Origin of the sequence: Salinivibrio proteolyticus (genome assembly GCF_001996165.1) — a bacterium.
GTDB lineage: Bacteria > Pseudomonadota > Gammaproteobacteria > Enterobacterales > Vibrionaceae > Salinivibrio > Salinivibrio proteolyticus.
On the sequence record NZ_MUFP01000025.1, the window covers coordinates 1 to 44,759 of the forward strand.

At 48.1% G+C, this 44,759-nt stretch carries 37 protein-coding genes and 3 pseudogenes; 23 read left to right on the forward strand and 17 right to left on the reverse strand.

Features of this window, described 5'->3' with window-relative positions; all coding sequences use genetic code 11:
• Positions 1 to 119, reverse strand: a pseudogene (locus BZJ19_RS17305) (IS5/IS1182 family transposase); the annotation flags it as partial.
• A gap of 138 nt (positions 120 to 257) precedes the next feature.
• Positions 258 to 992, reverse strand: a complete 735-nt coding sequence (locus BZJ19_RS15290; protein WP_077676257.1) for a substrate-binding periplasmic protein — start codon at positions 990 to 992, stop codon at positions 258 to 260.
• A 577-nt stretch (positions 993 to 1,569) separates the two neighbouring features.
• On the opposite strand from BZJ19_RS15290, the pseudogene BZJ19_RS17475 reads away from it, so the two are divergent.
• From BZJ19_RS17475 to BZJ19_RS15305, 4 genes and pseudogenes are all read left to right on the forward strand, one after another.
• Positions 1,570 to 1,728: pseudogene (locus BZJ19_RS17475) on the forward strand (IS5/IS1182 family transposase); the annotation flags it as partial.
• Positions 1,729 to 1,967: 239 nt separating this feature from the next.
• Positions 1,968 to 2,999, forward strand: a complete 1,032-nt coding sequence (locus BZJ19_RS15295) for an ABC-three component system protein (protein ID WP_201249203.1) — start codon at positions 1,968 to 1,970, stop codon at positions 2,997 to 2,999.
• A complete protein-coding gene (locus tag BZJ19_RS17415) occupies positions 2,992 to 3,477 on the forward strand; it encodes an ABC-three component system middle component 2 (protein WP_338096978.1) in 486 nt (161 codons plus the stop codon). The genes BZJ19_RS15295 and BZJ19_RS17415 overlap by 8 nt, the downstream gene beginning before the upstream one ends.
• Before the next feature lie 32 nt (positions 3,478 to 3,509).
• On the forward strand, positions 3,510 to 5,294 hold the full coding sequence (locus BZJ19_RS15305; RefSeq protein WP_157891209.1) for a P-loop NTPase family protein: 1,785 nt from the start codon (positions 3,510 to 3,512) through the stop codon (positions 5,292 to 5,294).
• A 66-nt stretch (positions 5,295 to 5,360) separates the two neighbouring features.
• Here the strand turns inward: BZJ19_RS15305 and gcvP are convergent, their stop codons facing one another.
• The 4 genes from gcvP to BZJ19_RS15325 form a co-directional block, all read right to left on the reverse strand.
• The gene (gene gcvP / locus BZJ19_RS15310; RefSeq protein ID WP_077676261.1) at positions 5,361 to 8,225 is read right to left on the reverse strand and encodes an aminomethyl-transferring glycine dehydrogenase; all 2,865 of its coding nucleotides are present in this window, start codon (positions 8,223 to 8,225) and stop codon (positions 5,361 to 5,363) included.
• 15 nt (positions 8,226 to 8,240) lie between these two features.
• Positions 8,241 to 8,618 (reverse strand): glycine cleavage system protein GcvH, encoded by a 378-nt coding sequence (gcvH, locus tag BZJ19_RS15315; protein ID WP_077454958.1) that lies wholly within the window; start codon positions 8,616 to 8,618, stop codon positions 8,241 to 8,243.
• Positions 8,619 to 8,715: 97 nt separating this feature from the next.
• Complete coding sequence (locus tag BZJ19_RS15320; RefSeq protein ID WP_077676262.1) at positions 8,716 to 10,014, reverse strand: serine hydroxymethyltransferase; 1,299 nt, start codon at positions 10,012 to 10,014, stop codon at positions 8,716 to 8,718.
• Between the two features lie 28 nt (positions 10,015 to 10,042).
• Positions 10,043 to 11,443, reverse strand: coding sequence for an L-serine ammonia-lyase (locus BZJ19_RS15325; protein WP_077676263.1), 1,401 nt, complete (start codon positions 11,441 to 11,443; stop codon positions 10,043 to 10,045).
• Between the two features lie 654 nt (positions 11,444 to 12,097).
• On the opposite strand from BZJ19_RS15325, the gene BZJ19_RS15330 reads away from it, so the two are divergent.
• Together BZJ19_RS15330 and gcvT are read left to right on the forward strand one after the other, a co-directional pair.
• A complete protein-coding gene (locus tag BZJ19_RS15330; protein WP_069587532.1) occupies positions 12,098 to 12,700 on the forward strand; it encodes a helix-turn-helix domain-containing protein in 603 nt (200 codons plus the stop codon).
• Positions 12,701 to 12,780: 80 nt separating this feature from the next.
• Positions 12,781 to 13,896 carry a glycine cleavage system aminomethyltransferase GcvT gene (gene gcvT / locus BZJ19_RS15335; RefSeq protein WP_077676264.1) on the forward strand — a complete coding sequence of 372 codons (1,116 nt, stop codon included), beginning with the start codon at positions 12,781 to 12,783 and terminating at the stop codon, positions 13,894 to 13,896.
• A 71-nt stretch (positions 13,897 to 13,967) separates the two neighbouring features.
• On the opposite strand, the gene BZJ19_RS15340 is transcribed toward gcvT, so the two are convergent.
• Positions 13,968 to 14,315 carry a carboxymuconolactone decarboxylase family protein gene (locus BZJ19_RS15340; protein ID WP_077676265.1) on the reverse strand — a complete coding sequence of 116 codons (348 nt, stop codon included), beginning with the start codon at positions 14,313 to 14,315 and terminating at the stop codon, positions 13,968 to 13,970.
• Between the two features lie 242 nt (positions 14,316 to 14,557).
• Here BZJ19_RS15340 and BZJ19_RS15345 point away from each other — a divergent pair, with 242 nt between their 5' ends.
• On the forward strand, positions 14,558 to 16,516 hold the full coding sequence (locus BZJ19_RS15345; RefSeq protein ID WP_077676266.1) for a methyl-accepting chemotaxis protein: 1,959 nt from the start codon (positions 14,558 to 14,560) through the stop codon (positions 16,514 to 16,516).
• Between the two features lie 83 nt (positions 16,517 to 16,599).
• Here the strand turns inward: BZJ19_RS15345 and BZJ19_RS15350 are convergent, their stop codons facing one another.
• Together BZJ19_RS15350 and BZJ19_RS15355 are read right to left on the reverse strand one after the other, a co-directional pair.
• Positions 16,600 to 17,985 carry a multicopper oxidase family protein gene (locus BZJ19_RS15350; protein ID WP_077676285.1) on the reverse strand — a complete coding sequence of 462 codons (1,386 nt, stop codon included), beginning with the start codon at positions 17,983 to 17,985 and terminating at the stop codon, positions 16,600 to 16,602.
• 149 nt (positions 17,986 to 18,134) lie between these two features.
• Positions 18,135 to 18,908 (reverse strand): EAL domain-containing protein, encoded by a 774-nt coding sequence (locus BZJ19_RS15355; RefSeq protein ID WP_077676267.1) that lies wholly within the window; start codon positions 18,906 to 18,908, stop codon positions 18,135 to 18,137.
• A 338-nt stretch (positions 18,909 to 19,246) separates the two neighbouring features.
• Here BZJ19_RS15355 and BZJ19_RS15360 point away from each other — a divergent pair, with 338 nt between their 5' ends.
• On the forward strand, positions 19,247 to 19,861 hold the full coding sequence (locus tag BZJ19_RS15360; RefSeq protein ID WP_069586945.1) for a DNA-J related domain-containing protein: 615 nt from the start codon (positions 19,247 to 19,249) through the stop codon (positions 19,859 to 19,861).
• A 55-nt stretch (positions 19,862 to 19,916) separates the two neighbouring features.
• Here the strand turns inward: BZJ19_RS15360 and BZJ19_RS15365 are convergent, their stop codons facing one another.
• Together BZJ19_RS15365 and BZJ19_RS15370 are read right to left on the reverse strand one after the other, a co-directional pair.
• Positions 19,917 to 20,213: a DUF406 family protein gene (locus tag BZJ19_RS15365; RefSeq protein WP_077676286.1), complete on the reverse strand. Its 297-nt coding sequence runs from the start codon at positions 20,211 to 20,213 to the stop codon at positions 19,917 to 19,919.
• A 250-nt stretch (positions 20,214 to 20,463) separates the two neighbouring features.
• The gene (locus BZJ19_RS15370; protein WP_077676268.1) at positions 20,464 to 22,119 is read right to left on the reverse strand and encodes an AMP-binding protein; all 1,656 of its coding nucleotides are present in this window, start codon (positions 22,117 to 22,119) and stop codon (positions 20,464 to 20,466) included.
• Positions 22,120 to 22,484: 365 nt separating this feature from the next.
• Here BZJ19_RS15370 and BZJ19_RS15375 point away from each other — a divergent pair, with 365 nt between their 5' ends.
• From BZJ19_RS15375 to BZJ19_RS15400, 6 genes and pseudogenes are all read left to right on the forward strand, one after another.
• On the forward strand, positions 22,485 to 22,949 hold the full coding sequence (locus BZJ19_RS15375) for a TetR family transcriptional regulator (protein WP_162274227.1): 465 nt from the start codon (positions 22,485 to 22,487) through the stop codon (positions 22,947 to 22,949).
• A 337-nt stretch (positions 22,950 to 23,286) separates the two neighbouring features.
• Positions 23,287 to 24,132, forward strand: a complete 846-nt coding sequence (locus BZJ19_RS15380; protein WP_077676270.1) for a magnesium transporter — start codon at positions 23,287 to 23,289, stop codon at positions 24,130 to 24,132.
• A 227-nt stretch (positions 24,133 to 24,359) separates the two neighbouring features.
• Complete coding sequence (locus tag BZJ19_RS15385; RefSeq protein ID WP_077676271.1) at positions 24,360 to 25,547, forward strand: acetate kinase; 1,188 nt, start codon at positions 24,360 to 24,362, stop codon at positions 25,545 to 25,547.
• A 389-nt stretch (positions 25,548 to 25,936) separates the two neighbouring features.
• Positions 25,937 to 26,755: a GNAT family N-acetyltransferase gene (locus BZJ19_RS15390; RefSeq protein WP_077676272.1), complete on the forward strand. Its 819-nt coding sequence runs from the start codon at positions 25,937 to 25,939 to the stop codon at positions 26,753 to 26,755.
• Between the two features lie 78 nt (positions 26,756 to 26,833).
• Positions 26,834 to 27,695 (forward strand): annotated as a pseudogene (locus tag BZJ19_RS15395) (AraC family transcriptional regulator).
• A gap of 84 nt (positions 27,696 to 27,779) precedes the next feature.
• Positions 27,780 to 28,208, forward strand: coding sequence for an N-acetyltransferase (locus BZJ19_RS15400; protein WP_077676273.1), 429 nt, complete (start codon positions 27,780 to 27,782; stop codon positions 28,206 to 28,208).
• Here the strand turns inward: BZJ19_RS15400 and BZJ19_RS15405 are convergent.
• Both BZJ19_RS15405 and BZJ19_RS15410 read right to left on the reverse strand, forming a co-directional pair.
• Positions 28,144 to 30,216: an LTA synthase family protein gene (locus BZJ19_RS15405; RefSeq protein ID WP_077676274.1), complete on the reverse strand. Its 2,073-nt coding sequence runs from the start codon at positions 30,214 to 30,216 to the stop codon at positions 28,144 to 28,146. The genes BZJ19_RS15400 and BZJ19_RS15405 overlap by 65 nt on opposite strands.
• A gap of 11 nt (positions 30,217 to 30,227) precedes the next feature.
• The gene (locus BZJ19_RS15410) at positions 30,228 to 30,737 is read right to left on the reverse strand and encodes a cytochrome b/b6 domain-containing protein (protein WP_077676275.1); all 510 of its coding nucleotides are present in this window, start codon (positions 30,735 to 30,737) and stop codon (positions 30,228 to 30,230) included.
• Between the two features lie 207 nt (positions 30,738 to 30,944).
• On the opposite strand from BZJ19_RS15410, the gene BZJ19_RS15415 reads away from it, so the two are divergent.
• From BZJ19_RS15415 to BZJ19_RS15445, 7 genes are all read left to right on the forward strand, one after another.
• Positions 30,945 to 31,562 (forward strand): thermostable hemolysin, encoded by a 618-nt coding sequence (locus tag BZJ19_RS15415; RefSeq protein WP_077676276.1) that lies wholly within the window; start codon positions 30,945 to 30,947, stop codon positions 31,560 to 31,562.
• A complete protein-coding gene (locus BZJ19_RS15420; RefSeq protein WP_077676277.1) occupies positions 31,546 to 33,051 on the forward strand; it encodes an AMP-binding protein in 1,506 nt (501 codons plus the stop codon). Before BZJ19_RS15415 ends, BZJ19_RS15420 begins: the two co-directional genes overlap by 17 nt.
• Before the next feature lie 8 nt (positions 33,052 to 33,059).
• Positions 33,060 to 33,752 carry an iron-containing redox enzyme family protein gene (locus BZJ19_RS15425; RefSeq protein ID WP_077676278.1) on the forward strand — a complete coding sequence of 231 codons (693 nt, stop codon included), beginning with the start codon at positions 33,060 to 33,062 and terminating at the stop codon, positions 33,750 to 33,752.
• A gap of 9 nt (positions 33,753 to 33,761) precedes the next feature.
• A complete protein-coding gene (locus BZJ19_RS15430; protein WP_077676279.1) occupies positions 33,762 to 34,598 on the forward strand; it encodes an SDR family oxidoreductase in 837 nt (278 codons plus the stop codon).
• Positions 34,585 to 35,229, forward strand: a complete 645-nt coding sequence (locus BZJ19_RS15435; RefSeq protein WP_338096977.1) for a tetratricopeptide repeat protein — start codon at positions 34,585 to 34,587, stop codon at positions 35,227 to 35,229. The genes BZJ19_RS15430 and BZJ19_RS15435 overlap by 14 nt, the downstream gene beginning before the upstream one ends.
• Positions 35,226 to 35,882 (forward strand): response regulator, encoded by a 657-nt coding sequence (locus BZJ19_RS17510; protein ID WP_077578412.1) that lies wholly within the window; start codon positions 35,226 to 35,228, stop codon positions 35,880 to 35,882. Before BZJ19_RS15435 ends, BZJ19_RS17510 begins: the two co-directional genes overlap by 4 nt.
• 64 nt (positions 35,883 to 35,946) lie before the next feature.
• Entirely contained in the window at positions 35,947 to 37,290 is a 1,344-nt protein-coding gene (locus tag BZJ19_RS15445; RefSeq protein WP_235608262.1) for a sensor histidine kinase, read from the forward strand.
• A 20-nt stretch (positions 37,291 to 37,310) separates the two neighbouring features.
• On the opposite strand, the gene BZJ19_RS15450 is transcribed toward BZJ19_RS15445, so the two are convergent.
• Positions 37,311 to 38,195, reverse strand: a complete 885-nt coding sequence (locus BZJ19_RS15450) for a LysR family transcriptional regulator (RefSeq protein WP_077578505.1) — start codon at positions 38,193 to 38,195, stop codon at positions 37,311 to 37,313.
• Between the two features lie 118 nt (positions 38,196 to 38,313).
• On the opposite strand from BZJ19_RS15450, the gene BZJ19_RS15455 reads away from it, so the two are divergent.
• Entirely contained in the window at positions 38,314 to 39,393 is a 1,080-nt protein-coding gene (locus BZJ19_RS15455; RefSeq protein ID WP_077676281.1) for an alkene reductase, read from the forward strand.
• A gap of 10 nt (positions 39,394 to 39,403) precedes the next feature.
• Positions 39,404 to 40,438: a zinc-binding alcohol dehydrogenase family protein gene (locus BZJ19_RS15460; protein ID WP_478006585.1), complete on the forward strand. Its 1,035-nt coding sequence runs from the start codon at positions 39,404 to 39,406 to the stop codon at positions 40,436 to 40,438.
• A 124-nt stretch (positions 40,439 to 40,562) separates the two neighbouring features.
• Here the strand turns inward: BZJ19_RS15460 and BZJ19_RS15465 are convergent, their stop codons facing one another.
• From BZJ19_RS15465 to BZJ19_RS15475, 3 genes are all read right to left on the reverse strand, one after another.
• A complete protein-coding gene (locus tag BZJ19_RS15465; protein WP_077676282.1) occupies positions 40,563 to 41,144 on the reverse strand; it encodes an MltR family transcriptional regulator in 582 nt (193 codons plus the stop codon).
• A 61-nt stretch (positions 41,145 to 41,205) separates the two neighbouring features.
• A complete protein-coding gene (locus BZJ19_RS15470; RefSeq protein ID WP_077676283.1) occupies positions 41,206 to 42,354 on the reverse strand; it encodes a mannitol-1-phosphate 5-dehydrogenase in 1,149 nt (382 codons plus the stop codon).
• Between the two features lie 67 nt (positions 42,355 to 42,421).
• Positions 42,422 to 44,392, reverse strand: a complete 1,971-nt coding sequence (locus BZJ19_RS15475) for a PTS mannitol transporter subunit IICBA (protein ID WP_077676284.1) — start codon at positions 44,390 to 44,392, stop codon at positions 42,422 to 42,424.
• Positions 44,393 to 44,759: the final 367 nt, after the last annotated feature.

Here is a 44,759-nt window from a genome sequence, read left to right on the forward strand (position 1 = left end):
TCTTTGCAGTACCAAGTCTGGATAGCGGCGTCATCAACCCAAAAGGTAATCGAACCACGGTTAACCAATGCCTGATTGTATTGCTTCCAATTGCTGATTTTGTACTTGGCTTTGCTCATCATTGGTGACCTGTTTTGAGGCGTTGATGATCTGATCGCCGCTAGAGTGATAAGTTCAATGATTTGGGAAACAACGCCGGAACAATCTGTCAAGCGTTTGTCAGCCGCCTCTAAAACCTTGTGCAGGAATGTCAGCGATTAATCATTAAAAAAGTCATCAATGATCGCTTGATACTCTCCGGTAGCTTTCATGTCTGCTAACGCGTGATCAAATTGGTCGCGTAGAGCTGATAGCCCTTGCACTTTAGAAAAGGCAATGTAACTGGGAGTGTCTTCGATAGGATGGGGATTGATCTCGACAATACCCTTCATATTGAGCTGGTTAATCAGCGCGCGTGCTCCAAAATGGTTGCTGAGCCACAAGCGTGCTCGGCCACTTTCCAACATCCGAAGGCACTGTGGCGCGCGAGTTAGGCGAAAAACCTGATCGAATTGATTTTGCGCCAAGGCAGCATCCATCCGGCTGCCGTAGCTGACTTGATTGATCACGCAGACGGAGTAAGCGCTAAAATTGAACGATTGAATCGCATCTTCAGAGACACTGACATCGGGGCGATGAACAAAACGGATCCCTTGCTGGAATAAAATCTGCTCAGAGTAATCGAGAAAGGCTTCGCGCTCCGGTGTTTTGAAAATGGTGAATATACCGTCCGCTAGGCCGGTTCGAACTTGATAGAGTGCTCTCGCCCATGGCAGCACCTCTATCTCGACATCATAGCCTAGCTTGGCGAAGGTTCGATTGACCACCCGCACTGCTACACCATCCACTGAACCATCCGAGGTTTGAATATAGGGAGGGTATTCTAACGTAACTAAGCGTACGGTTGACGTAGCAGCATGGACCATTCCGGCCATTCCCAACAGCAGTACCATCAACAGCACGTGTACAACAGGGCGTCGACATAAACTTAGCAAGGCTTAATCACTCTCAGTAAACTGGTGCATTGCCTTAAGTTTAGCCAGCAAGCGGTAAGGCGGGGGAAAATTTCGCTGGGGGAGTGTTGCGAAGCGCGGCAATGATCGAGGCTGTCACTACAGGCTGTTGAATCATAATAGTGGATATATGGAGCAATAAAAAGGCGAACAATCTGTAGCGCTTTAAAAAACAACCAAATTGGAAGATCTGCCGCTTAATGGTAAATGAAGCCAGCAGATTTAGTCAACTAAGTTGAAAACTCACTCTTCAATAAAAACTATCTTTTTAGGACATTTACTCAGTTCGTAAAATCCGAATGGCTTCGTTGACTCAATCGGCTTGAACTTTTCTTGCAGTCAATTATCTTATACAGTTTACTGATAGGCCACCCTCATGGTAAAGCGATTATCCAACTTAGCACTTCTTGTCGTTCAAGGTGTTATGAAGTCAGTGTTTTCTCTGATGAAAGGTTGCAGACCAGCGTATTCAAGGCAGCAATGAACATGGGAAAAGAACAGTGGTTCCTATAGTTGTTCAATATCGGAAACAGCGATGTCGAGGTATAAGCTGCTGCTTGGCTCTACGTTAAGTCTGCGTGATTTCAACTCTTAGGTCGGGGAAGCGCTCGCCGCCGTTCGTGCGTTGAAAAAATTTATAGGGCTCGGCATGACCGTAACCCATAAGGTTAGCTAGAACATCGCTTAAACTGGGTAGATCTGTTGATATTATTATTTGATCAGCAAAGCCGAAATAATATGACAAAGAGCACAGTATTTGTAGTGCCATTGTTACTAGTTGCATTTGAGTTTGGTAGACTATTACGTAAATAATGATACCTATTGTAAGCAAAGCGGCATGATGTCGCACTGGTTAAAATATAAATGTCGCAATATAATTTAGCTCAGATCTTAGCTGGTTCTCCAGTGCCACCAATGCAACGAATTAAAATTTTCTCTCCAGATGAATGGGAAGAATTCGTTGAGGAGTGGTTAACGGTTAAGAAGAAAGAATTTCTTGATACGGATAGATTAGGTGGTGCCGGTGATAAAGGACGTGATGTTGTTGGTTATGTTACGTGTCCAAAACGGTATCCTGATTGTTATGTTTGGGATAATTTTCAGTGCAAGCATTATGATCATCCGTTAATGCCTAGTGATGTCTGGGCGGAGTTCGGTAAACTTTGTTATTACACTTTCATCGGTGATTTTCCTGTTCCAAGGTACTATTTCTTTGTCGCTCCTCAAGGCTTGGGAACTTCATTGTCGGATTTACTTCGTAAGCCTAACGTTCTAAGAAAAGAACTCAAGGAGAATTGGGACAAGTATTGTAGACATAAAATAACTAAAACAGTAAGCGAGGGGATTTCACTCGAAGGGAAGTTACTAAAATACATCGATGAGTTTGACTTTTCTATTTTTTACAAAATGAAGCCACTGACCCTTGTAGAAGAGCATGCTAAGTCTCGCTATCATGCGACAAGGTTTGGTGGCGGTTTACCAAATCGTCCTGATGTTGGTGATGTCCCCCAAGATATTTCATCAAGTGAGCTGGGATACATTTCCAAGTTACTAGATGCTTATAGGGAAGCTGATGATGCTGAGTACGTAAAGATTAGTGATTTGCCTAAAGGGAAAGCAACAAATAAGCACTTTAAACGCGCTCGTAAAAATTTCTATAAAGCTGAACAGCTTAAGCAGTTTTCTAGAGATACACTTCCCCCAGGTATATTTGAAAAGTTCCAAGGGGAAATTTCATCTGGAGTCATCGATATAGTATACGAAGAGCATGAGAATGGCTTCGTGAGAGTGAAAACTGTAGAAAAGGAAGCTCGTCGACTAGCTATAACATCAAACCCACTTACATTATGCAGTGATGGTGATGATAGGGCTGGTATATGTCACCACCTAGCTAATGATAGTAGCAGAGATAATGAATTTATTTGGGTAGATTCTGATGATGACTAAAACTAATCTCGCGTTTAATAATCATGTTGAGTATGGCTTACGTGCACTGGCAATACTGAAGCACCTATATCCCACATACGGTGATCTCGATAAGCTAGCTTGCCTCGATTACATGGTTGTCCACTCTGGGGACTTTTCTAACACATTCGATAGTTTGCATGCACCTATACCTCATAGAAGTAGTGAGCTTTACATTAGGCGATCATTAATGAGAGATGGCTTAAAGCTACTATGCCAGTACGGCTTGGCGTCAGTTATAAGCGATGAATCTGGCTTGCAGTATGTACTTACGGACGAAGGTGAACCGTTCTTGGATATGCTCGGCTCAGAGTATGTAGAACATGTTCATAAGAGAGCTAAGTGGGCAGTCAGTGAGTTTGGGTTACTTGATAACGAGAGTTTGAGAAGAAGTATCCAACAGTCGTTTAATGGTACGGATGCAGAGATCGCATTCAGAACACACATTTTGAGAGGTTAGTTTTGGCGCATTTGTATATTAGTGAGCTTCGATTGAGCACTCCAGATGTAGATTATGCAGATGCCTCAATAAAGTTTGATAGGGGCGTTAATATAATTACAGGGCCTTCTAATACAGGTAAAACTTTTATTTTCGAGTGTTTGGAATATATGTTGGGCAGAGGTTCACTGGAAAGGCGAATTACGGAGTCTAAAATATATTCAGAGATTTACCTTGAACTTTGTGATACTAACGGTGATACATTTACGCTGAAGTCAGGATTTGGCGGAGAAAACTTTGAGGTTTTTGAAGAATCTATAGATGAAATCGATAGTACCAGCTCCTCTAGAGAGCTGAAGCGGAAGCATACCGCAAAAGCTAAAAATACTTTATCGTACTACTTGCTGGAACGCTGCGGCCTGACTGGTATATGGATTCGAAGCAACAAACAGGGCAAGAAAAATGAACTTAACCTGACCTCAATGAGGCAACTGCATTTAGTCGACGAGTTACGAATACCTACAAAGTTATCTCCTTTTCTGTCGGGACAATACACTGACGAGACTAAGGAAATTAACGTAATAAAGTGGCTTGTTAGTGGTGAGGACGACTCACACATTACTGAAAAGCTTCCAGTTAAAGTTATCAACAATAAAACGGGAAAGCTCGAGTTGTTGGAAGAGTTAATCTCTTCATTGATGGAACGTATTCCTACTGGGGCAACCAGAAATGAACTTGAGGAACAGGAAAGTAAGCTCGAATTAGCAATAGAGGAAGCTCAGTCTAAACATCTTGCAATCATATCTCAATGTGAGGTGCTTGAAAGTGAACGTGATTCGTTGAGGCGTCAATTGTTAGATCATGAGGAACAGAGAAAAGAGCTAAAGAAATTGTCTCAAAACTCGGAGATAGTAGAAAAGCAATACTTTTCAGACATAATGAGGCTACAGTCAACAATAGAGATGGGTTCTGCTGTTAAAGGAATAGAAAATAGGAGTTGTCCAGTATGTGACAGTGTGTTGAATGACCTTAATCATACTGTTATTGAAGTGTGTAATAGTTCAAAAATAGAGATAGAAAAAACCGTCCGCCTAATAAATGAATTAAAGAGTGCTAAGTCTCAGTTCGACGGTGACATTGAAGAGATTGACTTGCTAGATGCCAGCCTTGTAGAAGAGCTGGAAATGAAAAAAATCGAGTTAGATGGTTATATTTCTAATTCACTAGAAGAGCTATCCGCGAAAATGAGAGAGCTCGAAGATAAACATAAAGAAGTGCAACACTACATTTATCTCATAGAGTATATTGAGGATCTGCAACTACAGAAAGATGATATAGAACAGGTTATAGAAGACTCTTCGACCTCAAGGCAGTTTGAGGTTCCAACTGTAGCTATGATGGAAAGCTTAGCTAATCGGATAGGAGAATATCTTGATGTATGGGGTTATCCAAATGTTGAATCAAGTCGTGTTTTTTACAGTGAGGATAGCAAGGACTTTGTAATTGCTGGGGAAAGTCGGAACTTAGCAGGTAAAGGTTATCGTTCAATAACGTATGCTGCTTGTGCGATTTCATTGTTGGAATTATATAAAGGCCTAGGCTTTACGATCATTGACTCGCCATTGGTTACGTACAAAAAGCCAGATGTTCCTGAAGGCGAAGAAATTTCGGAAGATATGGCATCTAGTTTTTATGACTCATTGAAGGGCCTTGATAAATCGCAACAATTAATAATTATCGAGAATGAAGATGTTCCCGAAGATGTTAGTGAAGTGGTGAATCATATACATTTCACTAAAAGCAAGAGAAAAGGGAGATACGGTTTTATACCTCATTGAATCTTATATAAAAAGGCGAGCCGAGTGGCTCGCCATTAACATCATTGTTTCCGTGAGTGGAGTGGACTATTCATCCATATAGCTTTCAATGCTAGGACAAGAGCAAATCAGGTTGCGGTCACCGTAGACGTTATCGACACGGTTGACCGATGGCCAATATTTGCTTACTTTGCTATGAGCAGATGGGAAGCAAGCCAGCTCACGTGAATAGGCGTGGGACCACTCGTCAGCCATTAGATCTGTTTGGGTATGTGGCGCATTGACCAATGGGTTGTCTTCCAGCGTCCACTCACCGTCTTGCACCTTGGCAATTTCCTCACGGATGGCAATCATGGCATCACAGAAGCGATCCAATTCCTCTTGGCTTTCACTTTCGGTCGGCTCGACCATCAGGGTGCCCGCGACCGGGAACGACATGGTCGGCGCGTGGAAGCCATAATCCATCAAGCGTTTGGCGATGTCTTCTTCGCTGATGCCGGATGCCTCTTTTAGAGGGCGAATGTCGATAATACATTCGTGCGCAATGCGTCCGTTTTTGCCGCGATAAAGCACGGGGTAGTAGGGACGCAAACGCTCCATCACATAGTTGGCACTGAGAATCGCTAACTCGGTCGCGCGCGTTAGGCCTTGTTCACCCATCATGGCAATGTACGCCCATGAAATAGGCAAAATCGAGGCGCTACCCATTGGTGCGGCCGACACGGCAAATTCATCACCTTGCTCCACATGACCGGGAAGGAAAGGCGCAAGGTGCGATTTTACCCCAATTGGCCCCATGCCCGGGCCGCCACCACCGTGGGGAATACAGAAGGTTTTGTGCAGGTTGAGGTGCGAAACGTCTGAGCCAATATAGCCCGGTGTGGTCAGCCCCACTTGCGCATTCATGTTGGCGCCATCCAAGTAAACTTGGCCTCCAGCCTTGTGTACTAGCTCACACACTTGCTGCACGGTTTCTTCGTATACACCATGTGTCGATGGGTAGGTGATCATAATGCACGAGAGCGCATCGCGGTGTTTGTCGATTTTAGCTTTCAGATCGTCAATGTCGATGTTGCCGTCGTCATCGCAGCCAACTACCACCACTTTCATCGAGACCATCGCCGCGGAAGCAGGGTTGGTACCGTGGGCAGAGCTTGGGATCAAGCACACGTTGCGGTGACTGTCGCCACGGCTTTCATGGTAGCGTTGAATCGCGATTAAGCCCGCATACTCCCCTTGCGCGCCTGAATTCGGCTGCATGGAGATCTCGTCATAGCCGGTGATTTCACACAACATGTCACGCAGTGATTTACCCAGTGTTTGATAACCTTTGGCTTGCTCCAATGGCACAAACGGATGCAGGGCACCAAATTCTGGCCAGGTGACGGGGATCATCTCGGCCGCGGCATTCAGCTTCATGGTACAGCTGCCCAATGGGATCATACCGTGGGTAAGGGAGAAGTCTTTGTTTTCCAACGCCTTCATATACCGCATCAGCTTGGTTTCACTGTGATAGCGGTTAAAGACGGGGTGCGTTAGGTATGCACTGGTGCGGCGGCATGCGGCAGGGATCGCGGCAAATTCATCGGCTTCAATGTCGCTCGCCACGCTTTCTGCATTGCCTTGACCGGTGAGCGCGGTAAGCAATTGATTGACTTCTGCCAGCGTGCTCGCTTCATCGAAACTCACGCCCAGTTGGCCATCCAATTTACGCAGGTTAAAACCGGCATCCTGTGCTTTTTGATATAAGGCATCGGTTTGCTCGCCTGTGTTGAGCGTGACGGTATCAAAGAAGCTGTCGTGGGCAAGGTTCAACCCCGCCGCTCGTAACGATTTGGCAAACAACGCGGTGAGATGATGCACACGGCGGGCAATTTTCTTCAAGCCTTCTGGACCGTGATATACCGCATAAAAAGCAGCCATGTTCGCGAGCAACGCTTGAGCGGTACAAATATTGGAGGTCGCTTTTTCACGGCGAATATGTTGCTCGCGCGTTTGCATCGCCATGCGCAGGGCTTGGTTGCCTTTGCTATCGACCGATACGCCAATCACGCGGCCCGGCATGGTGCGCTTGAGCTTGTCGCGTGTCGCCATGAAGGCGGCGTGTGGGCCACCGTAACCCATAGGTACACCAAAGCGTTGTGCCGACCCAATCACCACATCTGCGCCCATTTCACCCGGCGCTTTAAGTAAGGTGAGTGAAAGTAGATCGGTGGCGACTGCGACTAGCGTCTTCTTGCTTTGTGCGTCTGCAATCAGCGTGCTGAGATCGCGTACTTCACCGGTGGTGCCAGGATACTGGAGCAGGGCGCCAAATACGTCGTACTGATTCAGCTGGTCCGCGTGATCAACAATGATGTCATAGCCGAGGAAGTTAGCGCGCGTTTTAATCACGTCCAGCGTTTGTGGGTGCACATCACTGGCAACAAAAAACGCGTTGCCTTTGTGCTTGCCGCCACGCTTACACAGAGTCATGGCTTCGGCGGCTGCGGTGGCTTCGTCGAGCAGCGACGCGTTGGCCAAATCCATCCCTGTTAAGTCCATCRCCATTTGCTGGAAGTTCAGCAATGATTCTAATCGGCCTTGCGAGATCTCGGGCTGATAGGGGGTATAAGCCGTGTACCAGCCCGGGTTTTCCAGCACATTGCGTAAAATAGGCGGTGGAGTATGCGTGTGGTAGTAGCCTTGGCCAATCAGGCTGCGCTTAATGGTGTTTTGCGCGGCAATGTTGCTAAGTTCGGCCAGCATCTGGGTTTCGCTTTTGGGCGCACTCAGGTTTAGCGGTTTTGGCAAGCGAATGTCAGCAGGGACAGTTTCTTCAATTAAGTGCTCAAGGCTGGTGGCATTAATCGCCGCCAGCATCGCATTTTGCTGATTGGTATCGGGACCATTGTGGCGCGCGATAAAATCATTATCGGCCACTAGGCTATCGAGTAAACGAGTTTGCGTCATGGTATTCGTCCTGAATTAGTCTTCAATCGTTGCCGCGTACGCGTCTGCATCCATCAAGTGATCCAAATTGGTATCGTCAGCCAGCTTAATTTTGGCAATCCATCCACCTTCAAAGGGTGCTTCGTTGACCAGCTCTGGACTATCTTCCAGATCTTCATTGATAGCGACCACTTCACCATCCACGGGGGCATAGATATCAGACGCGGCTTTCACTGATTCCACCAAAGAGAAGCTCTCACCTTGTTCAGTACTGTCGCCAACCTCGGGTAGATCGACAAACACGACATCACCAAGCAGCTCTTGGGCATGGTCAGTGATCCCCATAGTGACAGTGCCATCGCCGTTGTCTTTAACCCACTCATGGCTTTTCGAAAACTTCAGTGTCGCGTCCATTTGTTACTCTCCTGCTTTAAATACGAGCTGCTCAAACAATGAGCGATTTACAATGTAAAATGAGGTGGCGTTGGTGATGCCACCTCTTAAATTCAATTTATTGGCGATACAGGGGGAAACGTGCGCAAAGTTGCTGTACGTCTTTACGCACGCGTGCCTCGATGTCGGCGTTGCCTTCTGGCATTTCGACGAGGGCATCCAACACATCGCCTATCCATTCGCCGATTTGACGAAATTCATCGGTGCCGAAACCGCGGCTAGTACCTGCTGGCGTGCCGAGGCGAATGCCGGAGGTGATCATGGGCTTTTCGGTATCAAAGGGGATACCGTTTTTATTACAGGTGATCCCAGCACGTTCAAGTGCTTCCTCAGTTTGATTGCCTTTTAAGCCTTTGGGGCGTAAATCAACCAGCATCAAGTGGGTATCGGTGCCGCCGGTGACGATGTCGCAGCCACGAGCTTGGAGCACTTCCGCGAGCGCTTTGGCGTTAGCAATCACTTGATCAATATACAGTTTAAACTCAGGCTCTAATGCCTCACCCAATGCAACGGCTTTGGCCGCAATCACGTGCATCAGCGGACCGCCTTGCAGACCGGGGAACACGGCCGAGTTAATCTTTTTATTGATGTCTTCGTGATTGGTGAGGATCATGCCACCGCGTGGGCCACGCAGGGTTTTATGCGTAGTGGTAGTGACCACATGCGCATGCGGCAATGGCGAGGGATGGGCGCCGGTGGCAACCAAGCCAGCGATATGCGCCATATCAACCATCAGATAGGCACCCACTTCATCGGCAATCGCGCGGAAACGGGCAAAATCAATCTGACGTGGGATCGCACTACCCCCGGCGATAATCATCTTGGGTTGATGCTCTCGAGCCAGCACCGCGACTTCATCGTAATCAATTTCTAGACTGTCTTTGCTCACACCGTACTGCACAGCGTTAAACCATTTACCGGATAGCGCAGGGCGCGCGCCGTGAGTGAGGTGGCCGCCAGCATCGAGCGACATACCTAAAATGGTGTCACCGGGTTGCAGTAGCGCTAGCATCACGGCGCCGTTGGCTTGTGCGCCCGAATGCGGCTGTACGTTGACATACTCACAGCTAAACAGCTGTTTAGCGCGGGCTTGAGCGATGGCTTCGACGTCATCAACGTGCTCGCAGCCGCCATAGTAGCGGCGGCCCGGATAGCCTTCGGCGTATTTATTGGTTAAGCAGGTGCCTTGCGCTTGCATCACGGCTTGCGAAACGATGTTTTCTGACGCAATCAATTCGATTTGTTGCTGCTGGCGTTTATGTTCCGCGTTAATCGCGGCCATCACGGCACCGTCTGATTCAGACAAGTTGGTTGAGAAGAATTGCTCAAGTTCTGTGTTTGGGTAGCTGGGTTTCATTGCTTCATCCTTGTTGACTGGCCGTGGGTTAGCAGGCCACCACATTAATTGGGATCACATTGGTAGCAAGGCCGCCTTGCGAGGTTTCCTTGTACTTGCTCATCATATCGAGCCCTGTTTCGTGCATGGTTTTTATCACGCTATCGAGTGACACATGGTGTTCACCATCACCGCCCAATGCGAGTCGGGTTGCGTTAATCGCCTTCACGGCGCCCATAGTGTTGCGTTCGATGCAGGGCACCTGCACCAAGCCATTGATGGGATCGCAAGTGAGCCCTAGGTTATGCTCCATGCCGATCTCTGCTGCGTTTTCAATCTGCGCATTGGTGGCCCCCATCGCTGCGGCGAGGCCGCCCGCCGCCATGGAACAGGCTACTCCGATTTCTCCTTGGCAACCCACTTCGGCCGCCGAAATCGACGCGTTGGTTTTATACAACGAACCAATGGCGGCAGAGGTCGCCAAAAAGGTACGAATACCTTCTGGATTGTTGGGAGAGACAAATTTGTCGTAATACGCCAACACCGCTGGGATCACGCCTGCTGCGCCATTGGTCGGCGCGGTAACCACTCGGCCACCGGCTGCGTTTTCTTCGTTGACTGCCATGGCAAACAGGTTGACCCAATCATTGCTGTCTGTCGGCAATCCATGAGCTTGTTTGTCATGAATGGCGTCGTACATCCCTTTGGCGCGTCGCTTAATGTTTAAACCGCCGGGTAAGACGCCGCCTTGTTGAATACCGCGGTCGATGCACTCTCGCATCACTTGCCAAATATGATCGAGCCCTTGATTGACGGTATCCCGCGTCGCACTGGGATCGGCATACTGAGCTTGGGCAATTTCATTGGTAAACATCAGTTCACTGATCGTCATACCCGTTTTTTCACATTGCTCAAGCAATTCCGCAGCACTATCGAATGGATAGGGGGGCGTAAAGTCGGAGGCCAGCGCATCCGTTTCACCTTCTTCCACCACAAATCCACCGCCGACCGAAAAATAGGTTTTGCGTGCTAAGCATTTGTCTTTTTTGTCATAAACACTGACGGTCATGCCATTGGGATGGGCGGGTAACACCTGATCGTAGTGAAACACCAAATCCGCATCCCAACTAAACGGGACATAGTGACTGCCGGCAAAGGGTAGTTCGCCGCCGTTTTTAACCATGTTGGTCATGGTCTCTATGTCGTCTGATTCGATGGTGGCAGGCATTTCGCCCATTAGCCCCATCACACACGCGACGTCCGTAGCATGGCCTTTTCCGGTTAACGCCAGGGAACCGTATAAATCGACGCTCACGCGATGAATCACATCGAGCGAGAGTGTTTGGATCACGAATTGTGAAAAGCGTGCGCAGGCCAGCATTGGCCCGACGGTGTGCGAGCTGGAGGGTCCGACACCGACTTTAAACAGGTCAAACATGCTGTGACTCATGGCATGTCTCCTACACAGGTAAGGTATGTATTGTTATTCGTAGATGTCTTTGTAGACACCTTGCATTGCTCACTCATCAGCAGTGCTACCTACAGTTTATATCCTTGCTGCAAAACGCCGCCTGAAACTGGCAGCTGAAAGCGGCGAGGGTGACAACCACGGACACGCTCTGGTGRTGATTTAAACATTTTGTTAACGTACCTAAGCCATAACTTTTCCGCAAAATAAATTTCCAATAGGAAACCTATGTTGTGATCGCGATGACAGAACGACCTCCTGCAGTGCGATCGATTTCGCAACGCAAACGTTTGCCTTTTTATCCTAAGCTGAGGTAAATTGCAAACAGCGTCAGGAATCTCATCATCATTTTTTGTACAGTAATGCCCTGACAGCTTGTCATTTATGGACTTTTCTTCTCAAGCGTATTGTCGGCGATCCCATTGGTTCGCGAATTTGAGAGGAACGAGGCGATTGCACCTTGTCCAATAGGACTATATTTCCAATAGGAAACTTTTTTGTTAAAAGTGTTAACTATGCCGATGCCGTTCGAGGGTGGGATGTGTCAGAATGCGGCGTTAATAGAGTTAACAATGTCAGCGCGGAGGCAGCCCAACGGTGTCAACAAACCATGTAACACAGGATGTGTATCCCTCAATGCAGGTAGAAAAAGCGCAAATGGATGATGAACAACGTGCGCCAATTGCGCCGTTGCGGTTGGGCCCAAGATTAAAGACGATTCGGGTTGGCTTAGGGCTGACGCTCGAAGAAGCAAGTCAACGCACGGGATTAGCGCGTTCGACCTTATCAAAGATAGAGAATGAGCAAATCTCCCCGACCTTCCAAGCGATGCAAAAACTTGCTCACGGCCTAGACATTGACGTGCCTCAGTTGTTTGCGCCACCCAAAAAACGGCAAGCAACAGGGCGCCGTGATATCACACGAGCCGGTCAGGGTAAGGCGCATCCAACCGGTACCTACGAACACGAGCTACTGGCAACGCAACTGAGCAACAAGAAAATGATGCCATTTAAATCGCGTGTCCGTGCTCGCGCTTTTGAAGATTACAGTGACTGGATCCGTCACGACGGTGAAGAGTTCTTGCTGGTGTTGGAAGGCAGCATTCGCTTTTACTCCGAGTTTTATGAAGCGATCACCCTCAATGAGGGAGACAGTGTTTATTACGATGCCACGATGGGACACATGTTGGCATCGGTCAGTGAGGATGACGCACTCATCTTGTGGGTGACCGCATCTTAACGCAATGTCACGAAAACCGGCGACGCATCGTCGAGTAGCATTACTTTTTATCGCCATTTAGGCAGAACATGGAGTGAACAATGGCAGAGTTACTAACGACCCCACTACACGCATTACACATTGAGATGGGCGCAAAGATGGTTCCCTTTGCTGGCTATGATATGCCCGTTCAATATGCGCTCGGTGTTCGCAAAGAGCATCTCCATTGCCGCGAACACGCAGGTCTGTTTGATGTATCGCATATGGGGCAGGTTCGTCTCGAAGGAAAGGATGCAGCCAAAGCGCTAGAAACCTTAGTGCCTGTTGATGTCATTGATTTACCGGCAGGCAAGCAACGTTATGGTGTGTTCACCAACGCACAAGGTGGGATTCTGGATGACCTGATGATTGCCAACCTTGGTGATCATCTCTTTCTGGTCGTTAACGCTGCCTGCAAAGCACAGGACATTCAGCACCTGCGCGACAACTTGCAAGGAGATGTGACCGTTGAGGTGCTTGATGATCGTGCGCTGTTGGCACTGCAAGGGCCAAAGGCTGCGCAAGTGCTGGCGACATTCAACCCGAAGGTTAATGACATGGTGTTCATGGACATTCAACCTGTTGAGATTAATGGCATTCACTGCGTGGTGAGTCGTTCCGGTTACACTGGCGAAGATGGGTTTGAGATTTCGGTGCCAGCGGAGCACGCAGAATCCCTCGCCAAAGCGCTGCTTGCCAATGACGACGTGGAATGGATTGGCCTAGGTGCACGTGATTCACTGCGTTTGGAATGTGGTTTGTGCCTGTATGGTCATGATTTGGATACCACCACTACGCCAATCGAAGCGAGCCTTATTTGGGCAATCAGTAAAGTGCGTCGTGCGGAGGGTGAGCGCGCCGGTGGCTTCCCCGGTGAGGCGAAAATTCTCGATCAAATCGCGACTAAAGCCGTCAGCCGTAAGCGAATTGGCCTCTTGGGCCAAAGCAAAGCGCCTGTGCGTGAAGGCAGTAAGTTGTTCGATGCTAACGATAACGAAATTGGTATCGTGACCAGTGGTACCTTTGGTCCCACTAAAGGCATGCCAGTTGCAATGGCGTATGTGTCACCGGAATTTACCGCGGTGGGCACGGAGGTGTTTGCCGAAGTCCGTGGTAAAAAACTGCCAATGACCGTCGAGAAAATGCCTTTTGTGCCGCAGCGTTATTATCGCGGCTAATGAGGACAAACAGGTAATAAAAAGCGCAGCGTCAGTCAGCTGCGCTTTTTTATGGGCAGTGAGCAAGACGGTTACGCGTTGCTAAGCTGCTCAACCGCCTCTAGGGCTTGCGCGCCATAAATCAACGACGGGCCGCCGCCCATTAAAATGGCAACGTTGATCGCCTCTACACATTCTTGCTTGGTCGCACCGTGCTTTAATGCGGCGGCAACATGTGCGCCGATACAGCCATCGCAACGCGCGGCAATACCAATCCCCAATGCAATCAACTCTTTGGTTTTTACATCAAGGTCGCCTTCTGCCATTGCGGCACGATGAAGCTGACCAAATGCCGCCAGAGTCTCATTGCTGTTTGCTTTAAATTGTTTATTTAATGCCAATTGTTGCTCATTGATTTCTTGATAGTTTTTCTTGATCATAGTCCCACCTTTTATTTTAGCTTTGACTAATATATTTGCTTTGTGTGCAGGATGCAATCCGTGTCCATGATTTATAATTAATTGCCTAGAAATCTTTCTCTTTCTGTTAGTTTCGGTTTGCCAGAGCCGTTAAATCCGTTTTTTTATGGCTGCCTGAAAATGCCTGTTCTAGTCTCAATAAGTCACTACTGATAGTTGACATATTAATGCTGAATGGTAGGTAGTCACTGACGGGGGTCAGTATGAGTATTAAAAAACGCATTTTAGCCATTGTGTTGACAGGGGTGGTACTGCCGACGTTGATTATTGCCATTGTTGCTTTGTATCAGTTTCGAACGAGTACCTTAATCAGCTACGAACAAAGCTCATACAAAGAAATGCAGCACATTGGTAATGCGTTTAAGTTCTATCTACAAGGCCTGTCTGCCAACGCGAAAATGTTAGCCAATAGCCAAGCCCTGCAAGAGCTTGATGGCAGTGTCGCCAAATACATGGGCCCGTCAAAGCAAATGACATCGCTTCAGAATAGTCCGGCCGAAGCCCGTGCGTTCAAATTATTGGATGCAATGGGTAACTCGCGTGATGATTTTGCCTATGTCTTTTTGGGCTTGAGCGATGGCGGCTACATTCAGTGGCCGCAGGGGGAGTCTGGCAACTACGATCCTCGACAGCGCCCTTGGTTTCAGACGGGGGTAGGAAGTGGTAACAACCCTGTTCGAGTCCCTTCCTACCAAGATATTACAACAGGAGCGCCTTTACTGGATTATGTTATCGAATTTCCCGCGCAAGATGGGTTAACCGGGGTAGTGGGTGTTGATGTTACCTTGGAGGCATTAACCAATATGCTTGGTGAGGTCACGCTCGGTCAGTCAGGTTACATTGTGCTGGTGGAAGATACCGGCACCATCTTAGCCGATCCCAATAACCCAGATAACAACTTTGAATCCGTAGACAGCGTGAATAGCGTCTATAGCGGTCAATCGCTAAGCCGTGCCCTCAAGGCGCTGTCATTTGACGGTGAGTCTTATTTTGTTAACCAGTATCAAGCGCCCGATAGCGGCTGGCGTTTAATTGGTATTGTGCCGCAGCAAGAAGTGTTGGGGCAGGTGAATCAACTGCAAACCGTGATTATCTCGATTGGTGTGCTTTTAGTGGTGATTTTCGGGGTATTGGGCTTCTTTATGGTCAACCGCATCTCTGCCTCGATCGTAGCGGTGAGTGATGGGCTCAGTGATGCGGCAAGCGGTGAAGGTGACTTAACTAAACGTTTGCCGGTAACCAGCAAAGATGAGCTGGGCACGACCGCCACTGCCTTTAACCAGTTTGTGGATGTGATCCAAGAGCTGATCATTGGCATTAAAGATCGCTCGCTGAAACTTACATCGCATGCTGATCATACCACCCAGTTTGCTGAGCAGCTGGATGGCGCAAGTCACCAGCAGCGCTCAGGGCTCGAGCAGATTGCGACCGCGTTCCATCAAATGGTCGCGACGGCTAATGAGGTATCGCAAAACTGTAATCAGACGGCCGATTCGGCACAGCAATGCCAATCAGAAGTTGATCGCGGCATGGCCTTGATGAATAACACGCGCGCAGCAGTGCAAGAAATGGCGACCACGCTTAATGAAGCGGATAGCGCCATGGCTGAACTTACTAAAGAAAACGACAATATCACCGCCATGCTGGATACCATTCGTGGCATTGCCGAGCAAACCAACCTATTGGCGCTGAATGCGGCGATAGAGTCTGCACGTGCGGGGGAGCATGGCCGAGGCTTTGCCGTGGTGGCGGATGAGGTTCGGGTGCTGTCGCAAAAGACCACCAAATCGACCGAAGAAATTGACGAGTTGTTACAAGCCCTGACTCAACGGACTAGCCAGCTGTCAGAAAAGCTACAGGGCAGTGTGGAACACTCGCAGACGACCACCGAGGCAACTGAAGAGGCCCTGAGTGTATTTAGTACCATTCAAGAATTGGTGGGACAGATCCATGATATGGCCGCGCAAATCGCCACCGCAACAGAAGAGCAGCACTCGGTGTCGGAAGACATTAATCAGAATGTGACCAATGTATTGGATGGTGCGAATAGTGCTGCTGAAACCGCGGAACAAACTAACGCAACGGCGGCCGAGTTACGTATGGTGGCGACTGAACTCTCAGAGTTGGTAAACCGATTCAAAACCGACAAACCCAGCACATAACGGCGCTATCTTTAAACAGGAGCGCCAAAGAGGAACGGCGAGCAGGTAGGCTCGCCGTTTTATTGTGCATGTAATGTTTATCGCTACACCACTTCAACAAATCCCATTAGACCGGTTTTCATGTGCTCAATGACATGACAATGGTACATCCACCGGCCAGGGTTATCGGCCACAAAGGCTGCCTTGGCGTGGCCATTTTTACCCAATAGCACGGTATCGGTATGGAAAGGTGTCACGGGTTTACCGTCCATTTCCAGCACGGTAAAAGTATGACCATGTAAATGGATTGGATGGTGGTACTGAGTGACATTCTTTAAATCGAAAATATAGGTTTTGCCCCGTTCGAGCGTTGCGATCGGATCGGGAATGTTGCCTTTGCTCATTCCCTCCCATGCGCGTTTATTCATCAGCCAAAACTCGTGCTTCCCTTTGCCTTGCTTGTCGGCAGGTGTGATTGCCCCTGCCCATTCAAACACAAAGTGACGAGTTTCTGCATTCGCCAAGTCAGGAGTGGCTACTGGATTAAGTGGCAGGGCGGGTAAAGGTTTTTCGACCAAGGTGGATGGCGTTGTGGCAAAGCTGGCCAGCAGGAAAGGAAAACGGCCTTTCATGTACATGATCTCAACATTGGTTCCGGCTTTTGGAGCGATCAAACCAATATCGAGTCGCATACCGGGCGCGATCTTATGCTCCTCGAGTCGTCGAGGGGTTGCGATCGGATTGCCGTCAATGGCAATAATCCACGCGTCTGCACCACGGACTTGAATGGGATAAGTCAGGGTATTATCGACGTTGGCTAATCGTAGGCGAGTGGTGGCATTTTCTTGTAGTTCATATTTAGGTTGATGAACACCGTTCACCGTGCCCCATTCACCCGGCGTTCCCATTCGGGCGCTATAACGAGGAATAGCGAGATCTTTCCATTGTCCTTGGCGGTCGAGGTGCCAATGTTTGAGCATGAGTACATGCTCTTCGTCAAATGTGACTGGAGACGCTTCTTCTACCACAATGGTACCCACCAAGCCTTTCCCCAATTGCACCACAGAGTTCATATGAGGGTGATACCAAAAGGTACCCGCATCAGGCGGTGTAAAGCGGTAGGTAAAGGTTTCGCCCGGCTGAATAGGGGGTTGCGATAAAAAGGGCACACCGTCCATTTCAATCGGAATGCGGAGTCCATGCCAATGAATGGTGGTGGGTTCATTGAGGTTATTGGTAAAGTGAATCGTCACGGGCTCGCCCTGACGGCAGCGAATCGTGGGCGCAGGGATCTTGCCGTTAAACGCCAATACATCCGTTTGGTGGCCGGGCACTAAAGACGCAGTGCTCGGCTCAGCGCTTAAGTGATATTCCCACATGCCATTATCTCGCGATGCGGATACCAGCGAGCAAGCAGGAAGGGCGGACAACGCAGCGAAAGCGGCGGAAGATTGGAGAAAGCGACGTCGAGTAAGGCCATGCGCTGGCATGCCTTGGTCACGGCAAGTCATAAGAACACCTTTCGAATCAAATAATCGACTTACTATACCGTGAACGAGTCAAAGTGAGAAAGATTATCAATTGACCCTGTGAGGCAGTTAAAATAAGCCAGCAACAGACTGCTGGCTCGATGGTCGGATTATTGACGGTGAAAAACGTCGAGGCCAGGCGCTTGATTTATGGCGGGTAATGCTTCGAATTCAGGCTTGGCAATATAATATCCTTGGAAAAAGTCGATGCCCAAATCATGCAAGCAGCGTAATTCTTTCTCCGTCTCTATCCCTTCGGCAATAATTTGACGCCCTAGCTCCTCACACATTGCCACACTGTGGCGAACAATGGCCTGTTTCACTGGGTCAGTATCAATATATCTCACCAGCGCCATATCGATTTTAATAATATTGGTATCAATATTAGCCAGCGCCGTTAGGCCAGAGTAACCGGCGCCAAAATCATCAATGGCGGTAATAAAGCCTTGCGAGCGGTAATAGCGAATAATGCGTTGAATATGCTCATAATTAAGCACTTCTTCCCCTTCGGTAAACTCAAACAAGATGCGATCGAGCGGAAATTGGTGTTCGCGCGCGGCTTTAAGGGTGGTTTGAATACAACGTTCGGGCTCGTAAACAGCATTAGGCATAAAGTTAATGCTCAAAAAGCAGGGGATCTCGAGCTTTGCCGCTAATGCCACCGCTTTGATACGGCAGGTCTGATCAAATTGATACTGATTGTCGGCGTTTACATGTTTAAACACACTGCCCGCACCGCTGCCATCCATGCCTCGTACCAGCGCTTCGTATGCGAAAACACGCCCAGTGGATAATTGAACAATGGGCTGAAAGGCCATTGAAAAGGCAAAAGGGAGCGGTTTTTTGTTTTTGCAGGCATCACATTGGGAGGCGGTATGTGGCATAGATTTAAATATCAATGAAATAAAGGTGTTCAAACAATAATAGATGGTGCGTGTCTTTAATGCGAGTCAAGGTGTCTAATCTATGCGCCACGACGATTTCTCCACAATGCATAAGTAAGTTGGCACTAGATATGCTTAGTTTTTAAGCGGCAATATCAGGCGCTTTTTTGACGTCGTGCGATACAAAAAGTATGGCATACGGAGGAACAAGCTGCTTTTTGCTGATAATGGCGACAAAGTGACCAAATTTGGTTTATACCTTAATAAGGTTGTTAAACGACCGAAAATACCAGATGTGCCGGTTCAAGGTAGCTGGCCAGTGACAGAGGATGAACGTCATGCTTGCTGAAAAACGGGATGAAATAGACAACCCCCTGATTTGGCCAATACTCAGTATCTTGGAATCTACGCGACAAAGCTGGAAAGTGCATCACCTTCTCAGTGAGTTGCAAAAAAATACCATCATGGCAGAGCTGGATGCTGACCCGCATCTTGATTTATTTAAGCGCAATTTTCTGATCATGAATGCGTTATACCAACTGCAAGAGATGTTGCTACCGCAACAATGGTTGCAGGTGGAGTCAATGGACATTCAATTGCAGTGGCGTGTTGGCGGTAATGGTTTTGTGGCAAACGAAATCGATTATCAAGATCCACTCCGTGAATACTATATGGATTGGAACAACTATGATGCCAGCCGAGACGATGTCAAAGAGCTGCTATCGTCGTTTTGGAAGCATTATCAACGCCATATTGGTAACGATGCGCCGGGTGAAACCATGCTGGAGCGCAAAAAAGCGTTGACCGTACTTGGGTTGGATGAGCATGCCAGCGAGCATGAGATCCGTCGCCAGTGGCGGAAAATGGCGTTGAAGTGGCATCCAGACCGTCCTGAAGGCGATGCGACCACGTTTCGTGAAATGTGCGAGGCATGGCAAAGCCTGCGTCTCTAATTCCGTCCTCAGCAAGTAAATACAGGGTGTGGTGACACACCCTGTATGGTAGTGATTAGGCGTTGTTGAGGCCGCGGCTGCGCAGCTCGAAAATAAGCTTTTCAGCACTGCATTCAAATTGCATTTTGATATGCGCACTATCGCCGCTAAATTGCTCGGCGTTAAAGTCGTGCTTGACGGCAGGATTAATACTTTGTGCGAGCGACAGGTATTGCTCAAAGCGTGCCTGCATTGCCTCGACGCTGTCGGCATGAATCGTCACTTCCGCGACTTCATCTCCTTCTGAGATAATATAACCAATTTCCGCGCTTACACCGCACGCGTCACATGCGTCAGTTTGATTCTCTTTCATGGTCGGTCCCCTACGTGATAAAGCTACAGGCGTCAAAATAGGCTTATCGCCTGCAATAAAGATGTCATGCTGATCTTTAGCAGAGTCTTGATTGTGGCACATTGAGATAGGTCAGGTTTTGCAGGAGTTTGTAGCACGGTGTATCGCTGTCAGCAACCTAATTGCAAGCAATAGATGGTGAGTAAAAAAATCACCCACCATCAGCGTATGCTAATCGTGGGTGATCGTTAGGTCATCTTAGTACAATGTGTTAGACCCAGTCTTCTTCCCATTGGACCAAGGTGCCTTTTGGCCAGTTTGCGCCAACCTCGTGGTACTCTTGTTCTAGCTTATGGCGGCGAATTTTTAGCGTTGGCGTGAGTTTTCCGTTCTCAATGCTCCAAGGCTCTTTGATCATCAACACGCCTTTGATTTGCTGGTGAGATTCCAGCTCGCCGTTGATGGTATCAATTACCTTTTTCACGCGGCGCTCATAGCGGGCTCGATCAAAGTGTGGGAAGTGGTGCGGCAGGGCAAGCAAGATAGGTGCAGGCATGCCAGACCCAATCACACAGAGCATCTCAGCGTTAGACAACTCAAATAAGCGCTTTTCAATCGGTACAGGGGCGACAAATTTGCCTTTTGCGGTCTTGAAGGTATCGTTTTTACGCCCTGAGATACTCAGGTAGCCCTCACTATCGAGTTCGCCTAAATCCCCCGTGTGCAGCCAACCATCCACCAAGGTTTCTGCCGTGGCTTCCTCATTTTTGTAATAGCCGCTAAATAGGCCCTGACTTTTGACTAAGATCTCCTGATCGTCGGCTATCTTGATTTCAACGCCGGGCCCTGCATTGCCTACGGTGCCGATTTTGTCGGCCCTAAATGGATAGTTAAGTGTGCTGTATGCGTAGCTTTCGGTCATCCCCCACGCTTCGGTGATATGTAGTCCTAATTTTTCATACCAACGCAATAGTGCTGGAGCAACCGGGGCTGATCCACAGCCTAATACGCGCGCTTGATCAAGACCAAGGTTCTTAGCGATTTTCTTTTTAATCAAACCACCGACAAGAGGAATGTTCAGCAGTAAATTCAAACGAGCATCAGGTAGTTTCTCTTGAATGCGCTGTTGGAACAGGGTCCACAAACGCGGTACCGAAATGAAAAGCGTTGGGCGATGCATTTTGACATCTTCAATAAAGGTATCGAGCGACTCTGGGAACGCGGTTGGGATCCCACCCATAATGGCCGAGCCCATGATGTATACGCGCTCGGTGATATGGGCCAGTGGAAGATACGAGAACAAACGATCGTTAGGCTCGATACCAATGTGGTCGATCAGGCGTTGCGCGGACCAACAATAGCCGCCGTAACTCAGAATGGCCCCTTTCGGGAGCCCAGAGGTGCCAGAGGTATACACTAGAGACATCACATCATTATCCAGATGGACCGGACGCTCTTCGGTAGGTTCGTGACTCGCGACTAAATCCTGCCAGTCATAATGGCAATCCACCGTAGGGTATGGAAATGCGATGGTTTTGATGTGTGATAGGGTCTGTAACGACGCTTTTAGTGCTTTGGTGTCATCCAGTTTGCCGACAAACATGGCCTTGGATTCACTGTGTGTCACCACGTGTTCAATGGTGTCACTGCCCGCAGTTGGAAAAATAGGCACGCTGATATAACTGCCCATCATCATCGCCAGATCGGCAATAAACCATTCCGCACAGTTTTTAGAAATCAGCGCCACCTTGTCACCGGGTTGCAAGCCCATGTCACGTAATGCTGTGACCATGCGCATTGCCTGATCAGCGACGTCCGTAAAGGTATAATCAACGAAACGGCGCTCGCGAATTTGGCGTAAAAATACGTGGTTAGGGCGTTCGTCGGCCCAGCGTAAAATTTGATCGTGTGGTTTGATGTGTGACATTGGACTTCCTCGTTGTCGCAACGTGATTCATACGTCTAACTGTTATAATAATGTTAACTTACTGACCCTGCCTGTATTTACGCAAGGCAATTGTTTAAACATGTGTTCAAATTATGACTGTCGGCACTATTTACACTAATAAGTCCTCATTTTTTGGGCTGTTTTCACACTTATCTATCAAGGTATTAGCAGAACTTTGATCCGCTTCAGTGAGCCTTTGGTGCATTTCGTGTCAGGCTTTCTATTGCAGTCTGTACTATCTTTATGGCGAGCCATGGCGCAAATGCATTGCCTGCCAACACATTGCAACATGCAGACGATTACTGCCCGCCATGCTGACGGAGACTGGGGAGAACACATTACACATGCCAAAACGCAGTAAGGCCCAAACACAACAGACGATCGAGACCATTCTTGATGCCGCGAAGCAGCAACTCCTGACGTTGGGCTACGAGGGCATGTCGTATACCACCCTCAGTGAAGCAACAGGGGTATCTCGTACTGGGATCAGTCATCACTTTCCGCGCAAACAAGATTTTATGGCCGCGCTCGAACCTRTTCTGCTCGATAATTTGATGGGTACGCTTGAGACGGGTGGAACCGTTAACCAGTTAATGCAAAGCTGGATGCAGGCGATGCATGCTGACGGTGAGTTCAAAGCCATCTTACGGCTGTGTTTCTACTTGTTGATCAGTGGTAAAGCCGATAACGGCGTCGCCTTTCGCTGTTTACGTAAATTGCAGGCGGATTGTGAAAAGCAAATGAATGCCGATCTGACCGTTGCTTTTTCACAGCTGCTAGGCGCCAGTTTACTCATGTGTCGTCAATGAACGGCACCGGTCCGTTGAACCTGCATAATAATTGACATATCACCCCGTTATCTCACCAAAATTTGACAGACAGACGCAGTGTCTTTTGATAGACTCGCCACGCTTTTACAGCACCAGACCTTTTTTGGAGATAACTATGAACAATACCGACCATCCTCCTAGTCGATACGGAGAAAAATAACTGCCGTTGGTATTGTGACCCTTCCTTTTACCAGCGCAGTCGCAGCTGGTTTCCCGCTCTGTTTTTCTCCTTTCTCGATGTAACGCTTAATCACGCCCTTTTAGCGTGAGGTTCGTTGTTGATGGTCGTTACCTGTTGCCAATCGGGAGATTCGCCATGACGGTAATGAACAACACTTTTGACTACGCTACTGCGTTTTCTACTGCAGAAATCGTGGCGGCACGTAATGCATTTTTACAATACGATCTCGACAAGCAAGTCGAGTTGCTTACCGTGATGCCGGTTGAGGAGTCGATGGGAATTTTACATCACTGCTCGGTGGCTCATGTACAGCATTTGCTCAATGCGCTCGATGCGCAGGGATTTGACCGCGAAGCCCGTGAATATGCCAACCATTTAGGCTTTATTCACTCGGAAGCGGAGCCGGCGAAGAGCTATCTGTCTACCGGCGTGTTTGCACACGTTAAACAGCGGATTGGCTGGATTGTCGGACTTGCGCTGCTTGGTATCGTTTCTGGGATGATCATTGCTCAATACGAAGATACCTTAAGCCAACTCGTTCTGTTGGCTGTGTATATGCCAGTGATTGCGGCGGCGGGGGGCAATACCGGTTCCCAAGCGGCAACCTTGGTGGTCAGGGCGCTTGCAACGGGAGAGCTTCGCAAACGTCAGTGGCTCCATGTAATGTGGAAAGAAGCCCGCGTCGCGGTATTTATCGGTGTGGCGATTGCTGCAGTCATGATAGTGAGGATTTTGATGTTCAACCACAACGCGACGGTCGGCGCGTTTGCATTGCACGATATTGCGGTTGCCATTGCGTTGGCCCTGTTTATTCAGGTGACCATCTCCACGACGCTTGGCGGATTGCTGCCGATTGTGGCGCGCGCGTGTCATCTTGATCCTGCGGTATTGGTCAGCCCGGTACTGGCATCCGTGGTAGATATATCTGGGATGTGGATTTATTTCACTGTAGTCAATACCTACCTCGGCATTGGTAGCTAGCCCGAAGAATGGCGCCCAAGTGGCGCCATTTTTTATCTATGGTTATGGTGAGTGATATCGGCGTGTTTGGCTTTGTACATCTGATACGCACTTAGCTTGATCTTACGCAGTAAATTGCTGGGTAACTGTGCTATCACTATTACAACAGTTGAATTATTAAAAAATATTTTAATAATGGAGAAGGCGGCCTGATGCCGCGATTCAATTTCTGCCAATAAGGTAACCCTATGAGTGATGCACTGGTACTCGTTATTAATTCAGGTAGCTCGTCGTTAAAATTTGCCCTGATGGATGCGCAAACTGGCGATGCTGTGATTTCCGGCGCTGGAGAATGCTTTGGGCGCGATGACGCGCGGATGAGCTGGAAAGTCGACGGTGAAAAAACCGAGAAAACCTTAAGTGCAGGAAGCAACCACCACCAAGAGGCCATGGACATCATTGTGGGCCTTATCGAAAGCAACCAATTAAGTGACAAACTGCAGGCCGTTGGCCACCGTGTGGTACATGGCGGTGAAACCTTCAGCCAAGCCACCCTGATTGACGATGCCGTACTGGCGCAAATCGATGCGCTAAAAGCCTTGGCGCCACTGCATAACCCAGCACATGTGGTGGGCATTAAAGCGGCGCGCAAAGCCTTCCCAAGCTTGCCACAAGTGGCAGTTTTCGATACGGCATTCCATCAAACGATGCCAGAAAAAGCTTACCATTACGCGATCTCGCGTCAGCTCTACAACGATTACGGTATTCGCCGCTACGGCTTCCACGGCACCAGCCATTATTACGTAAGCCGTGAAGCGGCAAAATGGCTTAACCAAGCGCCTGAACAAACCAACGTAATCACCGTACACCTTGGTAATGGTGCCTCTTTGTGTGCGGTCAAAGACGGTCAAAGTGTCGATACCAGCATGGGCTTTACGCCTTTAGCCGGTTTGATGATGGGCACACGCTGTGGTGATATTGACCCATCTATTCTAGAGTTTTTGTCGAAAAAAGGGCTCAGCATGGATCAAATCCACCATGAGCTGATCGATAAAGCTGGTTTACTCGGTGTTTCGGAATTAACGAACGATTGCCGAGGCTTGGTCGAGGCGGCAGAGCAGGGCCACAAAGGCGCACAATTGGCGCTAGAAATGTTCGCTTATCGCGTTGCAAAATTCATCGCAAGTTACATGGTGCCGTTATCCCGCCTGGATGCGATTGTTTTCACAGGTGGAATTGGCGAAAACTCACTGCCAGTCCGTGAAATGATCCTCAAAGAGCTAGCCATTTTCGGCTATCAAGCGGATGCCGATGCCAACGCCGCCGCGCGTTTTGGTGCCGCAGGGCAAATCACCACCCAAACGTCACCGCTTGCATTGGTGATCCCAACCAACGAAGAGCTAGTTATTGCTCAGCAGTCGGTAGAATTGTTGTAATTTAAAGCAAAAACAGATAATTAAAGGCGAGCTTTGTGCTCGCTTTTTTTATGATCATATGTTGGATAGACCATCGCAACGCGCGCGAATGGCGACACAGCGATTACTCACTACATGATTGCTGCAATTGCTCCTTAGTTAGCCAAGTTAGTGTTGGCTTGGTTATGCCCAGACACGCCTCAGCGCGATCATTGCTCGCAAGGTTTTGCCCCAAAGCAATTCAGAGCTTCTCTTATTTTGGATAGGTAAGGCTGCATAAAGCTTTGATGATACGTAGTAGAAACTGTCGTTTTTATTCAATCTTTAGCTAAGAGCTAGAACTATGATGTGTGACATCGAAAAGCAATGCTCATTTGAAGAGTCATTGTATTGCATGCGGGATAAAAACGATGTTAAACATTAAACCAATCGATAACCTAGAACAGATTCATCCCCTAAAACAAATGTACTTTGCTCAATCCACCGCTCCCTTAGACGGTATGTGGCATTTCGGTTTTGTACCAATGGCGTCTCACTACGGGTTCTATGAACAAGGTGCTCTTGTTGGATACTGCTGTATCAATGGTGATGGTTATATGCTGCAATTTTATTTATCCACCGAGGCGAACACCGATCAAAGAGATTTATTTACGTTAATTACTGATGGAAACAGCTCTGTCATTGGTGACGTTAAAGGCGCTTTTGTTAGCACCGCTGAGACTCAATATCTATCGCTGTGCATGGATAACTCTTCACAGTTTACAGTCAATGCTTTGATGTATCAGCAGATGGAAAAAAACGATGAAAACGTCCAATGTAACGTTGAACTACAGGAAGTATCCACTGATCAATTGGAGCAGTTTGTTGAATTTGCTGCGGCTAACATTGGAGCACCGAAAGAATGGCTAACTGGCTATTACAGCAACCTAATCAATTGCAAAGAACTATTTGGTTACTGGCAGGGAACAGAACTACTTGCCGCAGGTGAATGCCGTTTATTCGACGAATTTCAAACGGAATATGCCGATCTGGGCATGATTGTCGCGCAGTCACAACGTGGGAAAGGCATTGCTACTCAAGTCCTTCAATGGCTTGTAAAAAGCGCCAATGAGCGTAATTTAACCCCAATTTGTTCTACCGAGAGCAGTAATGTAGGGGCGCAAAAGGCAATAAAACGAGCGGGTCTCACGTTAGTCAATCGTATTGTCCAGATTAAATTCGAACTATAGTAACGAATCACAAACTATTTCTGGCTATGCTAGGCTGCTCTGAAATGGGCGGCCCTCATCAAGTTATAGGAATTCTAGATGCTCCATTGGTTATTATCACCGAAAGCTCCAACTGTTGCTAAGTATGTTCAATGCTATTGGCTGATTGAAAAAAAAACCGAATGCCGAGAGTTATCCATTCCCGAAGCTTAACCCTGACCCTTGTGCTCACTTAATCATTTCGCCTAAAAATCAACGCTATCGTTATGATTTCAATTCGGCGGCTTCTATAGGATTAGGAAGTCATTGGCTCTATCCCCATCAACAAACCATTGCACTAGATCATACCAATCCGTTCGTTCATCTTGGGATTAAATTTCATACTGGAGCCTTGTATAGCTTGCCCCAATTTTTGAAGCAAGTGGCTCTTTTAGAACAATCCATGTTACTCGATCAAGTTGAAGAGGTAGCAAGCGGTGACGGGCTTCATAATCTATTAGCTTTAGATGAGTTAATTACTCTTGCTCAAAGTGATCCGAATAATTGTGTTGAACAACTCGATACGAAATTAACACCGTGGCTCAAACTGTGCTCTGAAGATAAGCACAGTGAACTTACTCGGCAAGCTTTGAAGTATCTTGATAATACCCCCATCTCTGATTTGGGAGAGCGGCTTTTTTGCTCACAACGAACCTTAGAGAGAAGCTTTCAGCGTGTAACTGGAATGACGCTAAAGCAGTGCCAATCCATGAATCGATTAGAGGCGATGTTAGAGTATATTTATCAGCGAGACTCAGACGCTCTCGACTGGGTAGATATTGCGTTCAGATTTGGATTTAGTGACCAACCTCATTTAATCCGCCACCTAAAAAAGCAGTTAGGATTAACGCCGAAAACCTATGAAAAAGAGCGAGGGTTAACAATTGATGTCTATGGTGGTATCACAGCTAGCAACGATTGAGGTTGTCGGAAATGTTCAATCTCAGAACCGTTGCATTTGGATAATATCAGGCAATACCAAACAATTTCCCAATGGAATATCGGAATGATTAGAAAACTCAAGCCAACAGATATTGAACTCATTTTAACGATTTGGCTTAATGCATCCATCAAAGCTCACGGTTTTGTATCGCCAGAGTTCTGGAAGTCACAAGTTCCTAGCATGCGTGATATCTACATCCCTGCCTCAGAGACTTATGTATATGAAAAAAGTGGTGAGATTGTAGGATTCTACTCGCTATACGAGGATATGTTAGCGGCAATTTTTGTTGCACCAGAGCATCAATGTAAAGGTATTGGTAAAGAGTTAATTGCTCATGTTAAGCCTCAAAGAAATACTCTAACTCTTTCTGTATATAAAGCTAATCACGCAAGCTATCAGTTCTATTTAAAGCAAGGTTTTATCACCATCAGTGAGCAGTTGGATGAGCATACGGGACATTCTGAGTGCATGATGAAGTGGGATCGATATTAGTCACTGGAGTTGTTGTTAGCTCACTTTTTTGTGGTTGCTCATCATGGTGTTGAGCGAGCACCGACGCTTCCGTGATATGAGTGGATGGTACGGTATATAAACCTTGTCGATACAGTTTTCCGCCTATTAAAGCGTGTGCCTTAGCGCGCTTGATCATCACGTCTGTTACAGGTTGAGGGCGTGCAGTCTGACTCTTCGCATCATAGTAATAGCCAAGTGGGGCTTTGTCTGGTCGCAGAACAATCACTGAATCATGGGTGAGATAAGCGAAGTTTTTATCAAACTGCATCAAAGCACGCTGATAGTGTCGAGACAATGGGCGAGTTAAATCATGACCTATCATCGGCGATATACTTTCAACGCCAATGAGGGAGAGTAACGTAGGGGGCATATCGATACTACTCGCGAGGCGGTTATCTTCTCTCGGAGGTATGTCTTTACCTAGGATCAATGCTGGGATATGAAAATGTTTAATTGGCACAGGTAATGCGCCGACTGCGCGCGCATCATGATCGGCAATGATTAAGAAGATGGTATCTTTCCAGTAATCGGACTGCTGAGCTTGGTGGATGAAGTCGCCCAATGCTTTGTCAGCATATTTTACGGCATTGAAGCGGGTATGTTTCTCTTGACTATAAGGCGTGATTTGGCTGTCTGGATATTCGTAAGGTGAATGATTGCTACTGGTGAATACCAAGCTGAAAAAGGGTTTCCCACTTTGGTGTAAACGGCGAAACTGTTTATCAGCCATGGTGTATAGGTCTTGGTCTGAAACTCCCCAAGATCCAACAAAGCGTGGCTGGTCAAACTGAGGGAAATCGATAATATCTTGAAAACCATTACCGAGAAAAAATGATTTCATATTATCGAAGTGGCTTTCTCCACCGTAGATAAACTGAGTGGTATACCCCTTTTGCTGAAGTAATGAGGCGATGGAAAAGAACCCTGTTTGGCTTTTAGACAATTTAACGACGGCGCGAGATGGGGTCGGTGTAAACCCTGTGGTTATAGCCTCAATACCACGCACAGAACGCGTACCTGTTGCGTAAATCTGAGTAAAGTTCCACCCTTCATCCATCAGGTTATCCAAATGTGGCGTTAGCGGTAAGCCGCCCAATCGGCCAACAAATTGCGCGCCTAAACTTTCTTGCAATAAGATCACTAAATTCTTTCGTTTGGCCTCGGAAGGATGACGCACGTTTAGTGTCGGTATGGTGTCTGACGCAATATAGTTGGTGCTGGACGGCGAGTATCGTTTTATAGTTGCAATGACATCATTCAGCGGCATATCGCCATAGTATTCTTCAGCATTACGCTCGGACGCCATGGATTTGGCGGCAAAGACCAACGAATAAGAAGAGTTGAGTACTAAATCATTTAATAGCGGATTAGTTGAAAAGGCGACAAGTGCTGGGTTCAGTGGACGGTGTTGCAGAGTTGAACGCGCTCCCATGATACCGAAAGCAACCACACAAACCGCAAGAATAGGCCGTGTCCACCAGCGTGGCTGGTTTCCCGTTTGAGTAAGCTTACCGCTTAATCGCCAGCTATAAAAACCCACCAATGTCGCTCCTGCAAGTCCTAAGAATAACGGTAACTTATAGCCTTTCCAAAGCATGGAAAAAACTTCTTTAGGGTAAACTAAATACTCTATAAATAGCCGATTTGGTCTTAGGTTATACTCCAAAATAAACGAAGGCGTAGCAAGCTCCATATAAGCTAATACGACTAACCCACAGACCAGCCAACTCCGCAAGACAAAGACAAACCCACGACCAAATTTTCCAGAGGTTGGTAGCAGTGCCAATAAAAAAGCCGGTAGAGTATATAGCCAGCATAAAGTGGCAATATCGACACGTAATCCTTGGAGTAAGATATAGAAGATATCTTGCCATTGGCTCAACTGCTTATGTTGCCAGACAAGCAAGCTGACTCTCGATAGGCTAAGCAGGACGAGCGCAAGAGAAAAGAAAACGATAATAGGTCTGAAGTTGCGAAGGCTTGTCATCTTTGCACCACTTAACGCAGCATGGATTTTATGTAGTTACGCTTACCAAATCGACTCATCAAAATGGCGGCGCTAACATGGATAGTGACGAGGATCAGGGTTGCGTTGGCAGCAAACTCATGGACTTCTTCTAACCATTCGAGCTCTTCACCTGACTGCGTCATTGTCCAGCCAGTCAAAATGGTGACGAGGAGCAATCCCCAAAGACTCCAAATCATAAGTGCCGCGGCAGGGTTATGACCTGAGCTTGTATGATCACGCCCTCGTATAAGGTTGCTGAAGTGAGCTCGAGCGGCAGAAAGCGAGGGCATAAAACGGGTTAGTCGTGCTTCTGAATGCGTGAGCATTCCCCAAATCAGACGTAAGACAATGGCCCCAAGGATCACGTACCCAAACCAGCGATGAATGTCACTGCCTTCTTCCGTGACGCTCATGTTGGCAAAGAATAATGCAGCAATCAGCCAATGGCTCAACCGGACAACTCTGTCCCATTTAAATAGTCGTGGGGTGTTAGCGGTCATGATAATTTCCTCTCATGTGGTTATGTCTTCACTCTATGAGAGGAAACTTAAGAATCACTTAAGAGGGAAAAAAATAAAAAAGTTATATTTTACAATTAGATAAATTTTTTAGGTGCATTTTTTATCGGCAGGAGGAGATTCTTAAGCTTTTCTTAAGTATCGCGCCGTAAGCTCAGTGACAATCAGCCAATAAAGGATGTCACCGCTATGGTCAATTCAGCGAGTCGATTTGAAATTGTTACACCAGACTCAGCGAATCGCGCTGAAATAGAGGCGTATATTGCTGAACGCTATCAACAAGCCTTCAACGCGACAATTACCACCTTCATGCCTTATTTGTCCTGCCTGAGAGGACAAGACGATCGCTTATTGTCGGTGTGCGGTTATCGCCCTGCTGCGTATCAGCCGCTTTTTCTCGAACAATACCTTACCGATGATGTTGCCGACGCACTTAGCGCTCACTATCAGCAAGTGATTACGCGTTCCTCGGTGATTGAGTTTGGGCAACTGGCCTCATTCTCTTCGGGGACGTCACTACCACATTTCCACGCTTTAGCGAATGGGCTGCTATCCCACGGATACATGTGGTGTGTGTTTACCGCGACAGGGCCGCTATATGCACTCATGCGTCGATTTGGCCTTGCTCCCCATCTTCTGACCAATGCGGATGCGAGTCGCTTACAACCCACTACTGACCAATGGGGCAACTACTACACGCGGATGCCTCGTGTCTGTACCGGTAACCTTGCTCAAGGTGCCGAGCAGTTGGAGCGGATTGTGTCTAAACACCGCCATACGGAGAATGCCAATGCGCGTCTTATTTGAACGTTTGGCTGAATATGCCTACGCCCAACCTGATCAGGTTGCCATTCAAGGGGCGGATGCATCTGGCGACTGCCTGATATTGACCTATCAAGCGCTTTGGGGGCGGATCAGGGCGTTGAGTGAAACGCTATTGGCGCTCGATACACAGATGATTGGGCTTGCCGGTGACAACAGTGTTAGTTGGGCACTGATCGATCTTGCCGCTGCGTATGCAGGTATTTCAATTGTGCCGATCCCGCCCTTTTTTACGGCTGAACAACAACATCATGTCTTGGATACGGCAGGGGTAGATTGGGTGATTGGCTCGCCACATCCTGATGTCGCATTAAGCCATGCATCTGTGACTACATTGGCGGGGTTACCATGCCATGCACGAGACGTAGACGCACCGCCAGCTTTGCCTCCGGCCGTAAAGGTCACGTTTACTTCCGGTTCGACCGGTTCTCCCAAGGGCGTGGTATTGAGCGGAGCTACGCTGGAGAGCGTTAGTGTATCGCTTGCCAATACTGTCTCCACCACTGCGGTACCTTCCTGTCATTTAGTCGTCCTTCCCCTGTCCACACTACTGGAGAATATTACGGGTGTTTACGTGCCCCTGTTGCTTGGTGTGACGACAGTGATCCCATCCAGCGATGACTTGGGGCTGATCGGCTCAAGCCAGTTAAACCTGAATCAATTGATGAGCGGACTGATTCGTTATCGCCCGCAAAGCTTGGTACTTACTCCTGCGTTATTGCGAGCCGTCATCCATCTTGGTGAACAGCATCCTGGTGCGGTTGCCGATCTCAAGCACGTTGCTGTCGGAGGTGCAAAGGTGGCACCGGGCTTATTGCGCGCAGCAAGTCGGCTTGGCTTATCGGTTTTTGAGGGTTATGGCTTATCGGAGTGCGGATCAGTGGTGAGTTTGAATACCTCCGAGCACCATTGTGTTGGCAGTGTGGGTAAACCGTTACCTCACAATCGTGTTTTTCTCGCATCAGACGGCGAAATCATGGTAGCAGGCGCGACATTCTCAGGTTATCTGGATCGCGACTTTCACCCTCACCAAGGCGCCGTTGCGACGGGAGATATCGGTGAGTTTGATGATGACGGCTTTTTGTATGTAAGAGGTCGCAAAAAAAATCAACTCATTACGGCTTTTGGCCGCAACATCCATCCAGAGTGGATTGAGGCGGAAGCCATGGCCTATTCGGCGCTTAGCAACATGGTGGTATTGGGAGAGGGGGAGGACTGCCTGACTGCCATTATTGGTAGCGACTCTCCTGATCAAGCAAAGCAGCAGTTGATGCAGCTTAACCACCAACTGCCCGACTATGCGCAACTTCGAGCGGTGATATTTACCGCTCCTTTTCATCAGCAACCCCATTTAATTACGGCAAATGGCCGCCCTAAACGCGATGTCTTTTGCCAACAATTTGAGCCGCAACTTAACACATCGGCCCAACCATTACTGACTGACGAAACCCTGCCACTCACGGCACATTCCTAGGAGGATTTATGGATAATCAAGGTTTTTTCCATGTACTAGAGAAAGAAACCGCTCAGGCGAGAGCCTCAATGCTGAGTGTGCCTGTGATTGAGGCTTGCGACTATAAGGCGATTACGCTGCCAACCTACACGGCCTTTCTTGTTCAGGCTTATCATCATGTGAAGCATACCGTTCCATTACTGATGGCCTGTGGTTCTCGGTTGCCGGAGCACTATGAATGGTTGCGCCAAGCGCTCGGCGCATATATTGAGGAAGAGAAAGGTCACCATGAATGGATCTTGGATGACTTGCGCGCATGTGGCTTTGATGCCGAACTAGTGAGGGCTAACTGCGGTGAGGGCCAAGTCGGGTTAGGGATTGAGATGATGGTGGCGTATTTATATCACCAAATTGATCGCAAAAATCCAATGGCTCTATTTGGCATGGTTTGGGTGCTGGAAGGTACGAGCGTCTCAATCGGCGGCTCGATGGCCGCACTGATCCAGCAAACGCTTTCTCTACCCGATACAGCGATGGGGTATTTAACGTCACACAGCACCTTGGACGTAGAGCATATTGGCTATTTTGCTGATTTGATGAACAAGGTAACGGATCCCGCGGACCAACAAGCCATCATTGATAGTGCGAACCGTGTTTATGCGCTGTATGAATCAATGCTGCGAGCGCTTCCTATGGCCACGACACAGACCCAAGTGGCGTAGGAGGCGGTAATGAAAAACACAATTATATTGCTAACAGGAGCGACAGGAGGCATTGGCCGAGCACTGGCTGATGTACTGGCAAAAAAAGGCGCCATACTTGTGCTCGTCGGCCGCCATCTCACTGCGTTGCATGATCTCAAAAACCAACTTATGAATGGCGAGCATCATCAGATCATCGAAGCAGACATTGGTACAGCAGAAGGCAGAGACAAGGTGAATCAGCATGCACGATGGCTGGGTCAGCAAGGTACGCCAATAGAAATACTGATCAATAATGCGGGGGTAAATTGTTTTAATTATCTATCCATGCGCGCAGATGACAGTATTGAGCATGAAATTGCCATCAATCTAACTGCCCCCATTTTGCTTTGCAAACATGCACTCACGTGGCTCGCACCGACAGGTCTCATTGCCAACATTGGCTCAACCTTTGCTGGTATCGGTTTTCCCGGATATGCCAATTACGGTGCGACCAAATCAGGCCTGTATCGCTTTACCGAAGCGTTAAATCGGGAGTTATATGACAGTCAGCAGTGTGCCATTTATATCGCGCCTCGAGCCACCAAAACGGCGTTAAATGATGCACGTGCAACGGCGATGAATAAGCAATTGCGAAATCATGTGGACTCACCTGAGTGGGTAGCGAATCACATTGTGCGCGCCATCGAAAAGCGTTGCTTTGCGGTGTGGCTCGGGTGGCCCGAAAAACTGTTTGTTCGTCTGAACCAACTTTTTCCATCGTTAGTGGGTCATGGAATCGCAAAACAAAAAGACATCATTGATTTTCACGCTAATACGCCGCAAGGCTTGCCAGTTGTAGAGGAGTCACACCATGACTATTCGTAAATCATTTTATATTACCGTATGGGCACTCAGTTGTTCTTTGATTAGTGCGACAGTGCTGGCCGACCCTATCTTGGCTAAGATCCAGACGCGCTGGGCACAATGTAACTACACTATCGAAAGCAGTGACGACAAAGTGGCGTGTTTCGACCGTTTAATCGATGATACGCAAATTGCACTTCTTGCCCAACCAGCGCGTCATGATCTGAAAATATGGCTTGCTATCAATAAGAGCTCGTTAGCCGGGGTTGATGGTGGCATGGGAGCATTAGGCTTGGTCAAGGATGCAAAAATTCTACTCGAAGATGTGATAACACAGGCGCCGGAAACGCTGGACGGTTCGGCCCTAACGAGTCTCGCGACGTTGTACCACAAAGTGCCGGGCTGGCCACTCGCATTTGGTGATGACGATAAGGCTGCTGAGCTGTTTAAAAAAGCACTCGCGATCAACCCAGACGGCATCGATTCGAACTATTTTTATGGCGAATTTCTWGCGGATACCGGAAAAACAAATCTCGCTGTGGCATTCTTGAAGCATGCACAACAAGCCCCTTCGCGGCCAGACCGCCCTCTCGCTGACCAAGGACGCCAACAAGAAATTATCCAAAAACTGAAGGAGCTTAATCAGCAATGAGGCTGTTACTCGTCGAAGATGATTGCATGCTAGGGGAGTCCATGGTGGCGTCGCTGCAGCGTCACGGCTATACCGTTGATTGGTTGCAGCGAGGAGGTGGTGTGGATGCGTTGTTAAATACCGAAAGTTTTACCGCTATCATTCTAGACTTAACCTTGCCAGACACTGATGGGCTTCATGTGTTGCGTAAAATTCGCCGCAAACATAGCGATATCCCTGTGATGATTTTGACAGCACGCGATGACATTGATGACCGTGTGAAAGGGTTAGATGGTGGAGCCGATGACTACATGATCAAACCTTTTGCGCTCGAAGAGCTATTGGCGCGTCTGCGCGTCATGATTCGGCGTATTTCCGGTTATGCCGATACCACGATGTCATGCCATGGCGTGACCTTGTCGATGGCAACGGGTGAAGTGGAGATGAAGGGTGCACCTATTCGGTTAACTCCTAACGAGTTCAAACTGTTATCCACACTGATGGCACATGCTGGCCGAGTAATGAGCAAAGATCAACTTCAACAAGCGCTTCATGGTATGGATGAGGGAATTAGTCCGAATGCCATTGAAGTCCATATTCACAATTTACGCAAAAAAACGGGTGGAACCTTGATTCAAAACATTCGTGGGGTTGGGTATATCATTGAGAAATAAACAGCGCCCACATTCAATAAAACGCCATCTTACATTCAGCACTGTGTGTGTGGTGGGGGTATTAATGTTTGTCTCTTGGCTGCTAGTGTATAGCGAAGCCCGTCATGAAATTAATGAAGTCTATGACGCGCGATTGGGGCAATCGGCAAAAACGTTGGCGCTGTCGGTAATGAGCTGGGGAGATCAGCCGCCAGATAACTTTACACAAAGCTATACCCATTGGCTAAACGCGATCACTGCCAACGCAAAAGATGACGATACGACCACACCATTTGGTCACCCCTATGAAGATAATTTGTTTTTTCAGTACCGTGTTAACGATGCATTAGTTGCCAAAAGTCCGAACGCACCGGCGCAATGGATAGGGACATCGGACAACCCCGGATTTGATATGGTCACCGCAGCAGGTGAACAGTGGCGCACCTTCCTATTAGTATTCACACTGCCGGATAAACGGCAAGCGAGTCTGTTGGTGGCGGAAAAAGAGGCGATTCGCCAAGAGTTGATGACAGAAGTCTCGTTGACCATTGGTTTACCCCAGCTCCTATTGATCCCACTTTTAGCAGTTATTGTTGTGGTGTTGGTTAGCCGTGCATTTAGGCCGCTAGGCGAATTAAAAGAGACGATCGCTGCGCGCAGTGTTGATAATCTCGATCATATTCATGTATCACAACCCACCGTTGAGCTCTCACCTCTCGTCAAGCAGATCAATTATTTGTTTTCTCAATTGAATAATGCTTGGGTGCGTGAAAAGCGTTTGGTTAGCACTGCGGCACACGAGTTAAAAACTCCCCTTGCAGTACTGCGCCTCAATGCAGAAAACGCCTTGTCTGCGACCACAGACGCGGAGCGTGATAATGACTTGACCAATATTCTGACTGGCATCGATCGAACTGATCGTGTTATCCAACAGTTGCTCATGCTTTCGCGGGTGGAGCAGCAAAAAAATACCGAAGTCACGCAGGTAGATATTGTTCCATTGTTGCGAGAACAAATCGCTGCGCTCGCACCGATGGCATTGACACAACAACAGTCAATAGAGCTTGAAGGGCAAGAGAGCCTGTGGGTCAAAGGCCATCCTGTGATGTTGTCAGTGTTATTTACTAACCTGATTGATAATGCCATTCGCTATGCAGGAAAAGGCGCATCTATCAGCGTGATCATCAGCCACTCAGCCAATACCGTCGTGGTGGAAGTGATTGATTCTGGCGACGCGATATCGGACGAAATTAAGAGCCGTATTTTTGATAAATTTTTCCGCGGTCATACCGAGAAAGGTGATGGGGCGGGTTTGGGGATGTCGATTGTCAAAGACATTGTGGAACAGCATCACGCGAGTATTATGATTCAAAGTCCGTACTTTTCTGACTATGGCAATGGTTTTACGGTGACTTTTCCAATGGTTTAGGCATGTGAGCATTCATAACCTTACGCCAACTGGTCGCGCAAAAAGCGGTGTAACGCCTTGACTGCGGGGGTGAGTTGTTGGCGCGACGGACATAATAGGTGGAGTGGAGCGAGCTCGCCTTGCCAATCGGTGCACAAGGGCACTAACCGTCCTGCATTCAGATCCGCTTTGACATCGAGCGCCGATTTATAAGCGATCCCTTTTCCTGATAATGCCCATTGCCTTACCACGCCGCCATCATTGCTGGCGCGCCGCCCTGTCACACTGACTGCAATGTCTTCCTCTTGGCGATGAAACTGCCAACGGTTATAGCGCACTTCATTTAGCTCGTAGAACAGGCATTCATGGTGTTTCAAATCCAAAGGATGCGCGGGCGTTTTATGCTGGGCTAAATACTCGGGGGAGGCCACGAGCACCCGACGATTATCTTTAACCAACGGCATTGCGATCATACTGGAATCGCCCAACACACCATAACGAATCGCGATATCAATAGGCTGGGAAAATAACTTGGCTTGTTCGTCGGATAACGACAGGCGGGTACTGATGTTGGGGTAAAGCGACATAAACGCATCAAGCAGCGGAAGGATCACGTCACGGCCCAAATCAGACGGCGCGGAAATAAGCAGCGAACCTTGGATCTTATCGGCGTTTTGCAGTTGTTGTTGACCTTGTTGTAGCAAGTCTAAGGCTTGTTCGCTGTAGCGCAGAAACTGCTCGCCTTGTTGAGTGAGTCGCAAACTGCGTGTTGAGCGCACAAACAGAGGGCTGCCTAACTCAGTTTCTAACCGTTTTATGGCGGCACTGGCAACGGCGGGAGACACATCTAATTGTCTGGCCGCGCCAGTTAAGCTGCCGTGTTTGGCCGCTTCGACGAAGATAGCCAGATCTTGAAGTGCTTTCATTATCAAAAAAATGTTGAAAGAGATGTCTCTGTAGCATGGTTTTTCTTTGTGGTGATTGTCAATAGGCTGATAGCAACACACTGACACGATCATGCGCTAACACCACAAGGAGACCAGTATGTCTTTGTTTGATGATTATCAACAGTCTGAGCTTTCGCTCGCTAACCGCATTGTCATGGCACCGATGACGCGCGCTCGCACCGACCAACCAGGCAATATTCCTAATGCGATGATGGCTGACTATTATCGCCAACGCGCTAGCGCAGGGCTTATCGTGACGGAAGCGACGCAAATTTCTCCACAAGGGCAGGGATATAGCTTTACGCCAGGCATTCATAGCGACGCCCAGATCGCGGGCTGGCGTCATGTCACGGACGCCGTGCATGCTGAGGGAGGTAAAATCTTTTTGCAGCTGTGGCATGTGGGTCGTATGTCGCATCCCATTTTTCACGAAGACGGTTTGCCTGTCGCACCGTCGGCGTTATCTCCTGAAGCGAGCGTATGGATAGCTGACGAAAATGGCGGAAGCATGCGTCCGTGTCCTATCCCGCGTGCATTAGAAACCGACGAAATCCCACGCATTGTCGATGATTACCGGCAAGCCGCCTTGAATGCGGTAGATGCAGGCTTTGATGGTGTCGAAATTCACGCCGCCAATGGCTACCTCATCGACCAGTTTCTACGCTCGACCTCCAATCATCGCGATGATCAATACGGCGGTAGTCGTGAAAACCGGATGCGCTTTTTGGTGGAAATCATGGCAGCGATTAGCGAGGCGATTGGTGCGTCACGCACTGGGATCCGTCTGGCTCCTTTTATCACTGCGCGTGGAATGAACTGCCCTGACATTATTCCCACCATTCTTGAGGTGGCAAGCCATGCCAATCAACTGGGGCTTGCCTATTTACATCTTGCCGAAGCGGACTGGGATGATGCGCCCCAAGTTGATGATGATTTCCGCCATCAGCTACGCGCGCGGTTCGACAATGCAATCATTGTGGCCGGAAAATACGACCAACCTAAAGCAGAGAGCTTGATTGCTCGCGAGTTGGTGGATTTAGTAGCATTTGGTCGTCCTTTTATTGCCAACCCGGATTATGTCGCACGTCTCCAACATGGCTGGCCACTGGCTGAATTTAACCCTCAGACCCTGTTTGGCGGCAACGAAGCAGGCTATGTCGACTATCCCACAAAGTGAGGACATCATCATGACAATACAAACGTTACCGACAGAGATGCATGCGGTTGGTTATCGCTTTGCGCACCCGATAGAAAAGGCCACATTGGCTGACATCATTTTACCCACGCCGACTCCTGACAATGATGACTTACTGGTGGAAGTGAAGGCGGTTTCTGTTAATCCTGTGGATGTCAAAATACGCGGCAACGTCGATGCACCTGAGGGACAGCATAAAGTGCTGGGATGGGATGCGGCGGGTATTGTGCGTCAAGTCGGTCGCTATGTGACGGGGTTTCAGCCCGGCGATAGAGTGTGGTATGCCGGCGCGCTCGATCGGCCCGGATCGAATGGTCAGTTCCAATGTGTGAATGCAAAAATAGTGAGTGCCATGCCTAAAACACTGTCCTTTGCTGATGCGGCCGCTATGCCACTGACTGCACTTACGGCGTGGGAGTTACTGTTTGATCGCTTAAAGGCCGGACTTGAGCCAGAGTCGAGCACTTTACTGATTGTGGGTGCAGCAGGCGGGGTGGGATCGGTGTTAACTCAGCTTGCGAAGCAACTGACGTCGTTGACGGTGATCGGTACTGCGTCGCGACCAGAGAGCCAAGCGTGGGTGAAAGAAATGGGCGCCGATCATGTCATTGACCATGCGAAGCCCTTACAGCCGCAGCTTGATGCGTTGGGAGTAGAAGCGGTAACCCATGTCGCGAGTCTTAATCATACCGAGTCGCATTTGGAGCAGCTGGTAGATTGTCTGATCCCTCAAGGCAAACTGGCGTTGATTGACGACCCGGAACAGCTCGATATTCGAAAGTTAAAGAGTAAGTCGATTTCGTTGCACTGGGAGTTCATGTTCACCCGCAGTTTGTTCTCGACCGCTGATATGTACCAACAACATGTGATCTTGGCGAATGTGGCTAAATTGGTTGACCAAGGCGTGCTAAAGTCCACGGCCTCTCATCAACTAACCGGGCTTAATGCAGCCAATTTAATCCTTGCACATCAAGCCGTAGAAAGTGGCCGAACAATCGGCAAGTACGTCATCGCGGACAAGGTCTAGAGTCCGACTAACCAAGTTTGTTTGTCCATATGTAAGCTGTCTTTTTATATAGACAGCTTATGTTCAGTTTTATGTTGTTAATCTAGCCGCAAAAAAGGTTGGTTAGGTATGAAACTGTATAACGTCATAAGCCGCTATTTTTTAGAAACTCTAGTGCTCGGCGGTGCGCTTGCGCTTGGGATCTGGCTAATTNACTTAATTCATTGCAGATTTCCACGATGGCGAGTGACAACCCAGAGCGGATCACCTGCCGTTGGCGTTGCAGTTGTAGCTGATAGAATTCGATATCTACGTCATCTTCCGGCGGGCCAATATCGAGCGAAAGCATGCCCATCGTATTCGCTTTGCGCAGCTTTTTGACAGCATCGAGTACCTTAGGATCGGTAAATTGGTAATCGTCGGCATCGTTACTCAGTTGGTTTTTAAGTTTAATGATCTGTTCAATATCGTGATAAGCGTCATCTGATAACACGCCTAGACCAAACAAGAGTTTCAATCGCACAGAAAGATCACCCAGCGGCCCAGTGTCGTGGAGTAAAGGCCCCACCACTGATTCCACCGCAAAGTTATCTTTGCGAAAAACCCGCTTGATTAAGCCATCAATAGCTGTCTCAAACGTATCCACCGCGGCAACAAAAAAGCCACGCACGGTTGGCGCTTGGTTTAATCGTTCAATGATGTCTGTTTCGTCGAAATTTTCTTCCATAGACTCAATACTGCTTATTGTTATAACGGGGGAGCTAAACTCCCCCCGTAAAATGCGCGGTTTACAATTGCTGGTACAGGGTGTTAATTGCCTCAACTTCAGGGCTTTCCTCTGCCAAGCCGGTGTATGTCGCCAGCGTCTTTCTTACGCCCACCTCAGCCAATGAAGCTTGAAGCTCTTCAGCTTGTGGATCGGTGTGATTGGTATATTTCAATGCTGCGGCAATCCCTTTTAATAGGGCTCCGTTATCTGTGCCGTACTCTATTGTACCCAGTAATGGCTTGATAAGCCTATCGTTCTGACTTAGTTTTCGGATAGGCTGGCGACCAACACGGTCGACCTCATCAACCAAGTAGGGGTTTGAGAAACGCCCCAAAATTTTCTCGATGTACGCTTGGTGAGCGGCGCGGTCAAAACCGTAGCGTTGGATAAGCACTTCGCCGCTTTCTTGCATCGCTGTTTTCACCAAATCACGGATTTTCGGATCGGTAATGGCTTCACGAATGGTGCGGTGGCCGCTCAAGCAACCCAAATACGCCGTGATGCAATGGCCCGTGTTTAAGGTGAAAAGCTTACGCTCGACGAAGGCCATGAGGTTTTGTGTCTTCTCCATCCCTGCAATATCTGGGATTTCGCCTTTGAACTGTTGTTCATCCACAATCCACTCGCTGAAGCTTTCTACCGTGACTTCTAAGGGATCATCGTTCGCCGCTTCCGCCGGCGGCACAATGCGATCAACTGCGGAGTCGACGAAACCAATCAGTGCGTCTGCTTTCTCATGTAATGCGGGGTCAAGGTGCTTATAGACCTCGCCTTTGAGATGCGACGTACCACGGATCATGTTTTCACAGGCAATAATGTTTAGTGGGGCCTCATTGCCGGATGCGAAACGTTTTTCAATGCCGGTGGCGATAGTCTTGGCAATAATATCAAGCACATTTGGGCCAACAGCCGTGGTCACTAAATCCGTTTTTACGATTTTATCGATAACATCATCACTTGCCGAATTGACTGCCGTGATATGAGAAACCGTGTCGATATGGCAGTCGTTACCTACCACTTTGACGTTGTAGCTTTGTTTGTGACTGAGTTGGTCAATGAGGGGCGCATCGACATCGGCAAAGGTGACCTCGACATTGGCATCCGCGAGCAATTTTCCGATAAAGCCGCGGCCGATATTGCCGGCACCAAAATGAACAGCATTTTTCATAGTATTTACCTCAAACTAATAACGGTGGTGATGAGAGGCCACCGAGGTGGCCTGCTTATTGGGTTGATTAATGGGATGACGTCATAAAGGTGACGCTTTCATCACTCAATAGATTGAGGATCTCGTCAATACTGTCAGTACTGGTGAGAATATCTATTGCATCAGGCTCATCTAACGCATTAGTAATGGCGGTAATTACTTGAATATGTTCATCGTTTTTGGCGGCAATGCCAATCACCAACTTAGCGATATCCTCTTTGTCGTCGGTGAACTGCACACCCGATGGATACTGACATACCACAATACCGGTTTGCTTGACCCCATCTTTTGCTTTGACGGTGCCATGAGGGACAGCGATCGACTCCCCGAGGTAAGTGGGGGTTAATGCCTCACGCTCAAACATCGCGTCGACATAACTAGGCGCTACGTAGCCAAGTTTGACAAGTTGCTCACCGGCAAATCGAATTGCTTCATCCTTGTTTGTGGCTGTTAAGCCAAGATGAATGTTTTTACGCTGAAGTTGAAAAGCTGGTGCCGGGGTTGGCTCGAAACTGTCGTCATTTGCCGCCGTTGTTGGAACGTGAAGCATTTGCGGATCGTTGGCGGCGGGATACTGCGCGGCGAGAATTTGGGTAACCAACTGGCCGTAAACATCGCCGTCTAAAAAGTTATTGAGTGAAATATGGTGTGCGGTTGGCGCGTGAGTGCGTGCACGCTCGGTCAGATCTTTATGCGTGATCACAATCTGCGCATCCTCAGGAAGGCTATTGACCGCAATATTCGTGACACCAATGTCTAAGCCTGCACTTTGCACCTTTTTACGCAGCAAGCTGGCACCCATGGCACTAGAGCCCATGCCAGCATCACAGGCAACTAAAATATGCTTGACGTCAGCAAAATTAACTGTGGCTTTAGGCGCAGAAGAGGGGGCGGAGGTGCTTGCTTTAGCGCCTGATTTCATGTCTTTCATTTTGGCGGTCGCCTCATCAAGTGAGGCTTCGTCACCTTCACCCTCTGTGCTTTTCTGTGTTTTCATCAGTAAAGCGGCGACCACAAATGACACGCTGGCTGCGGCAATAATTGAGGCCAAGACGCCGACAATTGAGCCTTTTTGCGTCATTAACAGTACAGCAAAAATAGAGCCTGGCGAAGCGGGCGACACAATACCTGCATCAAATATAGTGAGAACGAACACACCTGTCATACCACCCGCAATCGCGGCAAGAATAAGGCGTGGATTCATCAGAATGTAAGGGAAGTAGATTTCGTGAATACCACCGAAGAAGTGAATAATGGATGCACCGCCCGCGGTTTGACGTGCGGTGCCTTTACCAAACACCATGTAGGCCAGCAAGATGCCTAAACCGGGACCTGGGTTTGCCTCAATGAGGAAGAAAACAGACTGGCCAGCCTCTGAGGCTTGCTGGATCCCAAGTGGTGAGAAAATACCGTGGTTGATCGCATTGTTGAGGAAAAGAATCTTAGCGGGCTCAACAAAGATTGAGGTCAGTGGTAACAGGTGTGCTGAGACCAAAAACTCCACACCTGCCGCAAGGCCACTGGATAAGAGTTTTACGAACGGGCCGATAAGGAAGAATGCGATAATCGCGCAAAGCATACCGATAATGCCGGCGGAGAAGTTATTTACTAACATCTCAAAACCGCTTCTCACTTTGCCATCGACATAAGCATCGAATTTTTTTATCGCCCAGCCGCCGAATGGACCAACCATCATCGCGCCCATGAACATGGGAATGTCCGTCCCGACAATCACCCCCATGGTGGTAATCGCACCGACAACCGCACCGCGTTCGCCGCCAACAAGTTTACCGCCGGTATAGCCGATCAGCAGTGGTAGTAGGTAGGTAATCATGGGGCCGACCATGGCCGCCAATGTCTCATTGGGGACCCAACCGGTCGGAATGAATAGTGCAGTAATAATCCCCCACGCGATGAATGCGCCGATATTGGGCATCACCATATTCGAAAGGAAGCGACCAAAATTCTGTATCTTGATCTTGGTGTCAGATGATATCATAACAATACCCCGTTTGATGTTCTCATTGAACGTGTGTGGTAGAACGGTTCGCCAAAACCGTCTGGCTAGTAAGTACCCAGTCAATTTACCACACATTTTTTCAAGAGAACTGATAACGGGGATTTGTTGACCCATCTCTCGTTATTTACTTCGCAGTCATATATTATCTCGACACATGTCACAAAAATAACCTGTAACTTTATTACAAAAAACAAAATGCAACATTGTCAATAAAAATATTGATGACAAAAATCACATTTTATTGTTTTTTCTTGTAAGGTTTATAGTGATGTAGATCACTATTTATTTTTTTAGAATGGTGAAATAAAAGATAGAAGTGATAAGCGTCACACAAACAATCCTATAA

Bases quoted from the DNA above. Each gene is read 5' to 3' on its own strand.
- BZJ19_RS15325 (WP_077676263.1), bottom strand. From the start codon at position 11,443: ATGAGTCACAGCATGTTTGACCTGTTTAAAGTCGGTGTCGGACCCTCC.
- BZJ19_RS15345 (WP_077676266.1), top strand. From the start codon at position 14,558: ATGAGTATTAAAAAACGCATTTTAGCCATTGTGTTGACAGGGGTGGTA.
- BZJ19_RS15360 (WP_069586945.1), top strand. From the start codon at position 19,247: ATGCTTGCTGAAAAACGGGATGAAATAGACAACCCCCTGATTTGGCCA.
- BZJ19_RS15415 (WP_077676276.1), top strand. From the start codon at position 30,945: ATGGTCAATTCAGCGAGTCGATTTGAAATTGTTACACCAGACTCAGCG.
- BZJ19_RS15290 (WP_077676257.1), bottom strand. From the start codon at position 992: ATGGTACTGCTGTTGGGAATGGCCGGAATGGTCCATGCTGCTACGTCA.
- BZJ19_RS15445 (WP_235608262.1), top strand. From the start codon at position 35,947: ATGTTTGTCTCTTGGCTGCTAGTGTATAGCGAAGCCCGTCATGAAATT.
- BZJ19_RS17510 (WP_077578412.1), top strand. From the start codon at position 35,226: ATGAGGCTGTTACTCGTCGAAGATGATTGCATGCTAGGGGAGTCCATG.
- BZJ19_RS15450 (WP_077578505.1), bottom strand. From the start codon at position 38,195: ATGAAAGCACTTCAAGATCTGGCTATCTTCGTCGAAGCGGCCAAACAC.
- BZJ19_RS15410 (WP_077676275.1), bottom strand. From the start codon at position 30,737: ATGACCGCTAACACCCCACGACTATTTAAATGGGACAGAGTTGTCCGG.
- BZJ19_RS15330 (WP_069587532.1), top strand. From the start codon at position 12,098: ATGCAGGTAGAAAAAGCGCAAATGGATGATGAACAACGTGCGCCAATT.
- BZJ19_RS17415 (WP_338096978.1), top strand. From the start codon at position 2,992: ATGACTAAAACTAATCTCGCGTTTAATAATCATGTTGAGTATGGCTTA.
- BZJ19_RS15420 (WP_077676277.1), top strand. From the start codon at position 31,546: ATGCGCGTCTTATTTGAACGTTTGGCTGAATATGCCTACGCCCAACCT.
- BZJ19_RS15430 (WP_077676279.1), top strand. From the start codon at position 33,762: ATGAAAAACACAATTATATTGCTAACAGGAGCGACAGGAGGCATTGGC.
- BZJ19_RS15425 (WP_077676278.1), top strand. From the start codon at position 33,060: ATGGATAATCAAGGTTTTTTCCATGTACTAGAGAAAGAAACCGCTCAG.
- BZJ19_RS15350 (WP_077676285.1), bottom strand. From the start codon at position 17,985: ATGCCAGCGCATGGCCTTACTCGACGTCGCTTTCTCCAATCTTCCGCC.
- BZJ19_RS15455 (WP_077676281.1), top strand. From the start codon at position 38,314: ATGTCTTTGTTTGATGATTATCAACAGTCTGAGCTTTCGCTCGCTAAC.
- BZJ19_RS15460 (WP_478006585.1), top strand. From the start codon at position 39,404: ATGACAATACAAACGTTACCGACAGAGATGCATGCGGTTGGTTATCGC.
- BZJ19_RS15400 (WP_077676273.1), top strand. From the start codon at position 27,780: ATGATTAGAAAACTCAAGCCAACAGATATTGAACTCATTTTAACGATT.
- BZJ19_RS15405 (WP_077676274.1), bottom strand. From the start codon at position 30,216: ATGACAAGCCTTCGCAACTTCAGACCTATTATCGTTTTCTTTTCTCTT.
- BZJ19_RS15355 (WP_077676267.1), bottom strand. From the start codon at position 18,908: ATGCCACATACCGCCTCCCAATGTGATGCCTGCAAAAACAAAAAACCG.
- BZJ19_RS15370 (WP_077676268.1), bottom strand. From the start codon at position 22,119: ATGTCACACATCAAACCACACGATCAAATTTTACGCTGGGCCGACGAA.
- BZJ19_RS15365 (WP_077676286.1), bottom strand. From the start codon at position 20,213: ATGAAAGAGAATCAAACTGACGCATGTGACGCGTGCGGTGTAAGCGCG.
- gcvT (WP_077676264.1), top strand. From the start codon at position 12,781: ATGGCAGAGTTACTAACGACCCCACTACACGCATTACACATTGAGATG.
- BZJ19_RS15390 (WP_077676272.1), top strand. From the start codon at position 25,937: ATGTTAAACATTAAACCAATCGATAACCTAGAACAGATTCATCCCCTA.
- BZJ19_RS15320 (WP_077676262.1), bottom strand. From the start codon at position 10,014: ATGAAACCCAGCTACCCAAACACAGAACTTGAGCAATTCTTCTCAACC.
- BZJ19_RS15340 (WP_077676265.1), bottom strand. From the start codon at position 14,315: ATGATCAAGAAAAACTATCAAGAAATCAATGAGCAACAATTGGCATTA.
- BZJ19_RS15470 (WP_077676283.1), bottom strand. From the start codon at position 42,354: ATGAAAAATGCTGTTCATTTTGGTGCCGGCAATATCGGCCGCGGCTTT.
- BZJ19_RS15295 (WP_201249203.1), top strand. From the start codon at position 1,968: ATGCAACGAATTAAAATTTTCTCTCCAGATGAATGGGAAGAATTCGTT.
- BZJ19_RS15380 (WP_077676270.1), top strand. From the start codon at position 23,287: ATGACGGTAATGAACAACACTTTTGACTACGCTACTGCGTTTTCTACT.
- gcvH (WP_077454958.1), bottom strand. From the start codon at position 8,618: ATGGACGCGACACTGAAGTTTTCGAAAAGCCATGAGTGGGTTAAAGAC.
- BZJ19_RS15475 (WP_077676284.1), bottom strand. From the start codon at position 44,392: ATGATATCATCTGACACCAAGATCAAGATACAGAATTTTGGTCGCTTC.
- BZJ19_RS15385 (WP_077676271.1), top strand. From the start codon at position 24,360: ATGAGTGATGCACTGGTACTCGTTATTAATTCAGGTAGCTCGTCGTTA.